Here is a 55,878-nt window from a genome sequence, read left to right on the forward strand (position 1 = left end):
GGCGCGGGCGGGGCGGCGCGGCGGACGAGGCGGAGGGAGGGGCCGGTGACGCCGGGCCGGGCCGTTCCGCGAACCCGGCCGCCACGGGGGCCGCTCCAGGTGCTGTTCCGGTCCCCGGCCCGGCGCCCGAATCGGCCTCCGGCGCGCTGCCGGGCCGGGCGGCGGGGCGCGGCGACGCGGGGTTCGAGCCGTACGACTTCCTGCCGACCGACCCCTGGCACGGAAAGCACGAGCAGGTGGATCCCTGGCACGGGAAAGACCTCAGGGAGGCCCGTTGGGCCTCCCTGAAGCGAGGCTCGGGCGGCCTGATGGCCGACTTCCCCGCCGATCTCGCCGCGGACCGCCCCGCCGACCGCCCCACGGCGGAGCCGGACGGCCCGGGGACTACTCCTTGAAGCCGAAGAGCGGCTCCAGCGGCTTCGGCAGCAGGTCGTTGCAGGACACCGCTGCGGTCTTGGTCAGAGCGTCGTTCACGCAGGTGTAGTAGTCGCGGTAGACGAGCTGCACGGTGAACGTCGTCGCCACGATGAGCAGCGCCAGCAGGGCGGCCACCAGGCCGCCGACGGCCGCCGTGGTCTGCTGCTTGCTGCTGATGGTCTGTGCCGTGGCGGTGGGCGAGGCGGGCGAGGGGGCGGCGGGCGCGGTCCCGGAGCCGCCGTCCACCGCGGCGCCCGCGCCGGTCCCGGTCCCGGTCCCGAGCCCGGAAGCGTCCCCGGCCGTCCCCGTACGGTCCGTCGCGGAGGCGTTCTTCAGCGGGGTGCGGAGCGCGCTGATCGCCCAGTACGTCGAGAGCGCGCCCAGCAGCAGGGCGATCTCCGTGAAGTCGAACAGGGCGAAGAAGAGGGACCAGATACCGCCGAGCACCGCGTAACGGGCGCGGCGCTGTGCCGGGTCGGTGGGGTCCCAGCGCAGTCCGCCCGGGCCGCCGCGGTCGGCTCCGCCCTTGCCGGGGCCGCCGGAGCCGTTGCCGCCGGGGCGGCCGCCGAAGCCGCCGTTGCCCCGGCCCGGCTGCTTGTTGCTCCACTGGCTGCCCCAGGCCGGGCGGTCGCCGGAGGAGCCGTCGCCGTTTCCGTCGGAGCCGCCGTTCTCGTCCGAGCCGTCGGACCCGTTCGACGCCGAGGGGCGGCGCGGCTGCCACGGCTGGTCCGGACGGTCCGCGGGCGGCGGGGCGAACGGATTGTCCTCCTGCGGCTTCCCGGCGGAGGAGCCGGTGGCCGAGGAGGAATCCGGGGCGGAGGAGTCCGGCGAAGAGGACTGGCGTTCCCGCATCAGCAGAGGGGACCGCTCGGGCAGGGGGAGGCGGAAGGCGGTGCGACGGCGTCGGTCCGGCATGTGGTGAACGTCTTCCCCATCTCGTCATGTCCGCCCGAAGGACGGTTCGTCCGCCCGGTGGACGGCTCGCTGTCCCCTGACGCTACCTCCCGGTCACGCCCCCGTCCCGTGGGGGCCGTCGGGTGTGCCGGTATCGTTGCTGACGGTCGGCCCGTTCGTAGGGTTCCCCGTATCGGGCGAAGCGATACTTTCGTACGACCCTACAAAGAGCGCACCGAGCATGCCGCACTTGCCTCACCCACGCGGCCATCACGTGAGAAAGGGCCCCGACGTGGCCTCCCCGCCTTCCTCCGCCGTTCCCGCCCGGCTGGTCGTGCTGGTCTCCGGATCAGGTACGAATCTCCAGGCGCTCCTCGACGCCATCGGCGACGACCCCGACGGGTACGGGGCGCGGATCGTCGCGGTCGGCGCGGACCGCGACGGGACCGGTGGTCTGGAGCGTGCGGAGCGGGCCGGAATCCCCACGTTCGTGTGCAAGGTCAAGGACCACGCGACGCGGGCGGAGTGGGACGCGGCGCTCGCCGCCGCCGTCGCCGGGTACAGCCCGGACCTCGTCGTCTCCGCCGGTTTCATGAAGATCGTCGGCCCGGCGTTCCTCGCCGCGTTCGGCGGCCGGTTCGTCAACACCCACCCCGCCCTGCTGCCCAGCTTTCCCGGTGCCCACGGCGTGCGTGACGCGCTCGCGTACGGCGTGAAGGTCACCGGGTGCACCGTCCACTTCGTCGACGACGGCGTCGACACCGGTCCGATCATCGCGCAGGGCGTGGTCGAGGTGACCGAGGAGGACACCCCGGAGGGCGAAGCCGCTCTCCACGAACGCATCAAGGAAGTCGAGCGCACGCTGCTCGTCGAGGCCGTGGGGCGGATCGCCCGTGACGGCTGTCGCATTGAGGGACGAAAGGTTCATCTCGGTCATGTCGGTGAATAAGCCCATCTGCCGCGCCCTGGTCAGTGTCTACGACAAGACGGGGCTCGAAGACCTCGCCCGCGGTCTGCACGAGGCGGGCGTCGAGCTCGTCTCCACCGGCTCGACCGCCGGGCGGATCGCCGCCGCCGGAGTGCCGGTCACCAAGGTCGAGGAGCTCACCGGCTTCCCCGAGTGCCTGGACGGCCGCGTCAAGACGCTGCACCCCCGGGTGCACGCCGGCATCCTCGCCGACCTCCGCCTGGACGCCCACCGCGAGCAGCTCGCCGAGCTGGGCGTCGAGCCCTTCGACCTGGTCGTGGTGAACCTCTACCCGTTCAAGGAGACCGTCGCCTCGGGCGCCTCCGACGACGAGTGCGTCGAGCAGATCGACATCGGCGGCCCCTCGATGGTCCGCGCCGCCGCCAAGAACCACCCGTCCGTGGCGGTCGTCACCAGCCCCGAGCGGTACGCCGACGTCCTCGCCGCCGTCAAGGCCGGCGGCTTCGACCTCACCGCCCGCAAGCGGCTCGCCGCCGAGGCCTTCCAGCACACCGCCGCCTACGACGTGGCCGTCGCCTCCTGGTTCGCCGACGACTACGCGGCCGCCGACGACTCGGGCCTGCCCGAGTTCCTCGGCGACACCTACACGCGCAAGAACGTCCTGCGCTACGGCGAGAACCCGCACCAGCCCGCCGCGCTCTACACCTCCGGCGACGGCGGTCTCGCCGAGGCCGAGCAGCTGCACGGCAAGGAGATGTCCTACAACAACTACACGGACACCGACGCCGCCCGCCGCGCCGCCTATGACCACGCCGAGCCCTGCGTCGCGATCATCAAGCACGCCAACCCGTGCGGCATCGCCATCGCCGACGACGTCGCCACCGCGCACCGCAACGCGCACGCCTGCGACCCGCTCTCCGCGTTCGGCGGCGTCATCGCCGTCAACCGCCCGGTGACCGTCGAGCTGGCCGAGCAGGTCGCGGAGATCTTCACCGAGGTCATCGTCGCCCCGGCCTACGAGGACGGCGCGGTCGAGGTGCTGGCCCGCAAGAAGAACATCCGGGTGCTGCTCGCCCCCGCGGCCCCGACCGCCGCGTTCGAGGTCGAGGCCATCGACGGCGGCGCGCTGCTCCAGGCCGCCGACCGCCTCCAGGCCGAGGGCGACGACCCGGCCAACTGGACCCTCGCCACCGGCGACGCGCTCTCCGAGGCCGAGCTGAAGGAGCTGGCCTTCGCCTGGAAGGCGTCCCGCGCGGTCAAGTCCAACGCGATCCTGCTCGCCAAGGACGGCGCCTCGGTCGGCGTCGGCATGGGCCAGGTCAACCGCGTCGACTCCGCGAAGCTCGCCGTCGAGCGGGCGGGCGCGGAGCGTGCGGCCGGTTCGTACGCCGCGTCCGACGCCTTCTTCCCGTTCCCCGACGGCCTGGAGATCCTCACGGCCGCCGGTATCAAGGCCGTCGTCCAGCCCGGCGGATCCGTCCGTGACGAGCTGGTGATCGAGGCCGCGAAGAAGGCGGGCGTGACCATGTACCTCACGGGCACGCGCCACTTCTTCCACTGATCGGACCCGTGTTCACCGGCGGCCGCGCCCCTGCCCGGGGGTGCGGCCGCCGCCGTGTCCGCCGTACGGAACGCGCTCGCCGCTCTGTTCTAATGACACGGCCGTATCCGATGAACGGCCGTGGAAATCCCTAGCGGGGGCAGTCACCGTGCTTGAGCTGAACAAGAGTGGAACGGACCGGTCGGAGCCGGGCCGCCTGCCCGCCCAGGGGCCGGGGCCGGACGCCCGCCCGGCCGGCGATGCGCCGCGTACGGGCGACATCGCCGCCGAACGCGTACCCCTGCGTCCGTACCTCATCGCCGGCGCCGTTCTGTGCGCGCTCTACTTCCTCTACTCGTACTTCCAGTACAGCCGTTTCGGCTCGCCCTCCTGGGACCTGGGGATCTTCGAGCAGGAGGTCAGGGCGTACGCCGCTTTCGACGCCCCGGTCGTCGACATCAAGGGCCCCGGCTATCTGATCCTCGGTGACCACTTCTCGCCGATCGTGGCGCTGCTGGCCCCGCTCTACTGGCTCTGGCCGTCGGCCGAGGCCCTGCTGTTCGCCCAGGCCGCGCTGTTCGCGCTGGGCGCGGTCGTCGTCGGCCGCACCACGCAGCAGCTCCTCGGCGGACGCTCCGGGCTCTGCGTCACCGTCGCGTACGGGCTTTCCTGGGGGATCCAGGAAGCGGTGAAGGCCGACTTCCACGAGATCGCCTTCGCCGTGCCGCTGCTGGCCCTCGTCTGCCGGGCGCTGCTCCTGAAGCGGTGGACGGCCGCGCTCCTGTGGTCGCTCCCGCTGGTCCTGGTCAAGGAGGACCTGGGCGCCACCGTCGCCGTCGTCGGCTTCCTGCTCTTCGTGTACGGCCGCCGCCTCCAGGGCGCGCTGCTCGCCGCCTTCGGGGTCGCCGCCTTCGTGGTCACCCTCATGGTCCTCATCCCGGCGGCCAGCAGCGCGGGGACGTACGACTACTGGCAGAAGATCGACAAGAACGGTGAGCAGGACGTCTCGATGCTGGACTCCGTCCTTGGCGTCCTCAACTCCTCCGTCAAGATCGAGATGCTGGTCTTCCTGATCGGCATCACCGCGTTCATGGCGCTGCGTTCACCGCTGACGCTGCTGATCGTTCCCACGCTGGGCTGGCGGCTGCTCTCGCAGGACAGCAACCACTGGGGCATGGTCTGGCACTACAGCGCGATCCTCATGCCGGTGCTCTTCCTCGCGCTGGCCGACGGCGTCCGCCGCAGCCGCGACTCGCAGCGGCCCTGGCTCGCCTCGTACGCGAAGGTCGCCGTGCCCGTCGCCGCCGCGATCGCCGTCGCGATGACCCAGCATCTGCCGCTGCGCGATCTGCTGCGCCCGGAGACCTACCGCACCGACGACGCCCGCAGCCAGGCGGCCCGGGCGGCGCTGGACGCCATCCCGGCCGGGTCGCGGGTCGAGACGGACATCACGCTGATGGCCCACCTCACCTCCGACCGCACCGTCTACTGGGTCGGCGGAGCCCCCGGCACCGCACCCGACATCGTCGCCATCAACCTGGACTTCGGCTGGTCCCGCCCGATCCAGGACCCGGTGGCGTACGCCGAGCAGCTGCACCCCGAGGCGCGCTACCGGCTCAAGCACCGGGGCGGCAGCTTCGTGGTGATGGAGCGCACGACGCCGGAACCGGAAGAGATCCCGGGCGTACGCAAGGACTGACCCGGGCCCCTCGGCATGCCGCGAGGGCCGCACCCAGGAGCGGGTGCGGCCCTCGCGGCATTCCGGAAGGGAGCGTCAGCCGGCCTTGACGACCACCGTCGAGCAGACCTTGTCCGCGAACGTCTGCTTCTTCTCGTCCCACAGCGGCCACAGGAAGCCGATGTAGCAGGGCGAGTCGAGGATGTGGGCCAGGCGGCGCACGAAGGCCATGCCGAAGCCCAGCGGACGGCCGTCGGCCTCGCGCAGCAGGCGGATGCCCACGGCCTTCTTGCCGATCGTCTGACCGGTGGTGCCCTCCTGGTACAGCTGCCAGATACCGAGGCCGAACGCCAGCAGAGCGCCGATCATGACCATCACGCCGCCGGCCGAGTCGCCCATGGCGCCGCCGATGGCGATGAAGACGATGTACGGGATGAAGATGATGATCCCGTCGATGATCGTCCCCCCGAACCGCAGACCCCAGTGGGCCAGCTCCGGCATGCCGTTGCCGTAGCCAGGCTGCTGGCCGCCGTAACCCGGCTGCTGCGGGTACGCCCCGTACGGCTGGCCGGGCTGCTGCTGGGGGTAGCCGTAGCCCTGCTGCGGGACGCCCTGCGGAGCCTGCTGCGGGTAGCCGTAACCGGGCTGTCCCTGCGGCGGGCCCTGGGGAGGCTGGCCGGGCTGCTGCCCGTACGGGTTGTTCGGGTCGCCGAAGCTCATAAGGGGTGTTCCTTCAACAGACGTGTGGGGACGAGATGGCCACACGGAGGAAGGACATCGATCAGCGGCCCGCCCCCCGTACAACCGCGGCCTTCATCGTTATAAGCGGGACCCGCGTTTGTCCAGTCCGGGGCCCCGGAAGTTGTGCAAGTGCAATCTCCGGTACGGGGGTGGCGCCGGCAATTGGTATGCGGGCGGGGTCATCCGCGAGGATGGGCCCATGACTGCCCAGATTCTCGATGGCAAGGCCACCGCTGCCGCGATCAAATCCGATCTGACCGTCCGTGTGGCGGCCCTCAAGGCCCAGGGGATCACTCCCGGCCTCGGAACCCTGCTCGTCGGGGACGACCCGGGCAGCCGGTGGTACGTCAACGGCAAGCACCGTGACTGCGCCCAGGTCGGCATCGGCTCCATCCAGCGCGAACTTCCCGACACCGCCACGCAGGAGGAGATCGAGGACGTCGTCCGGGAGCTCAACGCCAACCCCGAGTGCACCGGTTACATCGTCCAGCTGCCGCTGCCCAAGGGCATCGACACCAACCGGGTCCTGGAGCTGATGGACCCGGCGAAGGACGCCGACGGGCTGCACCCGATGAGCCTCGGCCGCCTCGTCCTCAACGAGACCGGCCCGCTGCCCTGCACCCCGCAGGGCGTCGTCCAGCTGCTGCGCGCGCACGGCGTGGAGATCAACGGGGCGCATGTCGTGGTCGTCGGACGCGGTGTCACCATCGGCCGGTCGATCCCGCTGCTGCTGACCCGTAAGACGGAGAACGCCACGGTGACCCAGTGCCACACCGGCACCCGGGACCTCTCCTCGCACCTGCGGCAGGCCGACATCATCGTCGCCGCCGCCGGGGTGCAGCACCTGATCAAGCCCGAGGACGTCAAGCCGGGCGCGGCCGTGCTCGACGTCGGCGTCAGCCGGGACGCGGACGGCAAGATCGTCGGCGATGTGCACCCGGGGGTCCGCGAGGTGGCCGCCTGGGTCGCCCCGAACCCCGGTGGCGTCGGCCCGATGACCCGTGCGCAGCTGCTGGTCAACGTGGTCGAGGCGGCCGAGCGGGCCGCCTCCGAGGCCGCCGACGCCGCCGCCGCGGGCTGACAGCCCGGATCCGGAGGGAACCCCATGGGTGCTGGTACGAGTCCGGCCGAGGACGAGGCTTCGGGCAGGGCCACCGACGAAGCCTCGGGTACGGCTTCGGGCAAAGCCGCGGTCACGGACGCGGACGAGGCTGCCGACGGGACCGCGGGCAAGGCCGCCGCGGCCGACGCCGTGATCGCCGGGCGGCCCCGCCGGTCACGGCGGTTCCCCCGGTTCACCCGGGACACCGCCCGGCCCGAGGGCGGCGGTCGGGCGGCGTCCGGCGACGCGCCCGCCCCGGCCCGGCAGTGGCCCCTGCTCACCGTGCTCTGCGCGGCGGGCCTCGGTCTGCTGATCGTGGTCCTGGACCCGTTCGACCAGGCGTTCCGCATCGGCACCATCCTGATCGGCGGTGCGCTGATCGGCGGTGCCGTGCTGCGCTGGGTGGTGCCCTCGGTCGGGATGCTGGCGGTACGGTCCCGGTTCACCGACCTGGTCACGTACGGGCTGATGGGCACGCTGATCGTGCTGCTCGCGCTGGTCGCCCAGCCCGAGCCGTGGCTGGACGTCCCGATCCTGGAGGACGCGGTCCGCTTCACGATCCGCTAGGCGGATCCGCCCGGGGCGCCGGACCGCGGTGCGGGCCCGAGGAGCCGACCCGTGGTGCCCGTCCCCACCCCCGAGGAGGGACGGACACCACGGCGGAACGGGGCCACCGGGCAAGTAGCCCCGGTATGCGGCGAGATGGGCGGCCTTGCCCCGTCCCGACTCCAGAGTCATGGACATGAAAGGCCGGGACAAGCGCTCACTGTGGCCTGTGGCACGGAAGTGACCATTCCGGCACGGTGTGATCGCCGCGCAACGATGGCAGACTGTCACGGCACACAGAGCGGCACGGAGCAGGCAGAGCAGTGGCCGGAACAGCGATCGGGGCGCGTAAAGATGCGTACCCTGTCCCGAATGCTCCCGTGCGCCCCCTCGTCAGGAACTGACACCCTGGTTCCGCGCATCCTCGTGGGTAGTCCAGTTGACGGTCCGGAACGGACGGACAACGGGCGGACCGGGGGAAGCGCGGGTCGGGGGACCCGGCGCAGCGGGGTACAGCAAGCACGTCCGGGGGACATGAGGGGGGAAACGCGATGCCTCGTTGGAAGGCACTGCCCGAAGAGCTCGACCCGCAGATCAGGGAGTTCGCCAGCCAGCTGCGCCGACTCGTCGACCGCAGCGGACTGAACATCAACGCGGTGGCCGACCGCACGGGTTACAGCAAGACGTCCTGGGAGCGGTATCTCAACGGGCGGCTGCTCGCCCCGCGCGGGGCCGTCGTGGCTCTCGCCGAGGTGACGGGCACCCCGCAGCACCACCTCACGACCATGTGGGAGCTGGCGGAGCGGGCCTGGAGCCGGGCCGAGATGCGTCACGACATGACGATGGAGGCCATCCGCATCACGCAGGCCCGGGCCGCGCTCGGCGAGCTCGGCACGACGGCTCCCGACGCTCCCGGGTCCGGCCGGTCCGGCCGGCCCTCCACCGGCGGCCGGCACAGCGCGTCCGGATCCAGCGCGCGGGTTCCCACCGCCGCGGGCCCGGCCGGTGCCGACGCCCCGCCCCGTGACGCCTACGGCAATGACCCGTACGGCGGCGGGGGTTACGTGCCCGGCGACGACGACACGCGCCGACTCACCGTCCCCACCCAGCGAGGCACCGCACCGCACCCCGCCGGCCACCAGGACCGGCCGTACGACGGCGGGCCGGACCAGGGCGGGCGGCGACCGGAGCGGAACACGGCGCCGAACACCGACGGCGGCTCCGGCTCAGGTCGGAATGCGGGCGGCACCGGGCCGGGCAGGACGCCAGGCGGCCGCCGGAAGGGCGTCATGCTCGCCGTCGGGGCCGTCGGCGCGCTGATCGTCGTGGTCGGCGCGGTGCTGCTCGCCCCGGGCGGCGACGAGGCCGCCAAGGCCACCCCGCCCCCGTCGGCGGCCCCCACCACGGCCGCCCCGGAGCTGCCCGTGGGCGTCGAGTGCAGCGGCGCGGACTGCGCCGGGCAGGACCCCGAGGCGATGGGCTGCGGCGGCGAGTTCGCCCGTACGGTGGCCAGCGCCGTGGTCGGCGGCAGTAAGGTCGAGGTCCGCTACAGCAAGGTCTGCTCCGCCGCCTGGGCCCGCCTCACCGAGGCGGCGATCGGCGACACCGTGCAGATCACCGGGGGCGCCGGCCCCCAGAACGGCGAGGTCATGGGGGACACCGACGCGTACACCCCGATGGTCGCGGTGAAGAAGGCGTCCGACGCGAAGGCGTGCGCGACGCTCACCGCCTCCGGCACGAAGGGGTGCACCGACCCGGGCGAGTGACACCGGCTCCGGGCGGTCGGCCTCCGCCCGGAGCCGCCGTCGCCCGCGCGTGCGGTGCGTACGGCGCGTGCGGTGCGTGACCGTCTGTGTGCGGTGCCACAGGGGGCCGGGCGGCCCGGCCCGGCCGGGTCCGATAGCCTGACCGCTGGATGTCTCTTCACGTCAAGATTCGTCGGGCGCGGAGGGTGTCCAGCACCAGGGTCCGGCACCAGGGGCCGGGACCCCCACCGCCAGCTGTCTAAACGGAGACCGCCATGACCCGCACTCCCGTGAATGTCACCGTGACCGGCGCAGCCGGCCAGATCGGCTACGCGCTGCTCTTCCGCATCGCCTCCGGCCACCTGCTCGGCCCGGACGTGCCGGTCAACCTGCGCCTCCTGGAGATCCCGCAGGGCCTCAAGGCCGCCGAGGGCACCGCGATGGAGCTCGACGACTGCGCCTTCCCGCTGCTGCGCAACATCGAGATCACCGACGACCCGAACGTCGGCTTCGCCGGTGCGAACGTCGCCCTGCTCGTCGGCGCCCGCCCGCGCACCAAGGGCATGGAGCGCGGCGACCTGCTCGCCGCCAACGGCGGCATCTTCAAGCCGCAGGGCAAGGCCATCAACGACAACGCCGCGGACGACATCAAGGTCCTCGTCGTCGGCAACCCGGCCAACACCAACGCGCTCATCGCGCAGGCCGCCGCCCCGGACGTACCGGCCGAGCGCTTCACCGCGATGACCCGCCTGGACCACAACCGCGCGATCTCGCAGCTGGCCGCCAAGACCGGCGCCGCCGTCTCCGACATCAAGAAGCTGACGATCTGGGGCAACCACTCGGCCACCCAGTACCCGGACATCTTCCACGCGGAGATCGCCGGCAAGAACGCGGCCGAGGTCGTCGACGACGAGGTGTGGCTGGCCGACACCTTCATCCCGACCGTCGCCAAGCGCGGCGCCGCGATCATCGAGGCCCGTGGCGCGTCCTCGGCCGCTTCGGCCGCCAACGCCGCCATCGACCACGTGCACACCTGGGTCAACGGCACCGCCGAGGGCGACTGGACCTCGATGGGCATCCCGTCGGACGGCTCCTACGGCGTCCCCGAGGGCATCATCTCCTCCTTCCCGGTCACCACGAAGGACGGAAAGTACGAGATCGTCCAGGGCCTGGACATCAACGAGTTCTCCCGTGCGCGCATCGACGCGTCGGTCAAGGAGCTCACCGAGGAGCGCGACGCGGTCCGCGAGCTCGGCCTCATCTGATCCGCACCCGCACCACCCCGAACGCCCCCGGCAGCCTCTGCTGCCGGGGGCGTTCGGCGGTTCGGCGTCCGCGCGTCTACCGCAGGCCCTGCCGCAACGCCTCCGCCGCCCCGCGCGCCGCCGCCACCGCCAGCCGCTGGAGGGCGGGGCCGAAGGTGATCCGGGCCGCGCCCAGTTCGCCCAGCCGGCGCACGGCGGCCGGGGAGTCCGGCGTACCGAGGGCGTTCAGCGGCAGCGGCACGGCGGCGGCCAGTGCGGGCAGCTCCTCGGGCGGCGCGGCGATCGGGTAGACGCCGTCGGCGCCCGCCGCCGCGTAGCGCCTGGCCCGGTCGAGCGCGGCCGCCGACCGGTCCGTACCGGCGGGCGCGTCGTAGAGGTACACGTCCACGCGGGCGTTGAGGAAGAGCCGGTCGCCCGCCGCCTCGCGGAAGCGGGCCAGCCGGTCGGCCTGGTCCGCCGGGTCCAGCAGGACGCCGTCCACCGAGTCCTCCAGGTTGCAGCCGACCACCCCCGCCGTCAGGAGCCGCTCCACCAGCTCCTTCGGCTCCAGCCCGTACCCGGCCTCGATGTCCGCCGACACGGGTACGGAGACCGCGCGGGCGATCCGGGCCACGGCGGCGAACATCTCGTCCGCCGGGGTGCGGCCGTCCTCGTGGCCGAGCGAGGCGGCGACACCCGCGCTCGGGACCGCCAGCGCCGGGAACCCGGCCTCCTCCAGCGCCCGCGCGCTCGCCGCGTCCCACGGGCCGGGCAGCACCAGCGGGTCGTCGGGGGCGCGGCCGTGGTGCAGGGCGCGGAAGACGGAGACCGGGTCGGTCACAGGACTCTCCTCGGGGGTGGGGTTCGCGGTCAGCTCTTGTGGTCGCCGGGCGTGTAGTGGCCCGGGGCCAGCCGGCCGGTGACGCCGAAGCGGTTCCAGGCGTTGATCACGGTGATGGCCGCGATCAGCTGGGCCAGCTCGGTCTCCTCGAAGTGCTCGGCGGCCTTCGCGTACACCTCGTCCGGGACGAAGCCGTCGGTCAGGACGGTGACCGCCTCGGTCAGGGCGAGCGCCGCCAGCTCCTTCTCGGTGTAGAAGTGCTGCGACTCCTCCCAGGCGCTGAGCTGCACGATCCGCTCGACGGACTCGCCCGCCGCGAGCGCGTCCTTGCTGTGCATGTCCAGGCAGAACGCGCAGCGGTTCAGCTGCGAGGCCCGGATCTTCACCAGCTCCACCAGGAGCGGGTCCAGCCCCTTACGGGCGGCGATGTCGAGCCGGATCATCGCCTTGTAGACGTCGGGGAGGAGCTGGGAGACGGAGATCCGGGCCGGGTGCTCGGGGGCGAGGTCGGCGGGGGAGTGGTGGTGTCCGTGTGTCGAGGTCATGAGGACGACGCTACGGTCCCGATGGCACCCCGGTATGGTCCATTGCCATGACGGATTCCTGGGCCACTTTCGGCGCGGACCTGCATCTGGAACCGGTCGGCCAGGGGCTCCGCAGCGGGCTGATGGCGGCGCTGCGGGAGGCGGTGCGCACCGGCCGGCTGACGCCCGGCACCCGGCTGCCGTCCTCCCGGGTGCTCGCCGCCGACCTGGGCATCGCCCGCAACACGGTCGCCGACGCCTACGCCGAACTGGTCGCCGAGGGCTGGCTCACCGCCCGCCAGGGCTCGGGCACCCGGGTCGCCCAGCGGTCCGCCCCGCGCCGGACGGACCCGGCGGCGGCCCCCTCCCGGCCGGCCCGGTCCGGAGCCGGGTACGACCTGAAGCCCGGTTCGCCGGACCTGTCCGCCTTTCCGCGCACCGCCTGGCTCAAGGCCGCCCGCAAGGCGCTCACCGCCGCACCCGACGAGGCCTTCGGCTACGGCGATCCGCACGGCCGCGTCGAACTGCGCACGGTGCTGGCCGAGTATCTGGCGCGGGCGCGCGGGGTGTACGCCGACCCGGAGCGCATCGTGATCTGCTCCGGCTTCGCGCACGGGCTGTCTCTGCTGGGCCGGGTGCTGCGCCGCCGCCGGGTCCGGGACGTCGCCGTCGAGTCGTACGGCCTCGACCTCCATAGAGACCTCCTCACCGAGGCCGGGCTGCGCACCCCGTGCCTGCCGCTGGACGAGCACGGGTCGCGCACCGGCGAGCCGGCCGCGATGCGCGGCGCGGGAGCGGTGCTGCTGACCCCGGCGCACCAGTTCCCCACCGGCGTACCGCTGCACCCGGACCGGCGGGCCGCCGCCGTCGACTGGGCCCGGTCCACCGGCGGGCTGATCCTGGAGGACGACTACGACGGGGAGTTCCGGTACGACCGGCAGCCGGTGGGCGCGCTCCAGGGCCTCGATCCGGAGCGGGTCGTCCATCTCGGCACCGTCAGCAAGTCGCTGGCCCCGGCGCTGCGGCTGGGCTGGATGGTGCTGCCCCGGAGCCTGGTGGCGGAGGTGGTGGCGGCGAAGGGCGTGTCCGAGTGGATGTCCGGCTCGCCCGACCAGCTCACGCTCGCGGAGTTCATCGCCTCGGGGGCGTACGACCGGCATGTGCGCTCCATGCGGCTGCGCTACCGCCGCCGCCGCGACCAGCTCGTCGCGGCGCTCGCGGAGCGCGCGCCGGGCATCGAGGTCAGCGGGATCGCGGCCGGGCTGCACGCGGTCCTCGAACTCCCGGCGGGCGCCGAGCGTTCGGTGATCCAGGCGGCGGCGTTCCAGGGCCTGGCGCTGGACGGCCTCGCCCGCTACCGCCACCCGGACGCCCCGGCCGCCCGTGACGCCCTGGTGATCGGCTACGGCTCACCGTCCGAGAGCGCCTGGGCGGGCGCGCTGGACGCCCTGTGCCGGGTGCTGCCGTAAGCAGTCGGCTTCCGAACCCGCCCCCCGGTTAACTAATCTGACAAGTGGTCCGGTGGTGGAACAGGAAGAAGGCGGCCGGGCCCGATCGCGTACCACGGGGGAGAACCGCGTATGTCCAAACGAAGGCTGAGGTCGAGCACGGTCGTGCTCGGCGGCATGGGGCTGCTCGCCCTGACGGTCGCGTCCTGCGGCTCGGAGCCGGACCGGCGCTGCGCCGACCGGACGACCCGCGAGACCCTGCCCAGTTACGAGTGCCGGGGCGGCAGCGGCGGCGGCTCGGGCGGTTCCGGCGGCGGCCGGGGCTCGTACTACTACGGCGGCAGCACCAGCAGCTACGACGGCAAGGTGCAGGGCGGCAGCTTCGATAAGTCCGCGGTCGACCGCGGCGGCTTCGGCTGTTCCAGGTCCGGCGGGGGCTGAGCGGAGATGGAGCGCCGCACGATCGAGCCGCGCCCCGGCTGGCAGGAGACCGTCGAGTCGCAGGGCGTCGTCTACCCGCTCACCCGCTACCCGGACGACTCGCTGCGTCCGTACTGGGACGAGAGCGCCTACTACGTCTTCTCGCTGCCCGAGGTCGAGGCCCTGGAGGGGACCGTCGAGGAACTGCACACGATGTGCCTGGCCGCCGCCGCGCACATCGTCGAGCAGGACCGCTTCGCCGACCTCGGCATCACCGACCCGAGGCTGGCCGCACTGGTCGCCGAGTCCTGGCGCCGCCGCGCCGAACTGCCCTCCGTGTACGGACGGTTCGATCTGCGCTACGACGGTGGCGGCCCGGCGAAGATGCTGGAGTACAACGCCGACACGCCGACCTCGCTGGTGGAGGCCGCGAGCGCGCAGTGGTTCTGGATGGAGGACCGCTTCCCCGGCGCCGACCAGTGGAACTCCCTGCACGAGCGGCTGGTGGACGCCTGGAAACGGCAGGCGCATCTCCTGCCGCCCGGACCGCTGCACTTCGTCCACTCCGACGGCGACGAGGCGGGCGAGGACCTGATGACGGTCGCGTATCTGCGCGAGACCGCCCAGCAGGCCGGCATCGACACCGAGGCGCTGTCCGTCGAGGAGATCGGCTGGGACCGGCTGTCCGGGCGGTTCGTCGACGACCGGCTCCGCTTCATCCGCAGCTGCTTCAAGCTCTACCCCTGGGAGTGGCTGGCCACCGACCGCTTCGGGCCGCAGGTGCTGGACACCCCCGACAACGGCGGCGGCTCCGGCACCACCTGCTGGATCGAGCCCGCCTGGAAGATGCTGCTCTCCAACAAGGCGCTGCTCGCGATCCTCTGGGAGCTCCACCCCGGCCACCCGAACCTGCTCCCCGCCTACCTCGAAGGACCGCGCGAGCTGGCCGGGCCCGGCGGGGCGGGGTACGTCTCCAAGCCGCTGCTCGGCCGCGAGGGCGCCGGGGTCGATCTGCACGGCCCCGGCTCCCCGCCCGTCCTGCGCGACGAGCCGTGCTGCTACCAGGAGTTGGCCCCGCTGCCGGACATCGACGGCAACCGGGTGGTGCTCGGCGCGTGGATCGTCGAGGACGAGGCGGCGGGGCTCGGCATTCGGGAGTCGGCGGGGCCGGTCACGGACGAGTACGCCCGATTCCTGCCCCACGTCATCCTCTGAGCCACTCCGGGTTAGTGGTCACGGGTACGGGACCGGCCTCAGGCGCTCAGCACCGCCCGCAGCCGGTCCAGGCCCCAGTCCAGGTCCTCCTTGGAGATCACCAGCGGCGGGGCGATCCGGATCGTGGAGCCGTGGGTGTCCTTCACCAGCACCCCCTGCTCCATCAGCTTCTCGGAGATCTCCCGGCCGGTGCCCAGCGCCGGTGCGATGTCCACGCCCGCCCACAGGCCCCGGCCGCGCACCGCCTCCACCGCGCCGCCGCCCGTCAACAGGCCCAGCTCCCGGTGCAGATGGTCGCCCAGCTCGGCCGCCCGCTGCTGGTACTCGCCGGTCCGCAGCATCGCGATCACCTCCAGCGCCACCGCACAGGCCAGCGGGTTCCCGCCGAAGGTGGAGCCGTGCTCACCGGGCCGGAACACGCCGAGCACATCCGCCGACGAGACCACCGCGGAGACCGGCACCACTCCGCCGCCCAAGGCCTTGCCGAGCACGTACATGTCCGGCACCACACCCTCGTGGTCCAGCGCGAACGTCTTCCCGGTCCGCCCAAGGCCCGACTGGATCTCGTCCGCGACGAACAGCACGTTCCGCTCGCGGGTCAGCTCCCGTACGCCGGGCAGATAGCCGGCCGGCGGCACCAGCACTCCGGCCTCGCCCTGGATCGGCTCGATCAGCACCGCCACGGTGTTCTCGGTCATCGCCTCCCGCATCGCGGTGAGATCCCCGTACGGCACGATCTCGAACCCTGGGGTGTACGGGCCGAAGTCGGCCCGCGCCTCCGGGTCCGTGGAGAAGCTGACGATCGTCGTCGTGCGGCCGTGGAAGTTGTCCGAGGCCACGATGATCTTCGCCATGCCGTCCGGCACGCCCTTGACCCGGTAGCCCCACTTGCGGGCGGTCTTCACCGCGGTCTCCACGGCCTCCGCCCCGGTGTTCATCGGCAGCACCGTCTCCATGCCGCACAGCGCCGCCAGCTCCGTACAGAAGTCGGCGAACCGGTCGTGGTGGAAGGCCCGGGAGGTCAGCGTCACCCGTTCCAGCTGGGCCTTGGCCGCGTCGATGAGACGCCGGTTGCCATGGCCGAAATTGAGCGCCGAGTATCCGGCCAGCAGGTCCAGATACCTACGGCCCTCGACATCGGTCATCCAGGCGCCCTCCGCCGTGGCCACGACGACCGGCAACGGGTGGTAGTTGTGCGCGCTGTGCGCCTCGGCGGAGGCGATGGCGGTTTCCGTGGTCGACACGGGATCTCCGTTCGTCGTGCGGCGTGGGCGGGGGGTGGTGCCCACTTTGTATCGTCGGTCGGAACCCGCGCCGGGAAACCTCCACCGCGCGGCGCGCCCGCCGTCGCGCGCCGGGCGGCCGGAATGTGCGGTTCGTCTCAGCCGTGCGCTCCCGTGCTCCGGGCTCCTGCGGTTACGCGCCCTCTCCGCCCCGCACCGGCTGCCGGAGATCGCCCCCGTACCTGAGACAATGGAGCCATGGCCTCTGACCTCCCCACCGACCAGCCGCAGACGGGCCGCACCGGTGCGGCCGCCCGTCCGCGCGTGCTCTCCGGGATCCAGCCCACCGCAGGCTCGTTCCACCTCGGCAACTACCTGGGCGCGGTGCGCCAGTGGGTGGCGCTGCAGGAGAGCCACGACGCCTTCTACATGGTCGTGGACCTGCACGCGATCACGATCCCGCAGGACCCCGCCGAGCTGCGGGCCAACACCCGGCTCGCCGTGGCGCAGCTGCTGGCGGCCGGTCTGGACCCGGAGCGCTGCACACTCTTCGTCCAGAGCCATGTGCCCGAGCACGCCCAGCTCGGCTGGGTGATGAACTGCCTCACCGGCTTCGGCGAGGCCTCCCGGATGACGCAGTTCAAGGACAAGTCCGCCAAGCAGGGTGCCGACCGGGCCACCGTCGGCCTCTTCACCTACCCGGTGCTCCAGGTCGCCGACATCCTGCTCTACCAGGCGAACCAGGTCCCGGTGGGCGAGGACCAGCGCCAGCACATCGAGCTGACCCGCGACCTCGCCGAGCGGTTCAACGGCCGGTACGGACAGACCTTCACCGTCCCCGCGCCGTACATCCTCAAGGAGACGGCGAAGATCTTCGACCTCCAGGACCCGGCGGTGAAGATGAGCAAGTCGGCCTCCACGCCGAAGGGCCTCATCAACCTGCTGGACGACCCGAAGGTCACCGCGAAGAAGGTGAAGAGCGCGGTCACCGACACCGACACGGTGATCCGCTTCGACGCCGAGAAGAAGCCGGGCGTCAGCAACCTGCTCTCGATCCTCTCCACCCTCTCCGGCAGCCCCGTCGAGGATCTGGAACGGAGTTACGAGGGCAAGGGCTACGGTGCGCTGAAGACCGACCTGGCCGAGGCCATGGTGGAATTCGTCACTCCCTTCCGGACCCGCACCCAGGAATATCTGGACGACCCGGAGACGCTGGACTCCATCCTGGCCAAGGGAGCGGAGAAGGCCAGGGCCGTCGCCGCGGAGACGCTGGCACAGACGTACGACCGGATGGGCTTCCTGCCCGCGAAGCACTGAGTCCAAGGACCCTGGCGAGATCATGGCCGCAGGGGTCACACTTGCGGCGGCGGAACGCGCGGGCCGGACACCCGGCCCGCGCGGCATGACCGGAAATCGACCATCGACGATGGAGGAGAACGACGTGGGGACCGTAACGCTCGGCGTTTCGATCGCGGTCCCGGAGCCCTACGGCAGCCTGCTCCAGGAACGCCGCGCGAGCTTCGGGGACCCTGCCGCCTTCGGCATTCCCACCCACGTCACCCTCATGCCGCCGACCGAGGCGCAGTCGGCCGACCTCCCGGCGATCGAGGCGCACCTCGACCGGATCGCCACGGCCGGCCGCCCGTTCCCGATGCGGCTGTCCGGCACCGGCACCTTCCGCCCGCTGTCGCCGGTCGTCTTCGTCCAGGTCGTCGAGGGGGCCTCGGCCTGCTCCTGGCTCCAGAAGCGGGTGCGGGACGCCTCCGGACCGCTGGTGCGCGAGCTGCAGTTCCCGTACCACCCGCATGTCACCGTGGCCCACGGCATCGCCGAGGAGGCCATGGACCGGGCCTACGAGGAGCTCGCCGACTACGAGGCGGCCTGGACCTGCGGTTCCTTCGCGCTGTACGAGCAGGGCCCGGACGCGGTCTGGCGCAAGCTCCGGGACTTCCCGTTCGGAGCGGGCGGCGGGGCGCCCGCCGTCCCCGCCCAGGGCGGCTACACGATCGAAGCGTCGTCGTCGGCCCCGTCGCTGCGGCCCTGAGCCACCTGGGCCGTCTTGCGGGGAGGGCCCCGTAACGGGTGGACCCGCTAGAGCGGCAGCCTGCGGAACAGCGGGCGGGGGACGTGCCGCAGCGCCGCCATCACCACCCGGAGCGAACCGGGCACCCACACGGTCTCCGAGCGCCGCCGCAGCCCCGTGACGATCGCCGCCGCGACCTCCTCCGGGCCGGTCGCGAGCGGCTGCTCCGGCCGCCCCGCCGTGGCCCGCGTCCGTACGAAACCGGGGCGGACGACCATCACCTGCACCCCGGTCCCCTGGAGCGCGTCGCCGAGCCCCTGAGCGAACGCGTCGAGGCCCGCCTTGCTGGAGCCGTAGATGAAGTCCGCGCGCCGGGCGCGCTCCCCGGCCACCGAGGACAGCACCACCAGCGAACCGTGCCCCTGCGCCTGCAGTGCGCCGGCGCACACCAGCCCCGCGGAGACCGCCCCCGTGTAGTTGGTCTGGGCGACCCGGACCGCGGCCATCGGCTCCTCCTCGTCCCGCGCCTGATCGCCGAGGACGCCGAACGCCATCAGCACCACGTCGATGTCGCCCTCCGCGAAGACCTTGCCGAGGGCGACCTCGTGGGAGCCGGAGTCCAGCGCGTCGAAGTCGACGGTCCGCACGTCCGCCCCCCGGCCGCGGAGCTCGGCGGCGGCCGACTCCAGGGCCGGGGAGGGGCGCCCGGCCAGCCAGACCCGGCGGGTGCGCAGGGCGATCAGCCGGCGCGCGGTGGCCAGGGCGATCTCCGAGGTGCCGCCGAGGACGAGCAGGGACTGCGGGGCGCCGAAGGCATCCTTCACGGAAAACTCCTGGTCAGGTGGGGCGAAACGGGGGTCGGGTCGGTCGGGGGGCTACAGGCCGAGCCGGCGCGCCAGGTCGGAGCGGAACGCCTCCGTCGGGTCCAGCCGCGCCCGCAGCTCCTGGAACTCCGCGAGACGCGGGTACATCGCGGCCACCGTCTCCGGCCGCATCCGGGAATCCTTCGCCAGGCAGACCCGGCCCCCGGCGGCGGCCACCTCCTCGTCGACGCCGTCCAGGAAGCGGGCCAGACCGGGCAGGGCCGCGGGCAGATCCAGCGCGAGGGACCAGCCGGGCGCGGCGAACGACAGCGGGCCCGGGTCCGCCGCCCCGAACCGCTGGAGCACGGCCCGCACGGCGGGGCTCCGGCGCGCCGCGATCCGGCGCACCACCCGGTGCAGGGTCTCCTCCTGGCCGTACCCGACGGCGAACCGGTAGCGCACCAGGCCGCCCCGGCCGTAGAGCGGGCGCGGGTCCGGAAGGGCGTCCGACGCGTGGAAGAAGAGGGGCAGCGGGCGCGGCTCACCGGTCCGCGCGCGGGGTGCGCCGCGGTAGCGGACCTCGTTGTACAGGGCGGCCGCGGCCGGGCCGAGCAGCCCGCCCGGCAGCGGCGGGAGGCCGGGGAGCGCGAGCCGCCCCCGGGGCCCTCCCGAGCGCGGTGCCAGCAGAGTGCGCCCCGCGTGCGCCGGGCGCACATCCGGGGGTGCGTGCTCCCCCCGGGTGAGGATTCCGCGCCCGGTCGCCCGGCCCCGGGCCATCAGGTCGATCCAGGCGGAGCCGTACGGCAGCCGGTCGCCGCCCGCGGTGAAGCGGGCCAGCAGATCGTCCAGATCCCCGGCGCGCTCGGTGGAGACGGACATCAGGGCCGTGGCCACGCGCCGCAGGCGGAGCGTGGCGCCCAGGATCACCCCGGTCAGCCCCAGGCCCCCGGCGGTCGCGTCGAAGAGGGCGGTGCCCGGCAGCACCGTACGCACCTCGCCGTCGGCGGTGAGCAGCTCCAGGGCGCTGACCTGCCGGGCGAACGAACCGGACCGGCGATGGTCGAGGCCGGGCAGATCGGAGCCGATCGCCCCGCCGACCGTCACCCTGCCGGTCCCCGGCACGACCGGCGGGAGCCAGCCGAGCGGCAGCAGTACCCGCAGCAGCCGCTCCAGGCTGACCCCCGCGTCGCAGCGCACCACCCCGGCGACGGCGTCGACCGTGCCGATCCGGGCCAGGCCCGTCGTGTCGAGCACCGAGCCGCCCGCGTTCTGCGCCGCGTCCCCGGGCGACCGCCCCAGCCCGCGCGCGATCACCCCCCGGGGCCCGCGCCCCCGGACGACGGCGGCCGCCTCCTCGTGCGTACGTGGGCGGAACCGCACGGCGGTCGTCGGGGCGGTGCGGCCCCAGCCGGTCAAGGACACCGTGTCGACGGACATGAGGGTGACCGTATCGTCCGGGAAATCCCCTTCGCGGCATTGGTGAATTCGCTCACCGGAACGGGTGATGGAGTGAGTGTCAGCGAAGCGTGACGGAGATCCGCCGGACGGGTCCGGGAGAGTCCGGTGCGGGCCGCTGGTGTTCCGGGCCCAGGAGGGTACGCGTTACGTCATGGACTGGCTCAAGAAACTCCCGGTGATCGGGCCCCTGGTCGCCCGGCTGATGGAGACGCACGCGTGGCGTTCCTACGAGCGGCTGGACCGGGTCCACTGGGCCAGGCTCGCGGCGGCGATCACCTTCATCAGCTTTCTGGCCCTCTTCCCGCTCATCGCGGTCGGCGCGGCCGTCGCCGCCGCCCTGCTGAGCGACAAGCAGCTGGACACCATCAAGGACAAGCTGGCCGACCAGGTGCCCGGCATCTCCGACCAGCTGGGCATCGACGGGCTGGTCGCCAACGCGGGCACGGTCGGGCTGGTGGCCGGTGCGCTGCTGCTGTTCACCGGTGTCGGCTGGGTCGGCTCGATGCGCGAGTGCCTGCGCGCGGTCTGGGAGCTGGACGACGTCCAGGAGGCCAACCCCGTCGTCGCCAAGGTGAAGGACGCCGTCCTGCTGGTCGGCCTCGGCGGTGCGGTGCTCGCCACCGTGGCCGTCTCCACCGTCGGCTCGATGGCGGTCGGCCGGACCGCCGACCTGATCGGCATCCCCGAGGGCGGGGCGGGCGGCGTGCTGCTGCGGGTGGCCGCGCTGGCGGTCGCGGTCGTCGCCGACTTCCTGCTGCTGCTCTATCTGCTGACGCTGCTGCCCGGGGTGGAGCCGCCCCGGCGGCGGCTGATGGTCGCGGCGCTGCTCGGGGCGGTCGGCTTCGAACTGCTCAAGCTGCTGCTCGGCAGCTATATGCGGGAGGTCGCGGGCAAAAGCATGTACGGCGCGTTCGGCGTGCCGATCGCACTGCTGCTGTGGATCAACTTCACCGCGAAACTGCTGCTGTTCTGCGCCGCCTGGACGGCGACCGGCAGCAAGGGCGAGGAAGGCGAGGAGAGCGAAGAGGGCGAGGAGAGCGAAGAGGGCGTGGACGCGACGCGGGGCGCGCCGGAGACGGAGGCGGAGACGGGGACGGGTGGAGCCGCCGGGGCCGAGGCGCCCGGCGGCTCCACCCGCGCCTAGGCCTTGTCGGCCGGCCCGGCCGGAGCGCCCGAGGCGGTCGGCTCGGCGGTCCCGTCCGACTCCGTGGTCCCGGCCGCCTCGGTCGAGTCGTCGCTCGCGGCCGGGGTGCGGCGGGTCAGACCGGGCAGCGGCCAGCGGCGGTTGACCAGGAACACCCCGCCGGCCAGGAGCACCAGCAGTCCGCCGACGATCGCCAGGGCGATCCCGACCCCGCTGGAGCCGTTCGCGGCCGACGCGTGCGCGGCCTCCGCCTGGCCACCCGAGCCCTGGTCCGCGCCGGCGGCGGGCGCCGCGCCCTTGCCGCCGGTCCCGGTGTCCGTGCCGGTGTCCACGGACTTCGGCGGCACCAGCTCGCCGACCGGGGTCACCTTGCCGCTCGCGGCGAAGCCCCAGTCGAGCAGGTGGGCGGCCTCCTTGTAGACGGCGTGGCTCTCCTCCGCCGACGGGTTCATCACCGTGACCAGCAGGACCTTGCCGTTGCGTTCGGCGACGCCGGTGAAGGTGTTGCCCGCGTGGGTGGTGTAGCCGTTCTTGACGCCCGCGATGCCCTTGTACGGGTCCACGCCGATGTCCCCGGTGATCAGCCGGTTGGTGTTCGAGATCTCGAACGACTCGCGCTTCTTGCCCTTCTTCTTCTCGCCGGGGAAGTCGGCCGACGCGGTCGCCGCGTACTCGCGGAAGTCCTTCTTCTGGAGCCCGCTGCGGGCGATGAGGGTCAGGTCGTAGGCGCTGGAGACCTGGCGCGGCGCGTCGTACCCGTCGGGCGAGACCACCACGGTGTCCAGGGCCTGGAGCTCCTCCGCGTGCTTCTGCATCGCGGCCACCGTCTGCGGGACACCGCCGTACATCTCGGAGAGGACGTGCACCGCGTCGTTGCCCGACCGCAGGAACACCCCGAGCCACAGGTCGTGGACCGTGTAGGTGTGGTCCTCCTTGATCCCGACGAGGCTGCTCCCCTCGCCGACCCCGGCCAGCTCGCTCTCCGTCACCTTGTGGGTGTCGGTGGGCTGGAGCGCGGGCAGGACCGTGTCCGCGAAGAGCATCTTCAGGGTGGAGGCCGGCGGCAGCCGCCAGTGCGAGTTGTGCGCCGCCAGGACGTCCCCGTTCTCCGCGTCCGCGACGATCCACGACCGGCCCGTCAGCTCCTTGGGCAGCACCGGCACCCCCGGACCCAGATTGACCTGGGTGCCGGACATGCTGAGCCGCTCCCCGCCGAGGCTGGACATGATGCCCGGCGGCTTGGGCTGTTTGTCGTCGCTCTTGTCCTTGTCGGCCGCCGCGGCGGGACTGAGGACGAAACCGGACAACAAAGCGGCGGAGGTGACCGTCAGGGCGATCTTTTTCAGAGCAGGCACGGTCGGAAACGTACAGGGCGAAGATGTGGATGCGGAGCCGGACCGCCTGACCCGCCGCAGGGAACGCCGGGACAGCCCCGTTCGGACGCCACCCCGGGGGAGGGGCCCGGGGGGCGGCGGCGATACTGGACCCATGAAGCTCAGCCGCCGCGTGTCCTGGTTCCTGCTCGCGTTCGGGGTGTGGAGCTGGTTCATCTGGATCACTTTCGTCAAGAACCTGTGGCAGGACGGCAGCGGGCTCGCCTTCGACGACGCGGGCGAACCGACCGGGTACTTCTGGGTGCACCTGCTGCTCGCCATCACGTCCTTTCTTCTGGGGACGGCGGTCGGCGTGATCGGGTTGCGTGGAGTCCGGGCTTTGCGCGACAAGCGCGCATGACGACGGGAACATGGGGAAGCTCGGATGGCTGCAGTGGTCTTCGCCCTGGTGGGGCTCGTGGTGCTGGCGTTGCTCGGCACCGTGCACCGGTATCTGTGGCGGCGCTTCGTCGGTGACACGACGGCGCCGGGCAGTCCGCTGCGGCGGGCGGGCACCGTCGCCGCCTTCGTGCTGCCCCTGCTGAGCGTCGGCGCCATGACGTCCGGCCGGGTGGGCGCCCCCTTCTGGCTCCAGCAGGTGCTGGCCTGGCCGGGCTTCCTGTGGCTGGCCTGCCTGCTGTATCTGACGCTGGCGCTGCTCGTGGGCGAGGTCGTACGTCCGGTTCTCCTGCGGGTCCTCGCCCGGCGCGACAGGGTGACCGCCACGGAGCCCGCGGCCGAAAGCGGAACGCCTTCCGGAACCCTCGCCGAGGTCCCGGAAGAGACCCGTCCCCGTACCGAGGAGCTGGTGCCGTCCCGCTCGGCCGGTGCCTCGGAAGCGGCGGTGCGTACAGCGCCGGAACCCGTGACGGAACCGGAAACGGAAGCCTCGACAGGACCGGAAACGGAAGCGGAGGCGGCTCCGAAGCCCGCGGCCGACGCCCCGCCCGCCTCCGCCCCCCACCCCTCCCGCCGGCTCTTCGTCTCCCGGGTCGTCGGCGGCGCGGCGGCCGCCGCCGGACTCGCCACCGTCGGGTACGGCACATACGGCGTGCTGCGCGGGCCGAGCGTCCGGCGGATCACCGTCCCGCTGGCCAAACTGCCCCGCGCCGCCCACGGCTTCCGGATCGCCGTGGTCAGCGACATCCACATCGGCCCGATCCTCGGCCGCGCCCACACCCGCCGGATCGTCGACACGATCAACCGGACCTCGCCCGACCTGGTCGCCGTCGTCGGCGACCTCGTCGACGGGTCCGTCGCGGACCTGGGCTCCGCCGCCGAACCGCTGGCGGCCCTGCGCGCCCGGCACGGCAGCTTCTTCGTCACCGGCAACCACGAGTACTTCTCCGGCGCCGAGCAGTGGGTCGACCACGTCCGGGAACTGGGCCTGCACCCGCTGGAGAACGCCCGGGTCGAGATCGAGGGCTTCGACCTCGCGGGCGTCAACGACGTGGCCGGCGAGACCGAGGGCCAGGGGCCCGACTTCGGGAAGGCGCTGGGCGACCGGGACCGGGGCCGCGCCTCCGTCCTCCTCGCGCACCAGCCCGTCGTCATCCACGACGCCGTCGAGCACGGCGTCGACCTCCAGCTCTCCGGCCACACCCACGGCGGACAGCTCTGGCCCGGCAACCTCCTCGCCGAGCTGGCCAACCCCACCGTCGCCGGGCTCGAACGCTACGGCGACACCCAGCTCTTCGTCTCGCGCGGTGCGGGCGCCTGGGGCCCGCCGGTGCGGGTGGGCGCCCCGTCCGACATCACCGTCGTGGAGCTCGCCTCCCGTCAGGCGTAGTTCCGTTGCGGGTGCGACGGCTCGGAAGCCCCGGATCCGTCGTCATGGAATCCACACCGAAGGGTCACCGTCAGCTACGGAAACCCGCAGGTCGAAGGCAGGAAACAGCCTTTTCGGACAGGGGTTCCCGTACGTGTCCAATAAAAGGCTGTGAGTGCCCCATTTACTCTTCCAGATGTGAAAATCGTGTGATTGGGTAAGCGCGAACATGCGGCGATGTGCGCGTCTGACACGCGACCGCCGAGGTGGGGCTGGTAAGGGAGAGCACGGCAATGCGGTCGGTCCGGGTACGGATTCTCGCGATTCTCGCGGTATTGGTCATAGCGGGCGTCGGCGCCTGGCAACTGCTCCCGTCGGGGGAGGCGAAGACCGATGCGATCACCGTCGGGACATCGGATGTCGTCACCTCCCTCGACCCGGCCGGCGCGTACGACGCGGGTTCCTGGGCGATCTACAGCAACATCTACCAGTCGCTGATGACCTTCAAGCCCAACGCCGTCACGCCGGAGCCGGACGCCGCCGAGAGCTGCGGGTTCGTCGGGCAGAAGCTCCAGACGTACCAGTGCAAGCTCCGTGACGACCTGACCTTCTCCAACGGCCGCAAGATCACCGCCGAGGACGTCAAGCACTCCTTCGACCGGATCTTCACGATCAAGTCGGACGTCGGTCCCGCGGGTCTCTTCCCCACTCTCAAGTCGGTGACCACCGAGGGCCGCACGATCACGTTCAACCTGTCCGGCAGGGACGCGACCTTCCCGCAGAAGATCGCCACCGGCGCCGCGGCGATCGTCGACCCGACCAAGTACCCCGAGGACAAGCTCCGTCCGGGCAACCAGGTCGACGGCTCCGGCCCGTACGTCCTCAAGTCGTACGAGTCGGGGAACCGCGCCGAGCTGGTGCCCAACCTGAAGTACAAGGGTGCGCTCAAGCGGACCGGCGAAGCGGTCACCATCCGCTACTTCAAGACCTCCGAGGACCTGCAGACGTCCTGGGACAGCGGCGATGTGGACATCGCCCACCGCCAGCTGCCGTCCGAGACGCTCGCCGGACTGAACGCGAACGACCCGGACGTACGGGTGACCGAGGCGGCCAGCGCCGAGATCCGCAACATCATCTTCAACTCCCGCACGAACTCTCCGTTCGGCGACAAGAAGGTCCGCCAGGCCGTCGCCGCGCTGCTCGACCGGGGCCCTCTGGTCCGGAAGGTCTACCAGGGCACGGTCGACCCGCTGTACTCGCTGATCCCCACCGGCTACATCGGGCACAGCACCCCGTTCTTCGACGCGTACCCGTCCTCCGACCCCAAGCGTGCCGAGCAACTGCTGCGGCAGGCCGGGGTGGAGACGCCGGTCGCCATCAAATTCGCGTACCGCGAGGGCGACATGTACACCAAGGAGACCGCCGAGCTGCGGCGTCAGATGGAGAAGGACGGGCTGTTCAAGGTCTCGGTCGAGGCCGTGGAGTGGACGAAGTACCAGAAGGAGTACGCCGCCGGTAAGTACGACATGTACACCGTCGGCTGGTTCCCCGACTTCCCGGACCCCGACACCTTCAGCCAGCCGCTCGTCGGCACCGGAAACGTCCTGCACAGCGGCTACTCCAGCAAGAAGATGGACCAGCTGATCGCCGCCACGCAGCAGTTCAGCGACCGCAGCCGCACCTCCGGCGACTTCAAGGACATGCAGGAGCTCGTCGGCGAGGACGTCCCGCTGCTGCCGCTGTGGCAGAAGAAGGACTACGTCGTCGCCAAGTCCGACGTCGCCGGCTCCCAGTACCTCTCCGACGGCACCGGCACCTGGCGCCTGTGGGAGCTCAGCTGGATCTGACGGATCCGACCGGTGCGTCAGTCGGCCGGGCCCCGGGCAGCGTCCCGGGGCCCGGCCGTCGCCGTACCCGGCAGGAACTCCACCAGCAGCCCGTGGATCTGCCGCACCAGCGGTCGCAGCACCCGGAACCGGGAGAGCGCGATGGCCCGTGCGGCGATCGGCGCGGTGCGCTCGACCAGCCGGCGGCTGCGCTCGGTGCCCTCGGTCCGGTCGTACACCCAGAACAGCACCAGCCCCATCTGCATCAGCCACATCAACTGCGGCAGCAGCGGAGCCAGTTCCGGATCACTCTTGACGTCCGCCCCGGCGATGCAGCGCTCATGGATGGAGATCGCCGCGTCACGGGCGGCCACCGAGTCCTCGGAGAACGGCGAGAGCGGACTGTCCGGATCGGCCGCGTTCTTGAAGAACTGCGCGGCGAAGCGGTGATACGGCTCCGCCACGTCCAGCCAGCCGAGCAGCACCCCCCTGATCCGTACGGTCAGATCGCCGTCGCCCTCCAGCACGGGCCGGACCGCCGCCGCGTGTTCGCCGGCGATCCGGTCGTAGAAGCCCTGGACCAGGTGCTCCTTCGAGGAGAAGTAGTAGTAGGCGTTCCCGACCGAGACGCCCGCCTCCTGGGCGATGGCCCGCATGGTCGTCCGGTCGTAGCCGCGCTCCGCGAAGAGCCGGAGCGCCGTTTCGAGAATCAGCGTGCGGGTCTGCTCGCTCTTCGCGGCCTTGGCCGGCTTGTTCTCCTGCACGTTCTTCTCTTCCTTCACCACGGGCCCAAGGTTAACGGGGGCCCCACGGTCCTCCGGGCGGGGCGGCGCACTCGCGGGCCCCGGGGGCGCAGGGCGGCAGCACCCTGGAGCGGTAGCGGGCGGCGGCGAGCACCGTGCCCCGGGCGAAGGGCCGGCCCGCCGGGGTGGTCAGCCAGTGGGCCCTGGAGCGGTACTCGGCGAGCGCCCACAGACAGACGATCCAGGCGGCGGCCTCCCGGTAGACCTGCCCCAGGTCGCCGACCACGGTGATCTCCGCCAGCGTCGCCGCGTGGTCCAGCTCCGGGAACCGCCGCCGCGCCTCGGCCGATCCGGCCGGTACGAGATCCAGCGGGACGAGCTGCCGCTGCCGCTGGAGCCAGTGCCGCAGATGGACGCAGAGCGGGCACCGCGCATCGTAGAGCACGGTGAGCCGTCGTACGGGGGCGGGCCCGGGGTGTACGGGAGCGGGCCCGGGCTGTACGGCGGTGGGCGGCGCCCCGGTCACCGGACTCACCGCCCGGGCGCGGGCGCGGCCCACGGGCCCTGGGCGGCCGGAGGCGTCCAGCCCTGCGGCGGTACGGGCGGCGTCTGCTCGCGCTCCAGCGCGCTGCGGCGGCGGATGCGGCTGAGCACCCACACATTGCCCAGGTGCATGATGCCGAGCACCAGCAGGACCACGCCCACCTTCACCGAGAGGGCCTCGAACAGCTCGCGGGCGTTGGCCACCCCGTCGGCGTTCTTCAGATAGAGCGTGACGAACCCGAGGTTGACCAGGTAGAAGCCGACCACCAGCAGGTGGTTGACGGCGTCCGCGAGCTTCTCGTTCCCGTGCAGCACATCGGCGAGGAAGATCCGCCCGTTGCGGCTGAGCGTGCGGGCGACCCAGACGGTGAGCGCCACGGTGATCAGCAGGTAGATGACGTACGCGACAACAGTGAGGTCCATGCCCCACCCTCCCTTGAACGCGTTCAAAAATGCTTGTGGGCATGACTGTAGACCCCTTCTTGAACATGTTCAAGAAGGGGTCCTGGGAGGGTGTGAATGAGGCGTTCTGAAAAGACTGTGCTCTAGAGAGACTTGGGCAGCGGCTCGGTCTGTTCCACCGAATCCACCGAATCCACCGGCTCCGGCGGCTCGGTCAGTGCGTCCGCGATCTCCGCGCGCAGCGCCTCACCGTGCAGCGACGGCAGCTCCGCCAGCATCTCGGCCCACTCCTCCACCGAGGAGTCCACCGCCTCCCGGAACCCCCGCTCGACCGGCTTCCGGGCGAAGAACAGCGCCACCCCCGCGACCGGCCGCAGCAGCCACCGCCCGCGCACGCTCAGCACGACGGTGACGTGCCAGGAGCCGTCCTCGGCCGGGCGCGGGGTCACCGTCAGGCGGGCCTTGCCCAGCCGGTGCACCGCCTTGCCGACGACGGGGGCCCGGGCAGGCGGGGGCGCCGACGACGCCCGGTCCAGCGCCGCCCACCAGGCGTGCAGATCGGCCTTGGCGCGCCCCGAGAAGCGGTAGAGCGAACCGCCCTGCGGGTTGTGCCCGTCCAGGGACACCTCCAGCGCCTTGGGGGCCCGGGGCTCGCGCAGCCGTACCCCCACCCGCATGGACATGCCCTCCTCCGCCACGCGGCTCTCCACCTCGATGGCGCGGGAGGGCCGCCACTCGCGCAGGACGGCTGCTTCCGGGGCGCCTTCCGTATCCTTCTCCGGCTCCGGTATCTCCCCGTACTCCGCCCCCGGTTGCAGATGACGCCCCTTCAGCAGCCGGAGGCCGTGGATCGGGCGCCCGTCGGGCAGCAGGATCGCACCGCCCTGCTCGCGGGAGGCCTCGAAGAGGTCCACCACATGCCCGGCGGCCTCCTCGAACCAGCCGCGGTCGAGGGCGGCCACGGAGACCGTGTGCTCGAAACGTGCCATGGGCGGGCCCCGCGACTCAGGCGCTCATGGAACGGGCCTGGTTCAGCTGGCCCATCACCGCGGGGAAGGTGTACGGGCCGACGGCCGGGATCATCGTGGAGTGGTGCCGGCCGCCGCTGGTGACCGTGACCTGGATGAAGCCGGTGGTCCGCTTCTCCTTCATCAGCAGGAACAGCAGCCCGATCAGGCAGAACAGCGCGAAGATGATCGCCAGCACGACCGCGTGCGTCGGAATCTTCTCCTCCGTGCGCGACATGTCCGTGGCCGTCCAGACCGCGCCCTTGAGCGGCATCGAGCCGGACGGGGTGACGATCGCGTCGCTCATCACGGTGATGTCGCCGATCGCCAGCACCGGCACCCCGCCCTGGCCGGGCACGCCCTGCGGCACCGGGAGGTACTGGCCGGGCATCGTCGGCTGCGCCGCGTTGGGGTACCCGTAACCGGGGCCGGGCTGGGCCGCGGACTCCGGCAGCTGCTGCGGATAGCCGTACGCGGGCGGGGCGCCCGGCGCCGGGTACCCGTAGCCCTGGCCGTCGGCCACGGTGGGCTGGTGGCCCGGCTGCTGGGGCGGGCCCCACTTGTACGCGTCGTCCGCGTACGGATTCGGCTCGCTCACGACGATCCCCGTTCTCTTTCGGTCTTCAGCTCCGCTGAACCGTACCGCTCGCGCGTCCCGGGCGCAGCAACAGGCCCCGCCTCCGGCAGCGGTGAGGCTGCGGGGACGGGGCCTGTCGACGTAACAAGCGTTACGGGAGGGTCAGAAGCGACGCGTGATGAGCGCGCGCTTCACCTCCTGGATCGCCTTGGTGACCTCGATGCCACGCGGGCAGGCGTCCGTGCAGTTGAACGTGGTGCGGCAACGCCACACGCCGTCACGGTCGTTGAGGATCTCCAGACGCTGCTCGCCGGCCTCGTCGCGCGAGTCGAAGATGAAGCGGTGCGCGTTGACGATCGCCGCCGGGCCGAAGTACTGGCCGTCGTTCCAGAACACCGGGCACGAGGACGTGCACGCGGCGCACAGGATGCACTTGGTGGTGTCGTCGAACCGCTCGCGGTCCTCGGGGGACTGCAGACGCTCGCGGGTCGGCTCGTTCCCCTTGGTGATGAGGAAGGGCATGACATCGTGGTACGCCTGGAAGAACGGGTCCATGTCGACCACGAGGTCCTTGAGGACCGTGAGGCCCTTGATGGCCTCCACCATGATCGGCTTGTCCGGGTTGATGTCCTTGATCAGCGTCTTGCAGGCGAGCCTGTTCTTGCCGTTGATCCGCATCGCGTCGGAACCACAGATGCCGTGGGCGCAGGAACGGCGGAACGTCAGGGTTCCGTCGAGCTCCCACTTGATCTTGTGAAGGGCGTCGAGGACACGCTCCTTCGGGTCGATCTCGATCTGGAAGTCCTGCCACTGGACCTCGTCCGACACCTCGGGGTTGAAGCGGCGGATCCGGAACGTGGCCGTGATGAACGGCGAGTCGGCGAAGCCGGCCTCGGCCTTGTCGGTCTTGTCCAGGGTCGGGGTAGCCATCAGTACTTACGCTCCATCGGCTGGTAGCGGGTCGTCACGACCGGCTTGTAGTCGAGCCGGATCGACTCGGCGCCGTCGGCGGCCACCTCTCGGTACGCCATGGTGTGGCGCATGAAGTTGACGTCGTCGCGGTTGGGGTAGTCCTCGCGGTAGTGACCGCCGCGGGACTCCTTGCGGGCGAGCGCGGAGACCGCCATGACCTCGGCCAGGTCGAGCAGGTTGCCCAGCTCGATGGCCTCCAGCAGGTCGGTGTTGAACCGCTTGCCCTTGTCCTGGACGGACACGTTCAGGTAGCGCGCGCGCAGCTCGGCGATCTTGTCGACCGCCGTCTTGATCGTCTGCTCGGTGCGGAACACCATCACGTTGGCGTCCATGCACTCCTGGAGCTCCAGGCGCAGCGTCGCGACGCGCTCGGTGCCGGTGGAGTTGCGCAGCCGCTCGACCTGGTCGGCGACGAGCTGGGCCGGGTTCTCGGGCAGCTCGACGAAGTCGTTCTTCGCCGCGTACTCGGCGGCGGCGATGCCCGAGCGCTTGCCGAAGACGTTGATGTCGAGCAGCGAGTTGGTGCCCAGGCGGTTGGCGCCGTGCACGGAGACACAGGCGACCTCGCCGGCGGCGTACAGGCCCGGGACGACGGTGGTGTTGTCGGCCAGCACCTCGCCCTCGACGTTGGTCGGGATGCCGCCCATGGCGTAGTGCGCGGTCGGCTGGATCGGGATCGGGTCCGTGTAGGGCTCGATGCCGAGGTACGTCCGCGCGAACTCGGTGATGTCCGGAAGCTTGGCGTCCAGCTGCTCCGGCGGCAGGTGGGTGAGGTCCAGGTAGACGTGGTCACCGGCGGGACCGCAGCCGCGGCCCTCACGGATCTCCGTGTAGATGGAGCGGGACACGACGTCACGGGACGCGAGGTCCTTCATGACGGGCGCGTACTTCTCCATGAAGCGCTCGCCGTCCTTGTTGCGGAGGATGCCGCCCTCACCGCGGGCGCCCTCCGTCAGCAGGATGCCCATGCGCCAGATGCCCGTCGGGTGGAACTGGAAGAACTCCATGTCCTCCAGCGGCAGACCGCGCCGGTAGCAGGCGGCCTGGCCGTCACCGGTCAGGGTGTGCGCGTTGGACGTCACCTTGAAGAACTTGCCGGTGCCGCCGGAGGCGTAGATGACCGACTTCGCCTGGAAGACGTGGATCTCGCCGGTCGCCAGCTCGTACGCGACGACGCCGGAGGACTTCTTGACCCCGTCTACCTCGGTGATCAGCTGGTCCAGGACGTAGAACTCGTTGAAGAACTCCACGCCCTCCTTGACGCAGTTCTGGTACAGCGTCTGGAGGATCATGTGGCCGGTGCGGTCGCCCGAGTAGCAGGCGCGACGGACCGGGGCCTCACCATGGCTACGGGTGTGACCGCCGAAGCGGCGCTGGTCGATCTTGCCCTCGGGCGTGCGGCCGAACGGCAGGCCCATCTTCTCCAGGTCGAGGACGGCGTCGATGGCCTCCTTCGCGAGGATCTCGGCGGCGTCCTGGTCGACCAGGTAGTCGCCGCCCTTGATCGTGTCGAAGGTGTGCCACTCCCAGTTGTCCTCCTCCACGTTGGCCAGCGCGGCGGCCATGCCGCCCTGCGCGGCGCCCGTGTGGGAGCGGGTGGGGTAGAGCTTCGTCAGCACGGCGGTACGGCTGCGCTTGGTCGACTCGATGGCCGCGCGCATGCCGGCGCCGCCGGCGCCGACGATGACGGTGTCGTACTTGTGGATCTGCATGGTTTCCTCTGGTCCCTCTGTCCCGGCGCCTAGCGAATGTTCGGGTCGAAGGTGAAGATCACCAGCGTGCCCAGCAGGACGGTGAACACCGTGGCGGTGTACAGGAGCATCTTCAGCCAGAAGCGGGTGTTGTCCCGTTCGGCGTAGTCGTTGATGACCGTACGGAGGCCGTTGGCGCCGTGGAGCATGGCGAGCCACAGCATCGTCAGGTCCCAGACCTGCCAGAACGGCGAGGCCCAGCGGCCCGCCACGAAGGCGAAGCCGATCTTGGAGACGCCGCCGTCGAGCACCAGCTGGATCAGCAGGTGGCCGATGACGAGGACGGTCAGGACGATGCCCGACAGGCGCATGAAGAGCCAGGCGTACATCTCGAAGTTGGTGCGCGAACCCTTGGGCGTCTTGCCCGTGCGCTTGCGCGGGGGCTCGATCACCGGGGCCGGGTGGTCGACGTCGAACAGGCTCACGCCTTCGACGTCGCCGATCGCGGCTGCGGAAGAAGTCTCGCTGGACATGGGCCTCAGCTCCCGAAGACGTCGCGTACGGCGTGACCGAGGACGGGGTACAGGGCCCCGACCATCAGCACGATCCAGATGCCCACCACGGTCCAGAGCATCTGCTTCTGGAGTCGCGGGCCCTTGGCCCAGAAGTCCACGGCGATGATCCGGAGACCGTTCAGCGCGTGGAAGAGAATCGCGGCCACGAGGCCGTATTCGAGGAGCGCGACGATCGGCGTCTTGTACGTGGCCACGACTTCGTCGTAGGCCTCGGGGGAGACGCGGACGAGAGCGGTGTCCAAAACATGTACGAACAGGAAGAAGAAAATGAGGACACCGGTGACTCGATGAGCCACCCAGGACCACATGCCTTCCCGGCCGCGGTACAGCGTTCCAGCCGGCACGGAAGAACCCTCCGGGAGCGGGGATTGGGGTCGGCCGGCTTGACTGTCGGTCTGACCCGGCCGGGTACGGTCCACCGGCCCCGGCCATCGTAGCGACGCATTGTCGGTTCGTTCGCGCCGGGGCCTCTGGTGTGATCAAAGTGGCAATCAAACAGGCACGTACGGGCTAGAGCGCCCCGGTCGTGCGGGGGCCGCCGACCGCTACCGCGCGGGGTCCGCGGCCACCAGCTCGACGATGCGGCTCCGGGCGAGTCGCCGCAGCTCCTCGGCGGTCACCGCCCGCTCCTCGTCCGGGTCGTGCGCCAGCCGTACCCGGATCCCGGCCAGCACCTGGTCCACGTGCTGGGAGGGCTGATAGGCGTCCAGGCAGATCACGAAGGCGTGGCCGAACCTGCTCTCGTACGCCGCGTGCGCGGCCCGCAGCGCCAGATGGGCGGCGCGCGGGGCGTCGTGGTGCAGGCAGGGGGCCGGCTCCGCGGCCAGGGCCTCCGCGATGTCCCGGGGCGCGAGGTCGTAGCCCGCCTCGTCGGAGGCGGCCAGTAGGGAGCCGAGATCCGGGTAGGGGCGGTGGGCGGCCATTCGGTGGGCCCAGCGGAGACTGCCGCAGCACTCCAGGAAGGCCGCCTCGGCGGCGGCGAAGGGGAGGCTGTTGAAATGGGCCAGACCGACGGCATGATCAACCGGCGGCCCGCCGGCGGGCGGCGCTCCCGGGCCGTCGGCCGGAAGCGGGTGGCGCGGCTGCACGGGCACGGCCGACCGGCCGGCCGGGGGCGTGGATCGCTTCGGCAGGCCGGCGGGGGACTCGCTGGACCTGGACAGCGTGGACTCCTCGTATCAACTCAACGACATCTATGACATCGACGACATCTATGACCCTGTGACCCCGAAAAGGGCCCTCCGTTCCTGAAAGACCGGCCGGAGCGTCTTCAGGTTCCGCGGGGAGGGAGTGAAGGGCGAGACGAATGTGTCGCAACGCTAGCGAGACCGGTCGGCGGCCGTCCGACAGACCGGAGAAAAATCACCCGAACGGGAGAGTTTCGGAACGTGTGATGGACGTCTGACCTGCGTCGGCCGGGGTCCTGTTCGATGCCCCGGAGTCCCCGATGAGCGAGGCCACGGCAAAAATGCCAACCTTGCACCCTATTCACTCGTTTCACCCGCACTTCACTCGTTTCACCCGTCCCTGCCCCCTCAACGGAGGAATCTGCCCGATGTCGCCCTCGCGTGGTGCCCTTGTCACCGGCGCGGCTGTCACGGCCGCAGCCGCCGTCGTCCTCACCGTCGTCGTCTGGCCGGAGGGATCCGGCAGCGGACCTTCCGGCGACACGGCGTCGCCCTCCGGCACCTCCGCCGAGGCCGCCGCCCCGTCGCCCTCCCGCAGCTATCCGATGTCCAGCACGCCGAGTGTGATCCCGGCGGTCCGCGAGCACACGGCGGCGCGCGGGCCGGGCTGGCAGCCGGGCAAGGACAGCACGGTCGTCATCGCCAAGGGCAGCCAGGTGCTCGCCGACGAGGCGGAGCTGCTCGCCAAGGAACTGAAGATCCGCTACCGGGGAGCCGAACCGGCGCGGACCGGGGACGTCGAGCTGGCGCTCGGCGCCAAGGACGCGGGCCCCGCCGAGTCGTACACGCTCACCGTGCGCGACACGAAGGTGAAGATCACCGCACCCGACGAATCGGGCGTCTTCTACGGCACCCGTACGCTCAAGCAGTCGCTCAAGGCGGACGGCACGTTCCCCGAGGGCGTCGTCAACGACCGGCCGGACCGGCCGCAGCGCGGGCTCAACCTCGACATCGCGCGCAAGCACTACAGCGCGGAGTGGATAGAGGACCGCATACGCGAGATGGGCGACCTCAAACTCAACCAGCTCGGCCTGCACTTCTCCGACGACCAGGCCTTCCGGATCGAGTCGAAGTCCCACCCCGAGGTGGTCTCCGACGAGGCCCTCACCCAGGACGAGGTCCGCCGTATCGTCGGCCTGGCCAACAGCCGGCACATCGAGGTCGTCCCCGAGATCGACTCGCCCGGACACCTCGGCGCGGTGCTCGCCGCCCACCCGGACCTCCAGCTGCGCAACACCGCGGGCGTCGAGTCGAAGGGGTCCATCGACATCTCCAAGCCGGGCGCGGCCAAGCTCATCGACGAACTCCTGGAGGAGTACACCGAGCTGTTCCCGGGGCGGTTCTGGCACCTCGGCGCGGACGAGTACCAGGCTTTGACCGTCCAGAACCCGGCCGCCTCCTACCCTCAGCTCCAGCGGGCCGCCGAGGAGAAGCACGGCTCCGGCGCCACCATCGAGGACCTGGCGACCGGCTGGCTGAACGACCGCGCGGCCGTCGTCGTCCCGAAGGGCCGGACCGCGAAGGCCTGGAACGACGGGCTGTTCCGGGGCACGAAGGTCAAGGCCGACGAGAACATCGAGATCGAGTACTGGACCGGCAAGGAGATCGGCGCCCGCCCGCCGCAGGAGTACCTCGCCGCGGGCTACAAGATGCTGAACCTCAACGACGAGTTCCTCTACTACGTGCTCGGCGAGCCCAACGAGTTCGTCTACCCGACCGGCGAGCGGATCTACGAGCAGTGGACCCCGATGGTCCTGCGCGGCACCGAACCCGTCGCCGACCGCTACTCGAAGCAGATCCTCGGCGGCCGGTTCGCCGTCTGGGGCGACCTGCCGAACGCCCAGACCACTCAGCAGGTGGCGAACGGCATCAGGATGCCGCTGGTGGCGACCTCGCAGAAGCTGTGGGACCCGCGCAAGCCCGCGCTGAGCTGGGCGCGGTTCCAGGAACTGGCGAAGCGGACCGGCAGCGCCGGGTAGGCCTGAGCGCGTTCCCCGGCGGCGGACCGTAGCCCGTGGACAGGTGTGCTGTCCACGGGCTACGGTCCGCCGACCGCGCGCTCCTGGGGAGGGACGCGAGGTCACACACGGTTTCACGCCGTGTTCCACGCACTGCTTCGCGCCCTGGGGGGACTTCTTCATGCTCTGCACCCGTTGCCGTATCAGAACGGCCGTGACCGACGACGGCCTGTGCACCTTCTGCTCGGGCACCCGGCCCCCGCTGCCCGACGGTCTGCAGCCCCCGGCCGCCGGACCCGGGGGCTGGGGCGTCGGCGCCTGGCCGCGTTCGCCCGTCGGCCTGTCGCGGGCGGTGACGGCGCTGCTCGGCGTGGTCATCGCCGCCGACCTGTTCGCCATCGGCACCGGACTGCGCCTGCGCCTCTTCTGGCACCGGCTGGCGACCGAGGGCGACGTGAGCGTCCACCGCGGTGACGGCCTTTTCGCCGAGCGGCTGTACGGCATCGCGGTCCTCGCCCAGAGCGCGGCGCTCGTGGCCACCGCGGTCGTCTTCGTCATCTGGTTCCACCGGACCCGCCGGAACGCCGAGGTCTTCGACGCCGGGGTGCAGCGGATGGGCCCCGGCTGGGCGGTGGGCGGCTGGTTCGTCCCGATCGCCAACTTCTGGCTCCCCTACCGCGTCGCGAGCGGCGTCTGGGAGGCCAGCGCGCAGACCCGCTCGGACGGCGGCTGGCGCACGGTCCCCCGTACCCCGCTCAACCTCTGGTGGAGCGCGTGGGTCGCGACGCTCCTGTGCTCCCGCGTCACCGAGCGCCTGTGGGAGCGGGCCGAGGACCCGGCGGAGATGGTGCGGGCCGCGGGCCTGGTGGCGGCCTCCGACGCGCTGGACATCGTCGCCGCGGTGCTCGCGATCCTCTTCGTCCGTGCGGTGACCCGGATGCAGGTCGAACGCGCCGCGCACGGCGTGCTGCCCGCCACGGTGGTCCCGGGCGTCCACAGGTGACGGCCGCCGCCCGGTGGAGACGGCCGCGACGGGTGGAGACGGCTGCGATGGGCGGAGACGGCCGCGACGGGTGGAGACGGCTGCGATGGGCGGAGACGGCTGCTTCTTGTCGACGATCGCCCCGAAGTGACGATTTTCAGCCATTCGGCGCAGTATCCGATAGACCGAGGGAGACGTCGATGAGTCTGTTGGAACTGATCGAACGAGCCGACGAGCGCGCGCTGGCCGCCGGTGCCGTGGCCTGCCTGGACCGCTGCCTGCCGCTGCTCGCGGGGCCGGCCGCGGAGCCCCTGCGCCCGCTCTGGGCGAGCTGCGAGGACGGACAGGATTGGGCCATCCGGCTCGCGGCGGTACGGACGGCGATGGAGCACGCGTCGATCCCCGACGGCCCGGCCGCGCTCGTGCGGTCGATGCTCGGCGCCGCCCCTTCCGACTTCGCCCCCGCACCGCTGCGGGAGTGGGCCGACGCCTGCTCGCTGGTCGCGCTGCGGATCCACGGCCGGTTCGACGCCCCGGACGGAGACGTGCCGCCGGACGAGGAACACCTGCTCAAGGCGGCCCGCGGCGATGAACCGGCCGCGGTGGGCCCGCTGGTCGCGGGGGAGCTGGAACGGCAGGTCCGGATCCTGGAGATCCTCGCGGAGACCGCCGGCACGGCGGGCAGCGGCGCCGGCCTCCGCAAGGCACTGGACCTGTCCACGGAGGGCCGCCGGGTGCTGCGCGCGGTGATGTCGCGTCGGGCCCGCGGGCGGGGGTGAACTCGGGGCGAGCCCCTGGCTGGGGGCGAGTCACCGGACGGGATGACGTCCCGGGTCCCGGGTGCTCGGGGCGGCGCGGGCGCTGGGGTCGGGTCCGCTCCCGCCCATTACTTGCTGTTTTGCCAAGTGAGTGCGAGTATCGCAACTGAAAGATCCGCACGACCTGGGGGGATTTCCGTGATGGACCCACAGACCGCAGCCGACCAGCTCGCCGCCGCCGAGGGCGCACCCGCCCTCAACCGCTCTGCCACGACAGGCGAACGCGTGGGGGGAGTGGTGTCGGCGGCCGCTCTGTTCGGCACCCTGTGGGTGGCCGCCGAACAGCGGGTGCCGCTCGCGCTCGGCATCCCGGTGTGTCTGGCGGCGCTGGCCGTGGTGGTCGGCTGGAACTACTACCACCGCGAGCGCGCGCTGCGCCGTCCGCACACCCGGCTGGAGAGCGGCGCCGGGATCGCGGCCGGCTTCCTGCTGGGCCTTCCGGCGGGCAATGTTCTGTGGGACACCCCGGACTCCACCATCGGCATCGTGGTCCCGGCCGCGGCTTCCGCGCTGGTCCTGCTGGGCTACCTGGTGTCGCGGTGGAGGGCCTGATGGGCGAGGACGGGCACCACCGGCAGGCTCTGACCACCCTGATGCACTCGCCGGTCCGTCTGGCCGTGCTGGGCACCCTGCGGCGCGTGCACAACGCGTCCTTCGCCGATCTGTGCGAAGCCCTCGAACTGGATTCGCCGGAGCTCTCACGGCAGCTGCGGGTCCTGGAGGAAGCGGGCGTGGTGGAGCTGGCCAAGCTGCGCGGCGAGGGACGCCGTGTCCGTACCTTCGTACGCCTGTCCGACGAAGGGCGGGAGCGCTTCGAGGAGTACCTCACGCACCTGCGGGCCCTGGTCGGCGAAGGCTGACGGCCTCCGGAGGCTGACGGCCCCAGTGCCGCAGAAAGGGCGTCGCAGAAAAGGCATCGCAGAAAAGGCGCCGGAGAAAAGGTGACCGGAGAAAAAAAGGGGGCGCGACCTGGCGGTCGCACCCCCTTCGCCGACGCCGGATCAGGCGACTAGCTCACCGTGCGGCTCAGGCCCACGGGGTGGCGCACCACACGGCGTACGTCCCCAGTGAGGCGGCCAGCCCCGCGACGCCGCCCTTGACGCCCACCTTGATGCCGCGCTTGGCGGCCTCCTTGATGATCAGCTTGGCCGCGTCCGTGAAGTGCTTCTTCTTCAGCTTGGCGGTGATGGCCGCCGTGGCGCCGCCCAGGCCGCCGAGACCGACGCCCTTGAGCAGGCACGAGGTGTAGCTGCCGTAGGCGCCGACGGGAATGTCGCCGCTGAGCTTGGCCTGGATCGCGTCGGCGAACTCGACGCCGAACTCGGCGCGGGTCTTGTCGTAGTCGAACACGCCCTGGGAATCCAGGACGTCGCCGTTGTCGAGGGCCTGCAGATAGCGGGCCAGCTCGTCGACCTGCTCGGCGGTGGGCTCGCTGTCGACACCGGTGTTCTGGGCCGCGGCGCCGTTGTCCCGGGCCCCGGACGCCTCGGCCGCGTGCGCGGTGCCGATACCGGTGAAGGTGACAGCACCGGCCACCACGGTGGAAATCACAGTCGTGCGAAAGCGCATTGCGCTGCGGTTCACGTACAGTCCTTAGTGCGTTGTATGCGCACGAGGTGAGGCCCGGTGATGCTGTCGTGGCCTGCGAAACCTGATGGCATCGCCGGCCTCCCCCCGTGCATCGTCAATATTTCCGAAATGGCCTGGACCAGTCCGGTTGGGCGTGAAAGACGTTAACGCCCAACTGGTGACAGTTCAATTCACTGTAAAGTGAGGCCTCTCACGGGCCGACTGTGGAACGTCCGCGGCTTCACGCCCGTCGCCTGAACTCACTGTTCCGATCGGCCTGCTTTTCGAATGCGCAATTGTCTCCCGCTCGGGGGGAGTTGTCGTCCGCGTAATCCAAATGACTGTCAAGGACGCTGTGTAGCCGCGGTCCAGGAGTTCGCCGACAGAGCACGGGCGGCGAAAGACGGTGTGAACCCGCCGCTCTTCGGCCGGGGCCCGGCCCTGGGGTTTCAGCGTGAGAGAGAGACGGCGAAGGGCTTGAAGCCGTGTCGGCGCAGGATGTGCGGCACGACCAGGATCATGGCCTCGGTGGCTCGGGCCGTGCTGATGTCGCCGAGGTCTTCGATCCATCCGGGCTGCCAGCCCAGGTCGGTGAGCAGACCGGTGACGGTCTTCTTCGCGGCCCGGTCGTCGCCCGAGACATAGACGGTCGGCGGGGTGGTCAGAGTTTCGGGGGCGGTCATGACCATGAACAGCATGGTGTTGAGGGTCTTTACCACCCGGGTGCCGGGGAGGGCGGCCTGGAGTTTCTCGGCGAGGCTGCCGCCGGGATAGCACAGGTCGCCGGGCAGGCCGTCGTCGGCGTCGCGGGTGGCGTTGGAGACGTCGACGAGGACTTTCCCGGACAGCTCGGTGCGCAGGTCGGTGAGGCGGTCCAGGGAGCTGTCGCCGGGTGTCGCGTTGATCACGATGTCCGCTGTGCGGGCGGCGGTGCGCTGGTCCGCGAAGGTGATCCGTGGCGCGGTCCCGGTGGTGCGGGCGGCGGCGTCCTCCGAGACCCGGAGCCCGAGGGTGACGTGGTGCCCCGCGGCGGCGAGCTTGTCGGCGAGGTTGGATCCGACGCGGCCCGCGCCCAGGATGCCGATGTTGGCCATGAGGAGAAGCTCCTTGCAGTACTTCGGGGGGAGAGGGAGGGGGAGGAGAAGGAGAGAGCCGTACGTCAGACGATCGGCGAGAGGGTCTTGAGGGTGGCGCCGTGGATGCCGGGGGCGGAGGCGAGGAAGTCGCGGCTGCCCGTGTTCCAGGTCTCGCCCGCCAGGTCGGTGACGGTTCCGCCGGCCTCGGAGACCAGCAGGGCGCCGGCAACCAGGCCGGAGCGGACGTCGGAGAACTGCCAGAAGGCGTCCATGCGTCCGGCGGCTACATGGATGAGCTGCATGGTGGCGGGGACGGACACACGCACGACCAGGCCGTCGACGAGCATGGCGGTGACGGAGTCACCGATCCGCCGGAAGGTCCGCGCGCTCTCACCGGGCCTGGCCTGACCCGTGCCGACGAGCGCGGCATCCAGCCCGGTCTTGGCGGACACCTCCAGGGGGTGGCCGTTGAGGTGGGCGCCGCCGCCGGCGACGGCCGTGTAGGTGTCGCCGGTCAGCGGCAGGTGGACGACGGTGAGGACCGGCTGGTTGTCGCGGACCAGAGTGGCGGTGACGGCCCATTCCTCCATGCCGTGGACATGGTTGATGTTGCCTTCGGCGGGGTCGACGACCCACCACTCCCCGGCCGGGAGCGCGCCGCCGGCCAGCTCGTCCTCGGCCCACTGCGATCCCGGCCGGGCCCGCAGCAGCGGTTCGCGCAGCACTTCCAGTACCGCGTCGTCGTTGGCGTGGATCTCCGCGACGACCTCGTCAAGGCTTACGCCCCGGGCCTGCGGGGTGTAGCGGTCGCGCAGTGTGACGCCGGCGGCCTCCACCGCGGCGGTCGCTTCGGACATGAGCTTCGTGCCGGCGTCGAAAGGCATGGGTGTGGTCACGCTGGGCTCCCGGGGGTTCGTAGGTGTGGGGCGGCGGTATGTCTCGCCCCCGCACTTCGAAAGTAGGCCGCCCGGTCGTTAACAACAAGTGCATGCTTTTCACTTGTAGAGTTACTGTCATGCAACTGGATCTGAACCTGCTGACCGCCTTGGACGCACTGCTGGAAGAGGGCAGCGTCGCCGGCGCCGCGGCGCGCCTCCATGTCACCTCACCGGCGATGAGCCGTTCCCTGGGGCGCATCCGGAAGGCCACCGGCGACCAGATCCTGGTCCGCACCGGCCGCAGCATGACCCCCACCCCTCGCGCGTTGGCCATGCGTGCCCAGGTTCACGCCCTCGTACAGCAGGCCCACCAGCTCCTGTCCGCCGAGCGGGAGCTCGACCTGGCGGCTCTGGACCGGGTGTTCACCGTGCGGTGGCATGACGCCCTGACCGCGGCCTGCGGTACGAACCTGACCACCGCTGTCCACCGTCAGGCGCCCGGCGTACGGTTGCGGCTGTCCGCCGAACCCGGCACGGACGGGCCCGAGTTGCGGCGGGGTGAGATCGACCTCGAATCCAGCTCCAGTGTTCCGACGCTCCCCGACGTCCGTCACCGTCTCGTCGGCGCGGACCGGCTGGTCGTCGCCGTTCGCCCAGGCCACCCGCTCGCCGAAGACCCGATGAGCCTCGAACGCTACGCGGCCGTCGAGCACCTCACCGTCTCGCGGCGCGGAAGCCTGCGCGACCCGATCGACGACGCCCTGACGTTGCACGGCCTCGAACGGCGTGTCGTCGCCGCCGGACCGACGGCCGCCTTCGCGCTTCAACTCGCCCTCAGCACAGACCTGGTGGTGACCCTTCCCGATGCGGTCACCCGCACTGCCCGGGACCAGCTCGGCCTGGTCTCCATGGCGCCGCCGCTCCCGTTGCCCGATGTCCCGTTGTACCTGCTCTGGCATCAGCGTTACGACGACGACCGCGCCCACACCTGGCTGCGCGACCTGGCCACCGAAACCGTCCAGGCGCTGTTTCGCGCACCCTGCACCGGCGGACGAGCTCGTACACGGTAGGCGGTGAGGCGTCGTGGGGTCTCGGTGGGGCTCGGCGTTTCACATGGCCGGCCGCCGGAGCTGGGGCCGGGGGCGGGCGGACTACGTAGCCACTGCGGGCTCCGCGGCTACCGGGACGCTGCGGACAGGATCACGTCCACGAGCCTTTCCGCAGCGTCCGGGCGACCGTGCGCCCTGGCCGCTGCGGCCATCGCACCCCGGCGCTCCGGATCGCCCAGGAGGGGGCCGACCGCATCGCGCAGGTGCTCGCCGGTGACATCGCCGAGGAGCGCGACCGCTGCCCCGGACTCCTCCAGGTGCCGGGCGTTGTGGGCCTGTTCGTTCCCGGCGGCCGTGGCGAGCGGGATGAAGACGGCTGGCTTGCCCAGGGCGGTCAGCTCGGCCAGGGTGCCCGCGCCGCTGCGCGAGATCACGAGATCGGCCAGGGCCAGGACGTCCGGCAGCTCCGGTCCGACGAAGGCCGTGAGGTGGTACCGGGCGGCCAGGGAGGCCGGAAGTCCTGCGGCGCGTGTGGACAGCGCCTCCTGGTGGGCGGGGCCGCACTGGTGCACCACGTTGGCGCGCTCCAGCAGCCACGGCAGTTCGCCGCCGACCACGTCGTTGATCTGCTGTGAGCCCTGCGCTCCGCCGGTGACGTATACGGTCGGCAGCCGCCGGTCGAAGCTGTGGAGGCCGAGCGCGGTCACGGCCTTGTCCGGGTGGCCGGTCAGGACCTCCGGTCGTACGGGGTTGCCGGTGACCACCGCCGCCGACCGGACGCTCTCCGGCAGAAGCGGCAGGGTCGACTCCGAGGACACGGCGATCCGCGTGGCCGAGCCGGCGAGCTTACGGTTGGCGAGGCCGAGGCGGACGGTCTGTTCGTGCAGGACCAGCGGGACCCGGCACATCCGCGCGGCGAGCCCGGCCGGCACGGCTACGTAACCGCCCGTGGCGAGGACGACGTCCGGCCGGAAGGCGGAGACCGCGCTGCGCGCCTGGGCGACCCCGAGCGGCACGCGCGCCATGTCCCGGACGTTGGCGGGCGACACCATCTTCAGCGGGTTCGTGTGACGCCGGATCTTGCCCGTGGCGACAGTGGTGAAGGGGATGCCCTCCGCGCTGGTGACCCGAGCCTCCAGGCCCTCCGCCGTGCCGATCCACAGGACGTCGAGGGTGCGCCCGGCAGTTGCCAGGCGTGCCCGCAAGGTGCGGATCGCGGTGAGAGCGGGGTACGTGTGGCCGCCGGTGCCGCCTCCCGTCACGATCAGACGGAAGGCGGAGGCGGGTCGGGGCGCGGTATTCACCTGGAGCAGTCTAGGGAGCGCCGGTCGGCCGGGCGGAATCCGTGCGGTGTTGGTCACGCCGTCGATCGCACGGGGGTCTGCACGCAGGGCAGCCCTGGTTGGGGCACAGGGCGAAGAGGAGCGACGACCGGGGCCGCCACCCCCCACAGGAGAGGCCCCGGCCGTCTTCCACGGGGTCGCAGCACGACCCCGTACTCATCTCAGCGCCATGACTGCGTTTTCTGTCACACCGGAAGGCGCCCGACGAATTGTTGCGGGTTGTACAAGTCATGGACGTGGCCCCCGCCGAGCACGTAGCGTGCTGGTTCGCGCAGGGTTGCGCAGCAGTTGACCAGCTGCGATTGAGGACGGCAGGGCGGGTTGAGGGAGTGCTGGGGGACGACGCGGAGCTGACTGCCGCGGTGCTCGCGGCACAGGACGGGGACGAGGACGCCTTCCGTGCTGTGTACCGCGCGGTGCAGCCACGGTTGTTGGGCTACATACGGACATTGGTCGGGGAGCCGGACGCCGAGGACGTGGCGTCCGAGGCGTGGCTGCAGATAGCGCGCGACCTCGACCGTTTCAGCGGTGACGCCGACCGGTTCCGGGGCTGGGCCGCGCGGATCGCGCGCAACCGCTCGCTGGACCACCTGCGGATGCGCAGCCGCCGTCCCGCGATCGGCGGCGACGAGACCGAGCTGACCGCGCGCGCCGCCGAGTCGGACACCGCGGGCGACGCCATCGAGGCGCTCGACACCGACCGCACCATGTCCCTCATCGCCCAGCTGCCGCAGGACCAGGCCGAGGCCGTCGTGCTCCGGGTGGTCGTCGGGCTCGACGCGAAGAGCGCGGCGCAGACCCTGGGCAAGCGGCCCGGCGCCGTACGCACCGCCGCCCACCGCGGCCTCAAGCGACTGGCCGAACTCCTCGGCGCCGACGAGCAGCTCGCGGCAGCCCGGGCCGCCGACGGTGCGTTCACCTCGGACGGGACCCCGGCCGTCGGCCCGGCACAGGGTGCCGGAGGCGAGGCCGGTTCCGACGCGGGCGGAGGCACCGGGCTCGGCGCCGTGCCCTCCCAGCGGCCCGGCCGGGGCGGTCCGGCGGCGCCCGCCGGGGTCACTCCCGGTGTGACGCATTCGCGACCGTGGACGCAGAAGGACATGTGATGGCCGACGAGCACTACGAGTGGCTTGACAAGGACGCGGCGGAGAGACTTCTCCGCGGCGAACCGGTCGTCCCCGTCGGCGACCAGGCCCGCACCGACGCCTTCCGGCTCGCCGAAGCGCTCGGCACGGCCCGCGGCGCCCTGCGTACCGCGGCAGGCGAACTCCCCGGCGAGGACGCCGTCCTCGCCGCGTTCCGGCAGGCCGGCCACGGCAACGGGGTGGACCGGCTCGCCGGCCGCGACGCCGGCGCCGCCCTCCCCGGCCGGCCCGGGATGCTGCACGCCGTCCATATCGGCTCCGCCCCCGGCACCCCGCCCCGCCGCCCGCGCTGGAGCCGGCCGGTCCGCTTCGGCCTGGTCGCCTCGCTCGCGGGCTGTGCGCTCGGCGGGGTCGCGGTCGCCGCCGGTACGGGCGTGTTCACCGGAACCTTCGGCGGACAGGGCTCACCCGCGCCCGCCACCTCCGTATCGGCTGCCGTGACCCCCGGGCCGCTGAGCTCCAGCGGACCGGCCGACGACCCGTCGTCACCGGCGGACCCGTCTTCGCCCGACGCACCGGAGGCGTCCTCCTCGCCCGCGACCCGGGAGTCCGCCGGGTCCGAGAAGCCCGAGGGGGCGCGGACCGGCGACACCGGCCGGGAGTCCGGCGACGACCGTCCGGGCACCCCGGACCGGCCGGGCGGCGACGGCCGGGAGGAGACCTCCGGGGGCGGCGACGACCGGGACGAACGTCCCGGCGGGTCCGGCGACGGCAAGGACTCCGGGAACTGGTACGAGAAGTCCGTCAAGGCCTGCAAGGCCTTCCGCAACGGCACCCTGGACGACCGGAGCCGACGCCAGCTGATCGAGTTCGCGAAGGGCGAGAAGAACCTGGAGCGCTTCTGCGACCGCCTCCTCGGCGGGAGCGGCGGCAGTGGCGGGAGCGGTGGTTCCGGCGGCTCCGGTGGTTCCGGTGGCGGCGGGGACGACGATGACGACGGTGGTCAGAGCGGACCGGGAGGCGGCGGCTCGCTGCCGCCCGTCTCCTTCCAGCCCGTACCGCGCTCCGGCTTCGCCCCGGAGAAGCCGGTGGAGACCGGGACGGACGCCGACGGGGCGGATGCCGGGATCCCGCCGCTCCCGAAGAACACCGGCGCGGCCTCCGTACTCACCCGCTGACCTGCGGATCCAGGGGCCGATGAACGGTCCTGTGAACGGCCTGGCGAACGGCCCGGACAGCCAGGTGTGACGTTTTTCGGAGGCCGGGCGCAGTACAGAGTGAGCCGACTGGTCATCGGCCGCGCAACGAGCCGGGGTTCCCCCCGTACCTTCGGCTCAGCGCATCGGCGCGGGCGGGACACGTTCCCCCGGTCCCGCCCGCGCCCTCTCTCCCCGTCCGTACCGGCCGCGCGCCGGGTCACCAGGAGACGACGACCTTGTCGCCGTTCTTCACCTGGTCGAACAGTGCCGCGACCTTCTTCTTGTCCCGTACGTTGACGCAGCCGTGCGACGCGCCGCCGTAGCCGTTGGCCGCGAAGTCGGCGGAGTAGTGCACCGCCTGGCCGCCGCTGAAGAACAGGGCGTACGGCATCGGGGTGTCGTAGAGCGTCGACACATGGTCCCGGGACTTCCAGAACACCTCGAACACCCCCTCGCGGGTGGGCGTGTACTCCGAGCCGAAGCGCACGTCCATCGCGGAGACGACCTTGCCGTTGATCATCCACGCCAGGGTCCGGCTCTTCTTGCTGATGCACAGGACCCGGCCCTTCAGGCACCGTTCGTCCGGCGTGGCCACCGGCCGCTCGGTCGGCGGGCGCAGTTCGGCGGCCGTCGGCACCCGGGTCATGGCCAGCAGCCGCTTCCAGGTGACCTCGTCGGCGCTTCCGGTGACCGCCAGCCGCCGCTTGGCCTGGAAGGACCGTACGGCGTCGGCGGTGACGGAGCCGTAGTAGCCGGTGGGGTTGCGCCCGAAGTGGCCGATCTGGCGGAGCCGGGCCTGGAGTTCCCGCACCTGGTCGCTCTCGGACCCGGTCCGCATCAGGACGCGCGGCGGCGGTGCGGTGCTCGGCTCGGGGGCGGGGCGGGCGGTCGTCCTGGCCGGGGCGGGCGCGGCGGTGGACGCCGACGGGCTCGGCGGCGGGGTCGTGGGCGGTGCGGCGTCGTCGGTGGCGGGGGCCGTGGGGGAGGGGCTCGCGGTCGGCGCGGCGGCCTGCGTGGCCCGCACCGGCGGCGGTGCGTCCTGCGCCCCTGTGGCGGTCCCCGGTTCGCACCCGGTCGCGAGGGCGGCCAGGGCGACGATCGATACGGCGGTGACGCGACGCGCATGCGGTCGTCCGCTCCCGGGCGCCTGACCCGATACGCCCGGCCCCGGTATCGCTCCCCGCGCCCGCGAGCCCTTCTCGCCGCCCGGTCCTCGGCCGTCCCACCCGCTGTTCGTGTCCGCCATCGCTCGGTCCCCCCTGCCTCACCCGTCCGCCCGGTGCCTCCTGTACGGATTCCCGCCCGGCCCGGTCACCGAATCCTCCGTCGGACGCAAGCCGCGCGTCCAGCCCCCCGAGGGGTCGCCCGGTGGATCATGGCCGGGTCCGGCCCGCCGGACCCGGCCCTCTTCCGCAGGGTGCCGGACCGTCGATATCGCCTGGTGAAACCCCTGGACGGCGACCCGTGCCGGCGTGCGAGACTCCGTCCATGCTGGGTGTCACCGATCTTCCGACTTATCTCGCCGGTCTGGCGCTGATCGTTCTTCTGCCGGGGCCGAACTCGTTGTACGTGCTCTCCGTCGCGGCCCGACGCGGCGTGCGTACCGGCTATACGGCCGCCGCGGGCGTCTGGACCGGGGACACCGTCCTGATGACGCTCTCCGCGCTCGGCGCCGCGTCCCTGCTCCAGACCACGCCCCTGCTCTTCGCGATCGTCAAGTACGCGGGCGCGGGCTATCTGACCTGGATGGCCATCGGGATGCTGCGGGCGGCCGTGTCCCTGTGGCGCGAGCGGCACCGGCGTACCGCCGAACTGGTCGAGACGGCCGAGACGCCCGACGGCGCGGCCTCCATGGAGAGGCCCTACCGCCGGGCGCTGGTGGTCAGTCTGATCAACCCGAAGGCGATCCTGTTCCTGATCTCCTTCTTCGTCCAGTTCGTCGACCCGGGCTATGCCTACCCGGCCCTGTCGTTCCTGGTGCTGGGCACGCTGCTCCAGCTCGCCAGCTTCGCTTACCTCTCGGTGCTGATCTTCGGCGGCACCCGGCTGGCCGCCGCCTTCCGTCGGCGCAAGCGGCTGTCGGCGGGGGCCACTTCGGCGGCGGGCGTCCTGTTCCTCGGGTTCGCCGCCAAGCTCTCGCTCAGCAGCGTCTGAGGCGCTCGGCGCCCGGGCGTCCGGGCATCCGGTGAATCGAGCCGCCGGAACGGCCTGTTCAGTGGTGCCAGGCCTTTCCGCCGACGTTGTGGATCATCCGCTGGAGCACCTTGAGCGCGGCGACGTACTCCGCCTCCTCGATGCCCTCGTGGATCTCCGCGCTCGCCTGCGCGACCCGGGCGTACGCCTTCTCGCGCAGCGCGCGCCCCTCGGCGGTCATCCGCAGCCGGGAGCCGGAGTCCTCGGTGGCCAGCCCCCGTTCGAGGAGGCTCTCGACGGCCTCCTCCATGCCGTCGGCCCCGGTGTCGAGGTAGCCGCTGAGCAGGGTGACCAGTTCGGCCCGGTCCCGCCCCTCCTCGTCCGCTCCGTCCAGTTGGTTGAGCACCCACCAGGGCGGCTGGGTGAGTCCGTGTTCGGCCAGCGCCGACCGGATGTGGGTGACCGTCGCCTCGTGCGCGGCCCAGCTCCAGTAGCCGATCGGCTGGCGGGCGAGTCCCGCGTCGTCGTGTGAGTAGTCCATGCCGCCGAACGTAGAACCTCAAGCATTGTTGAGGTCAAGTCCGGTCGGTCCTCCGTCGCCGTGCGAGCACCGGACCCTCTCCGCCGCGCGTGCCCGGTCATCCGGCGGACGCGCAGAGTTCACCCGCTGTCGTGGCAGGTGTCACCCGATCCTTCCGCCGTCTCACTACGTTGTCGGGACCATGATCGAAGGCGAGGGCGCGCGTGCCGAAACTGTCCGTTGTCGTACCGTTCCACAATGTCGCGGCCTACGCCCCGACCACGCTGGCCGGTCTGGCCCGCAACGCGGACCCGGACATCGAGTTCCTGCTGGTCGATGACGCGTCCACCGACGGCACGCAGGACATCGTCGACCACTGGGCCGAGCGGCTGCCGCGCGCCCGGGTGATCAGACACGGTACGAACGTCGGCATCGCGGCCGCCCGCAACAGCGGCATCGACGCCGCCGACGGCGACTACCTCACCTTCCTCGACGGCGACGACTGGTACGCCCCCGGCCATCTCGTCCGGCTGATGCGCGCCGCCCAGGACCTCGACTGCGACTTCGCCCGCACCGACCACGTCCAGTCCACCGGCACCACCCGCGTCGTGCGGCGCGCCCCCGCGCCGCTCCGCGACACCGTGCTCGACCCCCGCGACGGCATCGGGGCGCCCGAGCGCGAGACCATGGTCGACTACCCGTTCGTCTGGGCCGGGATCTACCACCGGCGGCTCTTCGCGGACGGCGCCCAGCGCTTCGCCACCGAACTGCGCACCGCCGAGGACCGGTTGTGGATCTGGCAGCTCCATCTGCGCGCCCGCAGTTACGCGGCGCTCGGGCTGTACGGCATTTTCTACCGGCGCGGGGTCACCACCTCCCTGACCCAGATCAAGGACGCCCGCCAGCTCGACTTCTTCGCCTCCTACGACACCCTGCTCGACGAGCTCCGTGCCGACCGGGACGCGGACATCCTGCTGCCGAAGGCCGTCCGTACCTACTGCGCGATGATCGCCTTCCACAACGAGAAGGCCGACGACTACGAGCCCGCCACCGCCCGCCGGTTGCGCGCCGAGTCCACCGCCGCGCTGGGCCGGATGCCGCAGGATGTGCTCGACCGCACGCTGACGATGATCGACGACAAGCGCGGCACGCTGCTCAGCCGTCTGCGCACCAAGCAGACCAAGCCGACCAAGCAGAAGGCCGCCTGACCGATGACCGCACCCAAGCCCGTGTCCACGTCCGTACCCGCGCCCGTGTCCACGTCCGAATCCGCGCCCGGTCCCGTGCTCGCGCCCGTAACCACGCCTGTAACCCCGCCTGTACGTACGCCCCCGCGCACCCAGGTCTTCCAGGTCTCCACCCTGTACGGGGCGGCCACCCTCGCCGCCGCGCTCGACGCCGGACAGTTCGGCCGGGCCACCGACAGCCACCGCATCCTGCTGGTCTCCAACAACGCGGCCGTCCCCGAAACGGCCCTCCGCCTGGAGGAGATGCGCGGCTACGGCCCCCTCGCCGCCCGCTTCGACGCCGTCGTCGACTGGAACGAGGCGATCAGCCCGCACCACCCCAGCGGCTGGGGCCCCCGCTCCGAGGAGACCGTCCTGTGGCAGCGGGCCTTCCGCCTCGCCTGGGACATCGCGCCCGACGCCCCCGTCGACCTGGCCGTGGAGTCCATCCAGGTCAACCCGGCCCGCGCGCTCGCCGCGATCTTCTCCGAGAGCGCCGTGCACGTCTACGCCGACGGCCTGATGAGCTACGGCCCCACCCGCAACCGGCTGCCCCAGTCCATCGCCTGCCGCATCCGGCGCGTCCTCCACCTCGACCTGGTCACCGGAGTGCGCCCGCTCCTCCTCGCCGAGGCCGGCGTCGAACCCGAACTCGTCCCCGACGACGCCTTCCGCGCCGTCCTCTCCGAGATCGCCGCCGCGGCCGAGGGCGACAAGGGGCTCGCCGCCGCCGAGGCCGCCGCCCCCACCGCGATGCTGCTCGGCCAGTACCTCGCCGCCCTCAACATCCTCACCCCGGAGGAGGAAGAGGACCTGCACATCCGGATGCTGCGCGGTGCCGCCCGCGCCGGGCACACCTCCATCCTCTTCAAGCCGCACCCCACCGCCCCGGCCCGCTACTCCCGCGCCCTGGACGAGGCCGCCGCCGAGGCCGGCGTACGGCTCACCACCCTGGACGGACCGCTGCTCGCCGAGACGCTGTACGAGCGGTGCGCGCCCACCCTCGTCGTCGGCTGCTTCTCCACCGCGATGTTCACCGCCGCCGCCTACTACGGCATCCCCGTCGCCCGCGTCGGCACCCGCCTGGTCCTCGACCGCATCACCCCGTACGAGAACAGCAACCGCATCCCGCTGACGATCACCGACCACCTCGTGCCCGACCTGGACGAGCTGCCCGCCCCGGACGGCTCGACCGCCCCGGACGGCTCGGACAACCCGGACGCACAGGGCGCCGGGGGCGTTCCCCGTCTGCCGCGCACCGCGCCGGACAGCCTCGCCCCGCTGCTGCGGACCGTCGGCTACTGCATGCAGGCCAAGCTCCACCCCGGGCTGCGCCCCGACGCCGAGGCATGGCTGCGGGAGCACCTCGACCCCACGACCCAGCACTACTTCAAGCGCCGCCGTCTGCAGAGCCTCACCCTGCCCGGCGGCGGCCCCCGGGGAGCGGCGGTCCGGCTGCGCCGCACCGTACGGCGCACCCGCAGCACCCTGGGCCTCTGACCAGGGGCCGGGGCAACGACCCCCGGCGCCGGCGTCCGACTCACAGAACGGCGGAACGAGCATGGGCCAGACCCTCACCGGGCTGCTCACGTCAGTACGGGCGATAGCGGGACGGCCGGGGACGCCCGCCCCGGGACGACCCGGCGGCGGACCGGAACCGGCGCTCCTGGCCGCCCTGCGGATCTGCGGCGACCACCTCGCCGCTCTCGCCGCATCCGGACCCCTCACCGACGCCCGCCGCACCCGGCTCATCGCGTCGATCGGCGCCCTGACCACGGCGTGCTCCACCCCGGGCGCCGACGCGTTCGACGCGCTGCTGCGGACCGGGCAGCAGGCCCTGGACAGCGGCGGCGAGCCCGAGGCCCGTCTCGCCCTGGCCCTCGCCGACGAGGCCACCGCCCTGCGCAGCCGTTCCAAGGGCGCCTGGCGGCTGCGCGGCAACGCCCTGGACGCGCTCGGCCGGGGCGAGGAGGCGATCACGGCGTACGAACGTCACCTCGCGCTCCAGCAGAACACCGCGGCCTCGCGCGACGTCGAACGCCGGATCGCCACCCTCCGCGCCGCGGGCGACCGCATCGACGAGGCGTTGGCGCTGTTCGCGAACAGTGGCAGTGGCAGTGGCAGTGGCAGTGGCAGTGGCAGCGGCAGCGGCGGTGGCAGCGACAGCGGCACTGGCACCGGCACTGGCAGTGGCAGTGGTGCCGATGGTGCCGGGGCCGTCCGCCTCTCCCGCCATCTGCCCGCCGCCGAGGCCCGCGCCGCCTTCACCGACCTCGTCCGCCGCCGTACCGCCGAACTCGGGGCCGCCGACCCGGCCGTACGCCGGCTCGCCGCGCTCTACACCGAGCACCGCCGGCTCTCGGACCACGACCCGATGGCCGACCCGCTCCTCGGCGGGGCCGAGCCCATCGGCGTACCCGGTCTGCGGCGGCTCGTCGCGGGCCGGACGGTGTGCCTGGTCGCCGATACGCCGCACACCGCCGAGCAGGAGCAGCGGCCCGGCAGCCCGCTGGCCGCCCTGATCGCGGGCTACGACCTGGTCGTACGCTGCGACGCCCCGCGCCATGCCGCCCCCACCGCCCGCACCGATCTGCACGCCTGCACCCTGAGCGGCGACACCCCGTGGAAGGGCCCCCGTTGGGACCGGCGGGCGGCCACCCGGCTGGTCTTCGGCGACCCGCTCCCGCGCTGGCGGCTCGCCCTGCGCAGCCGGCTCGTCCCCGGAGCGCAGGACCGGATCGGCGACGCCTCGCTGCGCCGCCCGCTGCACGATCCGGCGCTGCTCGGCGAGCCGGCCGACGGCGAAGGCCCCGCGAGCACCGCGTACACCGTGCTGCGGCTCCTCGACTTCCTGGGCACGCCCGCCCGGGTGGACCTCATCGGGTTCGAAGGACCGGCGGCCCTGTCCCCGCGCGAGCGCGAGTGGATCGGGGAGCGCACCGCGCATCCGGACGAGGCCGCAGGCGCAGTGAGGATCACGCTGAGATGACGACGCACGACTCCACCCCCGTGGCCGGGTCCGCATCCGCCGACGACCGCCGTGCCGTGACCGGGAAGCGCCGGATCGCCTTCGCCGTGTACGTCGCCGGCGCGGACGAACTGCCCGGCCTCCGGGCCATCCTGCGCAGCCTCGCGCTGAGCAACCCGGCCCTCTGCGAGGACATCGTCGTCCTGCACCCCGGCCTGCCGGACACCGACTTCGACGCCGCCCGCCGGCTGCACCCCCGGCTGGTCCCGCGCACCGCCGCCGGGCGCCACGAGGTGTTCGGCCTCGACGGGTACGACACCGTGGTCGCCCTCGCCCCCGCCATGGTCGTCCTCGGCCCGCTCGACGCCCTGCTGCGACTCCGTACGGGCGTGGCCGCCGTGCCGCGCCCCGGCCCCGACGGCGCCCCGGACCCGCACGACGGCCTGCTGGTGATCCAGCGCCAGGACCTCGACCGGCCCGTACCGCCACCAGGCGCGCGGGACATCCCGGAGAGCCTCCTCGTACCCCTGGACGCCCGGTACGACTTCCGGGCACTGCGGCTCCGCGACGACCTGGCCGTCCCCGAGGGCGTCGTCGTCCTGAACTTCGCCGGTACGCCCCCATCGGGTACCGGACCCGCCCACGCCGCGCGGGACCGCTTCGACCTGGACGACGAAGCGTTCCGGGCCGCCTACCTCGCCCTTCCCGGCCCCAAGCACCCCGATCTGCTGCTGCACCTCGCGCTCCCGTTCCCCGTCGGGCGCCGGGCGCCGATCGACCTGGTCCGGCAGATCGCCGAGATCCACCGGGGGCGCGGCCGGCACGACGAGGCCGTGGCGCTGCTGGGCGAGGCCGTCGTGGGCCGCCCCGATCTGCCGCGCTGCCACGAGACGCTCGGCGTCTGCCTGATGGCGCTGTCCCGGTACGAGGAGGCCGAAACGCACCTGCTGCTGGCCACCGCCTCACCGGACTTCGCCCCCCGCGCCTTCGGTCAACTCGCCCGGCTCGCCTGGCTACTCGGCCGCACCGAGGACGCCCGCGGCTATGCGCTCGCCGGACTGGAAGCCGACCCAACCGACGCCAACTGCCGTGCCTGGTACGCCCGTACGACGCAGGCGGCCATCCCGGACCGGCCCGCCGCAGGCGCCCCGCCCGGTGAACAGCTCGCCCACGTGGCCCTGTTCGCCGACGGCGAGGAGAACGCGGGCGACAAGGTGCTCCCCGAGGCGGTCCGCAGCTGCTTCACCGCCGACACCGGCCCGGACCGCTGGCACCAGCAGCACGCGCACCTGCTGGTCGACGAGGCCGGCCTCGAACGTCTCAACGCCCGGCGGGCGGTGATCGTGGGCGGCGGCGGACTCTTCCTCCCCGACACCGCGCCCAACGGCAACAGCGGCTGGCAGTGGAACATCCCCGACGACGTGCTCGCCCGGATCACCGCGCCCCTGGCGGTCTTCGCCGTCGGCTACAACGTCTTCGACGGCCAGCGCTACCGCCGCGAACGGTTCGCGGCCTCGCTGCGGGCCCTGGTCGAGCGGTCCGCGTTCTTCGGGCTGCGCAACCACGGCTCCGTCGCCCGGGTCCGCGAACTGCTGCCCGCCTCCCTCCGCGAGAAGGTGCGCTACCAGCCCTGCCCCACCACGGTCGCCCGCCATCTCGATCCCCGCCTCGCCGAACCGGCGGTGCGCGAGGACACCGTGCTGATCAACTGTGCCTACGACCGGGCCGGGCTCCGCTTCGGCCACGACTACGGGCACTTCCTCGCGGAGATGGCCGCCGCGATCAGGACCGTCTCGGCCTCGGCGGAGGTCCGTTACGCCGCGCACATGCCCGCCGACGAACGCTTCGTCGACGACCTTCGCCGGGAGCACGGACTCACCCTCCCCGTGGAGCCGCTGTATCTCCTCTCCAACGACGAGATCCGCGATCTCTACCGGCGCACCCGCCTGGTGATCGGCATGCGCGGACACGCCGGCATGATCCCCTTCGGCTGCGGCACCCCCGTCATCAGCCTGGTCTCGCACCCCAAACTGGCCTACTTCCTGGCCGACATCGACCGGCCCGACTGGGGCGTCTCCGTCCACGAACGGGCCCTCGGCGCCCGGCTCGCGGAGCGGGCCCACGCGGTGCTGGCGGACCACCCGGCGGCGGTGGCCGACGTCCACGACCGGCAGCGGGCGCTGTGGTCGGTGACCCGGGACAACCTCGCCCGGCTGCGTGAACTCACCGGTCTCCCGGACCCGTTCGGCGATCCGGGCACCGGCCCGGTGGTTCCCGCGCCCCGGTCCGCCGCCGACGGGGACCACGCCGCCTCCTCCCTTCGCACCGCCCCGCCCACCCTCTGAGGACCATGTCCACCACACCCCCCGCCCCCGCCCCGGCTCCGACGGCCCCGGAGGCGACGGGTCCCGTCCGCGAGCACCGCTACGACATCGACCTGATCCGGCTGCTCTGCTCGGTCGCCGTGATCGGCCTC

At 72.0% G+C, this 55,878-nt stretch carries 54 protein-coding genes and 1 pseudogene (1 of these 55 only partly in view); 31 read left to right on the plus strand and 24 right to left on the minus strand.

The annotated features are described in order from the left end of the window. Positions 1–395: pseudogene (locus G3I54_RS23200) on the plus strand (hypothetical protein); the annotation flags it as partial. On the opposite strand, the gene G3I54_RS23205 reads toward G3I54_RS23200, so the two are convergent. Further along, complete coding sequence (locus G3I54_RS23205) at positions 385–1,332, minus strand: hypothetical protein (protein WP_164616802.1); 948 nt, start codon at positions 1,330–1,332, stop codon at positions 385–387. The pseudogene G3I54_RS23200 and the gene G3I54_RS23205 overlap by 11 nt on opposite strands. A 271-nt stretch (positions 1,333–1,603) precedes the next feature. On the opposite strand from G3I54_RS23205, the gene purN reads away from it, so the two are divergent. The 3 genes from purN (at position 1,604) to G3I54_RS23220 (ending at position 5,478) form a co-directional block, all read left to right on the plus strand. Further along, positions 1,604–2,260, plus strand: a complete 657-nt coding sequence (purN, locus tag G3I54_RS23210) for a phosphoribosylglycinamide formyltransferase (protein WP_164616803.1) — start codon at positions 1,604–1,606, stop codon at positions 2,258–2,260. Beyond that, positions 2,247–3,800: a bifunctional phosphoribosylaminoimidazolecarboxamide formyltransferase/IMP cyclohydrolase gene (gene purH, locus G3I54_RS23215; RefSeq protein WP_164616804.1), complete on the plus strand. Its 1,554-nt coding sequence runs from the start codon at positions 2,247–2,249 to the stop codon at positions 3,798–3,800. The genes purN and purH overlap by 14 nt, the downstream gene beginning before the upstream one ends. Positions 3,801–3,948: 148 nt before the next feature. Beyond that, on the plus strand, positions 3,949–5,478 hold the full coding sequence (locus tag G3I54_RS23220) for a DUF2079 domain-containing protein (protein ID WP_164616805.1): 1,530 nt from the start codon (positions 3,949–3,951) through the stop codon (positions 5,476–5,478). A 75-nt stretch (positions 5,479–5,553) separates the two neighbouring features. Here the strand turns inward: G3I54_RS23220 and G3I54_RS23225 are convergent, their stop codons facing one another. Continuing rightward, positions 5,554–6,177: an RDD family protein gene (locus G3I54_RS23225; protein WP_164616806.1), complete on the minus strand. Its 624-nt coding sequence runs from the start codon at positions 6,175–6,177 to the stop codon at positions 5,554–5,556. 220 nt (positions 6,178–6,397) lie between these two features. Between G3I54_RS23225 and G3I54_RS23230 the strand changes: the two genes are divergently transcribed. From G3I54_RS23230 to G3I54_RS23245, 4 genes are all read left to right on the plus strand, one after another. Continuing rightward, on the plus strand, positions 6,398–7,279 hold the full coding sequence (locus G3I54_RS23230) for a bifunctional methylenetetrahydrofolate dehydrogenase/methenyltetrahydrofolate cyclohydrolase (protein ID WP_030084515.1): 882 nt from the start codon (positions 6,398–6,400) through the stop codon (positions 7,277–7,279). A 24-nt stretch (positions 7,280–7,303) separates the two neighbouring features. Then, on the plus strand, positions 7,304–7,867 hold the full coding sequence (locus G3I54_RS23235) for a DUF3017 domain-containing protein (protein ID WP_164616807.1): 564 nt from the start codon (positions 7,304–7,306) through the stop codon (positions 7,865–7,867). Positions 7,868–8,397: 530 nt separating this feature from the next. Then, positions 8,398–9,612 (plus strand): XRE family transcriptional regulator, encoded by a 1,215-nt coding sequence (locus G3I54_RS23240; RefSeq protein ID WP_164616808.1) that lies wholly within the window; start codon positions 8,398–8,400, stop codon positions 9,610–9,612. 254 nt (positions 9,613–9,866) lie between these two features. Next, entirely contained in the window at positions 9,867–10,856 is a 990-nt protein-coding gene (locus G3I54_RS23245) for a malate dehydrogenase (RefSeq protein ID WP_164616809.1), read from the plus strand. 76 nt (positions 10,857–10,932) lie between these two features. Here the strand turns inward: G3I54_RS23245 and G3I54_RS23250 are convergent, their stop codons facing one another. Together G3I54_RS23250 and G3I54_RS23255 are read right to left on the minus strand one after the other, a co-directional pair. Then, complete coding sequence (locus G3I54_RS23250) at positions 10,933–11,676, minus strand: isocitrate lyase/phosphoenolpyruvate mutase family protein (RefSeq protein WP_164616810.1); 744 nt, start codon at positions 11,674–11,676, stop codon at positions 10,933–10,935. Positions 11,677–11,705: 29 nt separating this feature from the next. Next, positions 11,706–12,221: a carboxymuconolactone decarboxylase family protein gene (locus G3I54_RS23255; protein WP_164616811.1), complete on the minus strand. Its 516-nt coding sequence runs from the start codon at positions 12,219–12,221 to the stop codon at positions 11,706–11,708. 47 nt (positions 12,222–12,268) lie between these two features. On the opposite strand from G3I54_RS23255, the gene G3I54_RS23260 reads away from it, so the two are divergent. The 3 genes from G3I54_RS23260 (at position 12,269) to G3I54_RS23270 (ending at position 15,283) form a co-directional block, all read left to right on the plus strand. Continuing rightward, positions 12,269–13,669 (plus strand): PLP-dependent aminotransferase family protein, encoded by a 1,401-nt coding sequence (locus tag G3I54_RS23260; protein WP_164616812.1) that lies wholly within the window; start codon positions 12,269–12,271, stop codon positions 13,667–13,669. Positions 13,670–13,780: 111 nt separating this feature from the next. Further along, positions 13,781–14,089 carry a hypothetical protein gene (locus G3I54_RS23265; RefSeq protein ID WP_164616813.1) on the plus strand — a complete coding sequence of 103 codons (309 nt, stop codon included), beginning with the start codon at positions 13,781–13,783 and terminating at the stop codon, positions 14,087–14,089. A gap of 6 nt (positions 14,090–14,095) precedes the next feature. Next, positions 14,096–15,283: a glutathionylspermidine synthase family protein gene (locus G3I54_RS23270; RefSeq protein WP_164616814.1), complete on the plus strand. Its 1,188-nt coding sequence runs from the start codon at positions 14,096–14,098 to the stop codon at positions 15,281–15,283. 38 nt (positions 15,284–15,321) lie between these two features. On the opposite strand, the gene rocD is transcribed toward G3I54_RS23270, so the two are convergent. Further along, a complete protein-coding gene (gene rocD / locus G3I54_RS23275; RefSeq protein ID WP_164616815.1) occupies positions 15,322–16,527 on the minus strand; it encodes an ornithine--oxo-acid transaminase in 1,206 nt (401 codons plus the stop codon). Between the two features lie 237 nt (positions 16,528–16,764). Between rocD and trpS the strand changes: the two genes are divergently transcribed. Then, positions 16,765–17,823, plus strand: coding sequence for a tryptophan--tRNA ligase (gene trpS, locus G3I54_RS23280; RefSeq protein ID WP_203687055.1), 1,059 nt, complete (start codon positions 16,765–16,767; stop codon positions 17,821–17,823). A gap of 124 nt (positions 17,824–17,947) precedes the next feature. After that, positions 17,948–18,550, plus strand: a complete 603-nt coding sequence (locus G3I54_RS23285; RefSeq protein ID WP_164616816.1) for a 2'-5' RNA ligase family protein — start codon at positions 17,948–17,950, stop codon at positions 18,548–18,550. Positions 18,551–18,597: 47 nt separating this feature from the next. Here the strand turns inward: G3I54_RS23285 and G3I54_RS23290 are convergent, their stop codons facing one another. Both G3I54_RS23290 and G3I54_RS23295 read right to left on the minus strand, forming a co-directional pair. Next, positions 18,598–19,353: a decaprenylphospho-beta-D-erythro-pentofuranosid-2-ulose 2-reductase gene (locus tag G3I54_RS23290; RefSeq protein WP_164616817.1), complete on the minus strand. Its 756-nt coding sequence runs from the start codon at positions 19,351–19,353 to the stop codon at positions 18,598–18,600. Between the two features lie 51 nt (positions 19,354–19,404). Next, positions 19,405–20,769 (minus strand): FAD-binding oxidoreductase, encoded by a 1,365-nt coding sequence (locus G3I54_RS23295; RefSeq protein WP_164616818.1) that lies wholly within the window; start codon positions 20,767–20,769, stop codon positions 19,405–19,407. 172 nt (positions 20,770–20,941) lie between these two features. On the opposite strand from G3I54_RS23295, the gene G3I54_RS23300 reads away from it, so the two are divergent. Beyond that, positions 20,942–21,934, plus strand: coding sequence for a YihY/virulence factor BrkB family protein (locus G3I54_RS23300; RefSeq protein ID WP_164616819.1), 993 nt, complete (start codon positions 20,942–20,944; stop codon positions 21,932–21,934). Here G3I54_RS23300 and G3I54_RS23305 read toward each other — a convergent pair. Then, entirely contained in the window at positions 21,931–23,289 is a 1,359-nt protein-coding gene (locus G3I54_RS23305) for a D-alanyl-D-alanine carboxypeptidase (protein WP_343240400.1), read from the minus strand. The genes G3I54_RS23300 and G3I54_RS23305 overlap by 4 nt on opposite strands. Before the next feature lie 133 nt (positions 23,290–23,422). On the opposite strand from G3I54_RS23305, the gene G3I54_RS39695 reads away from it, so the two are divergent. From G3I54_RS39695 to G3I54_RS23315, 3 genes are all read left to right on the plus strand, one after another. Then, the gene (locus tag G3I54_RS39695) at positions 23,423–23,668 is read left to right on the plus strand and encodes a hypothetical protein (RefSeq protein ID WP_030084543.1); all 246 of its coding nucleotides are present in this window, start codon (positions 23,423–23,425) and stop codon (positions 23,666–23,668) included. A 33-nt stretch (positions 23,669–23,701) separates the two neighbouring features. Further along, positions 23,702–25,096: a metallophosphoesterase gene (locus tag G3I54_RS23310; protein ID WP_164616948.1), complete on the plus strand. Its 1,395-nt coding sequence runs from the start codon at positions 23,702–23,704 to the stop codon at positions 25,094–25,096. A 272-nt stretch (positions 25,097–25,368) separates the two neighbouring features. Further along, complete coding sequence (locus G3I54_RS23315) at positions 25,369–26,922, plus strand: ABC transporter substrate-binding protein (protein ID WP_164616821.1); 1,554 nt, start codon at positions 25,369–25,371, stop codon at positions 26,920–26,922. 17 nt (positions 26,923–26,939) lie between these two features. Here G3I54_RS23315 and G3I54_RS23320 read toward each other — a convergent pair whose 3' ends face one another. The 10 genes from G3I54_RS23320 to G3I54_RS23365 form a co-directional block, all read right to left on the minus strand. After that, a complete protein-coding gene (locus tag G3I54_RS23320; protein WP_164616822.1) occupies positions 26,940–27,686 on the minus strand; it encodes a TetR family transcriptional regulator in 747 nt (248 codons plus the stop codon). Between the two features lie 10 nt (positions 27,687–27,696). Continuing rightward, positions 27,697–28,170: a DCC1-like thiol-disulfide oxidoreductase family protein gene (locus G3I54_RS23325; RefSeq protein ID WP_343240401.1), complete on the minus strand. Its 474-nt coding sequence runs from the start codon at positions 28,168–28,170 to the stop codon at positions 27,697–27,699. Positions 28,171–28,175: 5 nt separating this feature from the next. Beyond that, on the minus strand, positions 28,176–28,610 hold the full coding sequence (locus G3I54_RS23330) for a hypothetical protein (protein ID WP_164616823.1): 435 nt from the start codon (positions 28,608–28,610) through the stop codon (positions 28,176–28,178). Positions 28,611–28,732: 122 nt separating this feature from the next. Then, positions 28,733–29,578 carry a hypothetical protein gene (locus G3I54_RS23335; protein WP_164616824.1) on the minus strand — a complete coding sequence of 282 codons (846 nt, stop codon included), beginning with the start codon at positions 29,576–29,578 and terminating at the stop codon, positions 28,733–28,735. A gap of 16 nt (positions 29,579–29,594) precedes the next feature. Further along, on the minus strand, positions 29,595–30,194 hold the full coding sequence (locus G3I54_RS23340; protein ID WP_164616825.1) for a hypothetical protein: 600 nt from the start codon (positions 30,192–30,194) through the stop codon (positions 29,595–29,597). Positions 30,195–30,335: 141 nt separating this feature from the next. Next, the gene (locus G3I54_RS23345) at positions 30,336–31,103 is read right to left on the minus strand and encodes a succinate dehydrogenase iron-sulfur subunit (RefSeq protein ID WP_164616826.1); all 768 of its coding nucleotides are present in this window, start codon (positions 31,101–31,103) and stop codon (positions 30,336–30,338) included. Then, positions 31,103–32,857, minus strand: coding sequence for a succinate dehydrogenase flavoprotein subunit (gene sdhA, locus G3I54_RS23350; protein WP_164616827.1), 1,755 nt, complete (start codon positions 32,855–32,857; stop codon positions 31,103–31,105). The genes G3I54_RS23345 and sdhA overlap by 1 nt, the downstream gene beginning before the upstream one ends. Positions 32,858–32,886: 29 nt before the next feature. Next, positions 32,887–33,369: a succinate dehydrogenase hydrophobic membrane anchor subunit gene (locus tag G3I54_RS23355; RefSeq protein WP_103509707.1), complete on the minus strand. Its 483-nt coding sequence runs from the start codon at positions 33,367–33,369 to the stop codon at positions 32,887–32,889. Positions 33,370–33,374: 5 nt separating this feature from the next. Continuing rightward, positions 33,375–33,755, minus strand: coding sequence for a succinate dehydrogenase, cytochrome b556 subunit (sdhC, locus tag G3I54_RS23360; protein ID WP_097868837.1), 381 nt, complete (start codon positions 33,753–33,755; stop codon positions 33,375–33,377). A 201-nt stretch (positions 33,756–33,956) separates the two neighbouring features. After that, positions 33,957–34,499 carry a 2-oxo-4-hydroxy-4-carboxy-5-ureidoimidazoline decarboxylase gene (locus G3I54_RS23365; RefSeq protein ID WP_164616950.1) on the minus strand — a complete coding sequence of 181 codons (543 nt, stop codon included), beginning with the start codon at positions 34,497–34,499 and terminating at the stop codon, positions 33,957–33,959. A gap of 467 nt (positions 34,500–34,966) precedes the next feature. Between G3I54_RS23365 and G3I54_RS23370 the strand changes: the two genes are divergently transcribed. The 5 genes from G3I54_RS23370 to G3I54_RS23390 all read left to right on the plus strand — a co-directional run bounded on the left by G3I54_RS23370 (position 34,967) and on the right by G3I54_RS23390 (position 39,216). Further along, a complete protein-coding gene (locus G3I54_RS23370) occupies positions 34,967–36,577 on the plus strand; it encodes a family 20 glycosylhydrolase (RefSeq protein ID WP_164616828.1) in 1,611 nt (536 codons plus the stop codon). A 160-nt stretch (positions 36,578–36,737) separates the two neighbouring features. Next, positions 36,738–37,559 (plus strand): DUF4328 domain-containing protein, encoded by an 822-nt coding sequence (locus tag G3I54_RS23375; RefSeq protein ID WP_164616829.1) that lies wholly within the window; start codon positions 36,738–36,740, stop codon positions 37,557–37,559. Between the two features lie 179 nt (positions 37,560–37,738). Continuing rightward, positions 37,739–38,317 carry a hypothetical protein gene (locus G3I54_RS23380; RefSeq protein WP_164616830.1) on the plus strand — a complete coding sequence of 193 codons (579 nt, stop codon included), beginning with the start codon at positions 37,739–37,741 and terminating at the stop codon, positions 38,315–38,317. Positions 38,318–38,497: 180 nt separating this feature from the next. After that, on the plus strand, positions 38,498–38,908 hold the full coding sequence (locus G3I54_RS23385) for a hypothetical protein (protein ID WP_164616831.1): 411 nt from the start codon (positions 38,498–38,500) through the stop codon (positions 38,906–38,908). Next, complete coding sequence (locus G3I54_RS23390) at positions 38,908–39,216, plus strand: transcriptional regulator (protein WP_030084573.1); 309 nt, start codon at positions 38,908–38,910, stop codon at positions 39,214–39,216. The genes G3I54_RS23385 and G3I54_RS23390 overlap by 1 nt, the downstream gene beginning before the upstream one ends. A 166-nt stretch (positions 39,217–39,382) precedes the next feature. Here the strand turns inward: G3I54_RS23390 and G3I54_RS23395 are convergent, their stop codons facing one another. The 3 genes from G3I54_RS23395 to G3I54_RS23405 all read right to left on the minus strand — a co-directional run bounded on the left by G3I54_RS23395 (position 39,383) and on the right by G3I54_RS23405 (position 41,885). Continuing rightward, a complete protein-coding gene (locus tag G3I54_RS23395) occupies positions 39,383–39,895 on the minus strand; it encodes a hypothetical protein (protein ID WP_164616832.1) in 513 nt (170 codons plus the stop codon). 479 nt (positions 39,896–40,374) lie between these two features. Beyond that, positions 40,375–41,019 carry an NAD(P)-binding domain-containing protein gene (locus G3I54_RS23400; protein ID WP_164616833.1) on the minus strand — a complete coding sequence of 215 codons (645 nt, stop codon included), beginning with the start codon at positions 41,017–41,019 and terminating at the stop codon, positions 40,375–40,377. A gap of 65 nt (positions 41,020–41,084) precedes the next feature. Next, a complete protein-coding gene (locus G3I54_RS23405) occupies positions 41,085–41,885 on the minus strand; it encodes an inositol monophosphatase (RefSeq protein WP_164616951.1) in 801 nt (266 codons plus the stop codon). Positions 41,886–42,016: 131 nt separating this feature from the next. On the opposite strand from G3I54_RS23405, the gene G3I54_RS23410 reads away from it, so the two are divergent. Continuing rightward, complete coding sequence (locus G3I54_RS23410; RefSeq protein ID WP_164616834.1) at positions 42,017–42,949, plus strand: LysR family transcriptional regulator; 933 nt, start codon at positions 42,017–42,019, stop codon at positions 42,947–42,949. Between the two features lie 107 nt (positions 42,950–43,056). On the opposite strand, the gene G3I54_RS23415 is transcribed toward G3I54_RS23410, so the two are convergent. Beyond that, positions 43,057–44,232, minus strand: a complete 1,176-nt coding sequence (locus tag G3I54_RS23415; protein WP_164616835.1) for a UDP-N-acetylglucosamine--N-acetylmuramyl-(pentapeptide) pyrophosphoryl-undecaprenol N-acetylglucosamine transferase — start codon at positions 44,230–44,232, stop codon at positions 43,057–43,059. Positions 44,233–44,600: 368 nt separating this feature from the next. Here G3I54_RS23415 and G3I54_RS23420 point away from each other — a divergent pair, with 368 nt between their 5' ends. Further along, a complete protein-coding gene (locus tag G3I54_RS23420; protein ID WP_164616836.1) occupies positions 44,601–45,377 on the plus strand; it encodes an RNA polymerase sigma factor in 777 nt (258 codons plus the stop codon). Continuing rightward, on the plus strand, positions 45,377–46,534 hold the full coding sequence (locus tag G3I54_RS23425; RefSeq protein WP_164616837.1) for a hypothetical protein: 1,158 nt from the start codon (positions 45,377–45,379) through the stop codon (positions 46,532–46,534). The genes G3I54_RS23420 and G3I54_RS23425 overlap by 1 nt, the downstream gene beginning before the upstream one ends. A gap of 238 nt (positions 46,535–46,772) precedes the next feature. Here G3I54_RS23425 and G3I54_RS23430 read toward each other — a convergent pair whose 3' ends face one another. Beyond that, on the minus strand, positions 46,773–47,801 hold the full coding sequence (locus G3I54_RS23430; RefSeq protein WP_203687063.1) for a L,D-transpeptidase family protein: 1,029 nt from the start codon (positions 47,799–47,801) through the stop codon (positions 46,773–46,775). A gap of 242 nt (positions 47,802–48,043) precedes the next feature. Between G3I54_RS23430 and leuE the strand changes: the two genes are divergently transcribed. Continuing rightward, positions 48,044–48,709: a leucine efflux protein LeuE gene (gene leuE, locus G3I54_RS23435; protein WP_164616838.1), complete on the plus strand. Its 666-nt coding sequence runs from the start codon at positions 48,044–48,046 to the stop codon at positions 48,707–48,709. Between the two features lie 58 nt (positions 48,710–48,767). Here the strand turns inward: leuE and G3I54_RS23440 are convergent, their stop codons facing one another. Beyond that, entirely contained in the window at positions 48,768–49,229 is a 462-nt protein-coding gene (locus G3I54_RS23440; protein ID WP_164616839.1) for a MarR family winged helix-turn-helix transcriptional regulator, read from the minus strand. 203 nt (positions 49,230–49,432) lie between these two features. Between G3I54_RS23440 and G3I54_RS23445 the strand changes: the two genes are divergently transcribed. The 5 genes from G3I54_RS23445 to G3I54_RS23465 all read left to right on the plus strand — a co-directional run. After that, complete coding sequence (locus G3I54_RS23445) at positions 49,433–50,416, plus strand: glycosyltransferase family 2 protein (protein ID WP_164616840.1); 984 nt, start codon at positions 49,433–49,435, stop codon at positions 50,414–50,416. 3 nt (positions 50,417–50,419) lie between these two features. Next, on the plus strand, positions 50,420–51,934 hold the full coding sequence (locus tag G3I54_RS23450; RefSeq protein ID WP_239144524.1) for an alpha-2,8-polysialyltransferase family protein: 1,515 nt from the start codon (positions 50,420–50,422) through the stop codon (positions 51,932–51,934). Positions 51,935–51,995: 61 nt separating this feature from the next. Beyond that, positions 51,996–53,423 (plus strand): hypothetical protein, encoded by a 1,428-nt coding sequence (locus G3I54_RS23455; protein WP_164616841.1) that lies wholly within the window; start codon positions 51,996–51,998, stop codon positions 53,421–53,423. Continuing rightward, entirely contained in the window at positions 53,420–55,747 is a 2,328-nt protein-coding gene (locus G3I54_RS23460; RefSeq protein ID WP_164616842.1) for a polysaccharide pyruvyl transferase family protein, read from the plus strand. Before G3I54_RS23455 ends, G3I54_RS23460 begins: the two co-directional genes overlap by 4 nt. A 5-nt stretch (positions 55,748–55,752) precedes the next feature. After that, a protein-coding gene (locus tag G3I54_RS23465) for an acyltransferase family protein (protein WP_164616843.1) crosses the window boundary here: on the plus strand, positions 55,753–55,878 show its beginning. The gene runs 954 nt beyond the window's last position; only the first 126 of its 1,080 coding nucleotides appear in the window; the start codon lies at positions 55,753–55,755; its stop codon lies off the right edge, out of view.

This window comes from Streptomyces sp. SID14515 (assembly GCF_010548505.1).
GTDB classification, from domain to species: domain Bacteria; phylum Actinomycetota; class Actinomycetes; order Streptomycetales; family Streptomycetaceae; genus Streptomyces; species Streptomyces caviscabies.

What these genes read in the sequence shown, in the direction of transcription:
- G3I54_RS23335 (WP_164616824.1), bottom strand. Translation starts at nt 29,578, where the DNA reads ATGGCACGTTTCGAGCACACGGTCTCCGTGGCCGCCCTCGACCGCGGC.
- G3I54_RS23225 (WP_164616806.1), bottom strand. Translation starts at nt 6,177, where the DNA reads ATGAGCTTCGGCGACCCGAACAACCCGTACGGGCAGCAGCCCGGCCAG.
- G3I54_RS23410 (WP_164616834.1), top strand. Translation starts at nt 42,017, where the DNA reads ATGCAACTGGATCTGAACCTGCTGACCGCCTTGGACGCACTGCTGGAA.
- G3I54_RS23205 (WP_164616802.1), bottom strand. Translation starts at nt 1,332, where the DNA reads ATGCCGGACCGACGCCGTCGCACCGCCTTCCGCCTCCCCCTGCCCGAG.
- G3I54_RS23315 (WP_164616821.1), top strand. Translation starts at nt 25,369, where the DNA reads ATGCGGTCGGTCCGGGTACGGATTCTCGCGATTCTCGCGGTATTGGTC.
- leuE (WP_164616838.1), top strand. Translation starts at nt 48,044, where the DNA reads ATGCTGGGTGTCACCGATCTTCCGACTTATCTCGCCGGTCTGGCGCTG.
- G3I54_RS23405 (WP_164616951.1), bottom strand. Translation starts at nt 41,885, where the DNA reads ATGCCTTTCGACGCCGGCACGAAGCTCATGTCCGAAGCGACCGCCGCG.
- G3I54_RS23235 (WP_164616807.1), top strand. Translation starts at nt 7,304, where the DNA reads ATGGGTGCTGGTACGAGTCCGGCCGAGGACGAGGCTTCGGGCAGGGCC.
- G3I54_RS39695 (WP_030084543.1), top strand. Translation starts at nt 23,423, where the DNA reads ATGAAGCTCAGCCGCCGCGTGTCCTGGTTCCTGCTCGCGTTCGGGGTG.
- G3I54_RS23345 (WP_164616826.1), bottom strand. Translation starts at nt 31,103, where the DNA reads ATGGCTACCCCGACCCTGGACAAGACCGACAAGGCCGAGGCCGGCTTC.
- G3I54_RS23330 (WP_164616823.1), bottom strand. Translation starts at nt 28,610, where the DNA reads ATGGACCTCACTGTTGTCGCGTACGTCATCTACCTGCTGATCACCGTG.
- G3I54_RS23380 (WP_164616830.1), top strand. Translation starts at nt 37,739, where the DNA reads ATGAGTCTGTTGGAACTGATCGAACGAGCCGACGAGCGCGCGCTGGCC.
- G3I54_RS23295 (WP_164616818.1), bottom strand. Translation starts at nt 20,769, where the DNA reads ATGTCCGTCGACACGGTGTCCTTGACCGGCTGGGGCCGCACCGCCCCG.
- G3I54_RS23425 (WP_164616837.1), top strand. Translation starts at nt 45,377, where the DNA reads ATGGCCGACGAGCACTACGAGTGGCTTGACAAGGACGCGGCGGAGAGA.
- G3I54_RS23270 (WP_164616814.1), top strand. Translation starts at nt 14,096, where the DNA reads ATGGAGCGCCGCACGATCGAGCCGCGCCCCGGCTGGCAGGAGACCGTC.
- G3I54_RS23440 (WP_164616839.1), bottom strand. Translation starts at nt 49,229, where the DNA reads ATGGACTACTCACACGACGACGCGGGACTCGCCCGCCAGCCGATCGGC.
- sdhA (WP_164616827.1), bottom strand. Translation starts at nt 32,857, where the DNA reads ATGCAGATCCACAAGTACGACACCGTCATCGTCGGCGCCGGCGGCGCC.
- G3I54_RS23385 (WP_164616831.1), top strand. Translation starts at nt 38,498, where the DNA reads ATGGACCCACAGACCGCAGCCGACCAGCTCGCCGCCGCCGAGGGCGCA.
- G3I54_RS23355 (WP_103509707.1), bottom strand. Translation starts at nt 33,369, where the DNA reads ATGTCCAGCGAGACTTCTTCCGCAGCCGCGATCGGCGACGTCGAAGGC.
- G3I54_RS23430 (WP_203687063.1), bottom strand. Translation starts at nt 47,801, where the DNA reads ATGGCGGACACGAACAGCGGGTGGGACGGCCGAGGACCGGGCGGCGAG.
- G3I54_RS23400 (WP_164616833.1), bottom strand. Translation starts at nt 41,019, where the DNA reads ATGGCCAACATCGGCATCCTGGGCGCGGGCCGCGTCGGATCCAACCTC.
- G3I54_RS23240 (WP_164616808.1), top strand. Translation starts at nt 8,398, where the DNA reads ATGCCTCGTTGGAAGGCACTGCCCGAAGAGCTCGACCCGCAGATCAGG.
- G3I54_RS23370 (WP_164616828.1), top strand. Translation starts at nt 34,967, where the DNA reads ATGTCGCCCTCGCGTGGTGCCCTTGTCACCGGCGCGGCTGTCACGGCC.
- G3I54_RS23460 (WP_164616842.1), top strand. Translation starts at nt 53,420, where the DNA reads ATGACGACGCACGACTCCACCCCCGTGGCCGGGTCCGCATCCGCCGAC.
- G3I54_RS23375 (WP_164616829.1), top strand. Translation starts at nt 36,738, where the DNA reads ATGCTCTGCACCCGTTGCCGTATCAGAACGGCCGTGACCGACGACGGC.
- G3I54_RS23455 (WP_164616841.1), top strand. Translation starts at nt 51,996, where the DNA reads ATGGGCCAGACCCTCACCGGGCTGCTCACGTCAGTACGGGCGATAGCG.
- G3I54_RS23255 (WP_164616811.1), bottom strand. Translation starts at nt 12,221, where the DNA reads ATGACCTCGACACACGGACACCACCACTCCCCCGCCGACCTCGCCCCC.
- trpS (WP_203687055.1), top strand. Translation starts at nt 16,765, where the DNA reads ATGGCCTCTGACCTCCCCACCGACCAGCCGCAGACGGGCCGCACCGGT.
- G3I54_RS23300 (WP_164616819.1), top strand. Translation starts at nt 20,942, where the DNA reads ATGGACTGGCTCAAGAAACTCCCGGTGATCGGGCCCCTGGTCGCCCGG.
- G3I54_RS23230 (WP_030084515.1), top strand. Translation starts at nt 6,398, where the DNA reads ATGACTGCCCAGATTCTCGATGGCAAGGCCACCGCTGCCGCGATCAAA.
- purH (WP_164616804.1), top strand. Translation starts at nt 2,247, where the DNA reads ATGTCGGTGAATAAGCCCATCTGCCGCGCCCTGGTCAGTGTCTACGAC.
- G3I54_RS23265 (WP_164616813.1), top strand. Translation starts at nt 13,781, where the DNA reads ATGTCCAAACGAAGGCTGAGGTCGAGCACGGTCGTGCTCGGCGGCATG.
- G3I54_RS23260 (WP_164616812.1), top strand. Translation starts at nt 12,269, where the DNA reads ATGACGGATTCCTGGGCCACTTTCGGCGCGGACCTGCATCTGGAACCG.
- G3I54_RS23450 (WP_239144524.1), top strand. Translation starts at nt 50,420, where the DNA reads ATGACCGCACCCAAGCCCGTGTCCACGTCCGTACCCGCGCCCGTGTCC.
- G3I54_RS23390 (WP_030084573.1), top strand. Translation starts at nt 38,908, where the DNA reads ATGGGCGAGGACGGGCACCACCGGCAGGCTCTGACCACCCTGATGCAC.
- G3I54_RS23245 (WP_164616809.1), top strand. Translation starts at nt 9,867, where the DNA reads ATGACCCGCACTCCCGTGAATGTCACCGTGACCGGCGCAGCCGGCCAG.